This window comes from Embleya hyalina (assembly GCF_003967355.1).
GTDB classification, from domain to species: domain Bacteria; phylum Actinomycetota; class Actinomycetes; order Streptomycetales; family Streptomycetaceae; genus Embleya; species Embleya hyalina.
Map to the genome: position 1 here is coordinate 471,230 of NZ_BIFH01000015.1, position 57,061 is coordinate 528,290.

The following is a 57,061-nucleotide window of genomic DNA, read 5'->3' on the forward strand; positions in this document are numbered from 1 at the left end:
TCGATGTCGCCTTCGTCCGGCGTTGCCTGCTCGGCCCCCTCTGTCATGCCGGGAAGTATCCCATCTCCGCACCCCCGGTCCGTCGCGCGCGGACCCGGTCGGCGGTAGGCGGTCGGCGGGGACCACCGGTGCCGGGTGGTCCCCGGTAATGCATTGGACGCGAACGCTATAGATCCGTATAGTTTAGCTCTGAAGTCTTCAGGCTTGAGGACTCGGACCATCGGATCAGGCACGGCGGCACCGCCGGCGCGGGCCCGGGACACCCCCGGCTGCCCCCGGCGCACCCGCCTCGACGCGGACCAGGCGATCCCCCTCGCCGGACACGGGCATGCCCCCGTGCCGGCGCGGGCCGGATCGGTTGCCCCGTCACGCCCCCGTACCGCCGAGACCCGCCCGCGGACCGATCCCCGCGGGCCGGAACGGCCGGCCCGCGCGACCGACAGTCGGGAGGTGTGTGGTGGCAACCCGGGGCGCTCTGCGTCGAATCCAGCTCGGTAACGCGCTCAGCGCGTTCGGCAGCGGCTTCACGGTGCCGTTCCTGTTCGTATACGTGACGCGGGTGCGAGACCTGTCCGCCGGTCAGGCCGGACTGATGTTCAGCGTGCTCGCCATCGCCGCGCTGTGCGCGCTCCCGATGGTCGGTCCGGCGATCGACCGGCGCGGCCCGCGTTCGGTGCTCGCGCTCGGCGCGACGGTCGCCGCGCTCGGCTCGCTCACCCTGGGCCTGGCGCGCACCGGCATGTTCGTCATGCTCGGCGCGGCGCTGCTCGGCGCGGGCATCGCCGCGATCCAGCCCGCCCTGGCCACGATGATCGTGCGGCTGACGACGGCGCCGACCCGCGCCCGGGCGTTCGCGCTGCAGTTCACCTTCAACAACCTGGGCCTGGGCATCGGCGGGCTGATCGGCGGCCTGATCGTCGACGAGTCGCGGCCCGCCAGCTTCACCCTGCTGTTCGCCATCGAGACCGCGATGTTCCTCGTCCTCGGCGCCGTGTGCGGCACGGTCCGGCTGCCCGCGATACCGGCCGTGCCGGCCGGCACCACGCCGGGCGCGGGTTTTCGGCACCTGCTGCGCAACCGGGCGATGGTTCGGCTGTGCGTGGTGAGTGCGGTGATCTTCTTCACCTGCTACGGCCAGTTCGAGTCGGGCCTGACCGCCTTCGCGACCGAGGTCAGCCGGATCTCGCCGCGCATGCTGGGCGTCGCGCTCGCGGCCAACACCGCGGTGATCGTGCTCGGCCAGCTGACCGTGTTGCGCATCACCCAGCGCCGCCGCCGCAGCACGGTGATCGCGGCCACGGGCCTGGTCTGGCTGCTCGCCTGGATCGTGACGGCGGTGTCGGGCCTGGTCCACGACGACTCGGTCGCCGCCGCGAGCACGATCGTGGTCACCTTCGCCCTGCTGGGTGTGGGCGAGTCGCTGCTGGCGCCGACCCTCGGCCCGATGGTCGCCGACCTGGCCCCGGCGCACCTGCTGGGCCAGTACAACGCGGCCCAGTCGCTGGTGAAGCAGTTGGCCATGGCGGCGGGCCCGGCCTTCGCGGGCGTGATGGTCGGGGCGGGCCTGTACGCCCCGTATCTGGGCGTCCTGATGGCCTGCTCGATCCTGATCACGGTGCTGGCGCTGCGCATGCGCCACAGCCTCGACCCCACCCAGAACGGCACGGTGGTGGCCGAGTCGACGATCACCCGACAGCCCGCCGGCCCGCAGGCCCTGACGGCGTAGCCGGGCCCGCCGCGCTCCCGTCCCCCGTCCCGGGATCGGGATCGCGGTGGCCCTCGCTCCGCCACCGTCGGTGCGGCGCGTGGACGGGTCGTCCGGTCCATCCGACGGGGCCGACGTGCGCGGCCTCGTCGGCCCGGTCGCCTGTCGGGGCGAGCCGTGTCCGGAGGCCGTTCGGCGTGAGGTGGTCCTCGCGTCGCAGGATCATCCGTACGTAACCGGCGGAGAACCCGACGGTGCGGGCGATGGCGTCGACGGGTACGCCGTCGCGGTGAGCGCACGCGACCGCGACGCGGATCGCGGCACCGGCGGCTCGACAGTGGCTGCGGTACGCGCGCTGCTCGTGGTGCGACGTGGTCCGGGGATCCGGGTGCCGGCCCTCGAGCCGGCCGCGCTCGGCGGCGGTTGCGGCAAGCCGCGCGAGGGCGGCGCCGGGGCGGTTCACCGGCTTCTGTCCGGTGCGTGGACGTGGCGGGCGACGACGCGGTCGGCGATCGCCGCGCGGATGCCCTCGGCGGACAACCATCGGTCGAGGCGGTCGTGCAGGTCGGCGACCTGGTCGATGGTGAGTCCGGCGGCGGGCATCGGGTCGAGGCACAACCGCGGTTCGGGCGTGGTGGTGGTCGGGATCAGGTCCGGTCTGTGCCGCTCGATGTCGTCGAGGAGGACCTGGCGATGGTGTTCCTGGAGGTGGACCATCGCACGCGGTTCGGGCCGCTCCCCATCAACGGATTCGACGAAAACCCGCAACCGCAACCCGATTCCGTCCCGGATCAGCCGGGCCCGACCGGGCGGGCGATCCTCCGGGCGCGGCGGGCACAGCAGCGTCCCGGCGAGCACGACCACGTCCGCGTCGGTGAGATGGAACGCCGCCTGCTGCCGCGCCGCCGGTGCGGTGAAGGACGCCGACGCGACCTCCAGCCGCCACGGCCGGGGGTGGTTGACGGGCGCCAGGCGGGCGGTCCAGGCGGGCAGGATCAGCGCCTATCCGCCCGCGTCGGTCTCGGTCATGGAGCCTCCAAGGGGTGTGCGGCTGTGCATGGTTGGCGCGGAGCCGGGACAACCGGCCCGGCCCGTCATGGAGGCACCGCGAACCCGGCCACGAACGCCTGATAGCCGCCCTGCCGCCGCTCGCACCGAAACGCGCTGGTCAGCGCGTGCGTGATCAGCAGCCCCCGCCCGGACTCGGCATCGGGATCCACCACGGGCCGCGGCAACTCCACCGGCGCCTGCCGAACCAGCACGGTCACCCAAAAGAGCGGCCCGGCAAGATGCGTAGTCACCAGGACCGGACTCGTCGGATGCCCATGCACGAACGCGTTGGTGGCCAACTCCCCCACCACCTCGGCGACATCATCCGCATTCACCCCGACGGCCCGGGCCCGCACCGCGGCATGTTCGCGAGCGGTCCGCACGGGCCGAAGGCCCGACAACCGCAAAACGGAAGGAAGTTCGAGAGCACTGGCAGACACGGCTGTCCCCTGACTCTGCGGGGTGCGGGCTCACGCCCATTGCGTCGAGTAACGAAAAAAACGCTTCGTGTGACATACGTGACTTTACAGATCGACTTGCACTTCACGAGCGCAATCACGAAATCAATTTGAGTGACTGCTGTGCGCTCCCAGCCGGGTGCAGACTGTGCGCCAAGGAGGAACCATGCCGATCGACTCAGGGTCCGTGATCCAGCGGCGACGCCTGGCCCGCGAACTCAGGCGCCTTCGCGCCGAGACCGACCTCACGTTGGCTCAGCTCGTGAAGCAACTCGGTGGCACAAGCACCAAGTGGAGTCGCATCGAGAAGGGCGAAAGCAGCGTCCACCCCGACGACTTGACGGGCCTGCTCATGCTCTACGACGTCGATGTCGAGAGCCGGCGTGAGCTGATGTCATACGCTCGCGGCAGTCGGCCGGGAGGCAAACGAAGTTGGTGGACCAAGTACAGCGACGTCTTGAACGCGGGCTACACCGAGTTCATCGCCTTCGAGAACGAAGCCGCTATCCAGCACACATACCAGCCGCTGCTGATTCCAGGCTTGCTCCAAACCGAGGCATACGCCCACGCCACGCACGCGGGCAAGTTCCATGCATTCAATCCGGATCAGGCGGACGACCTGGTCGAGGTTCGGATGCGCCGTCGGAGACGTCTCGAAGGCGACAACCCTCTTGTCCTGAACGCCTTCCTGAGCGAGGCATCGCTACGGATCCACGTCGGCGGTCGAAACGTCATGCAGGAGCAGTTGGCCTACCTGGTCGAGCGGGCGCGATTGCACAATGTGAGTGTTCGCGTTGTTCCCAACTCCGGTGGGATCGCGGGCGCGTACGACAGTGGCGTCACTCTCCTCGACTTCCCCGACGCGATGGATGCCAGTGTCGCGTTCCTGGCTTCGATCGTGGGCACGCTGCTACGAGAAGAAGCGCGCGACGTCAAACGATTGATCAGAGTCTTCGAGGATCTCAGCCAAGCGGCTCTATCCGAAGGCGACTCGATCGCACTCATCGAAGATGCGGCAGGAGAGCTGAACAGTGATTGAGCATGTGGACCTGCACCCCGCAGACGCAGGCCGAGCAATATGGCGGACCTCGTCCTACTCCAACGGTGGTGGGGAGTGCGTGGAGGTTGGCCACGTCACCAAGGCCACATACACGGGAGTGCGCGACAGCAAGTCGAAGGACGGTCCCGTCCAGAGCTATGCCGCGCCCGCGTGGGATGCGTTTCTCGACGCCCTGAAGATCCGCTGACACGACGTCTACAGACCTGCCGGCGGACAAGATCGCCGTGCTACTACGGGAAGAGAGTCTGCGGTGGACAAGAGCGAGCTGTACGAAGCCGACCTGACGGCCGCCGTCTGGATCAAGGCAAGCGCTTCCGACCAGAACGGCACCTGCGTCGAACTCGCGGGTGTAGCCGACGGCGTCGCGATGCGCGACTCCAAGAACCCCGACCTGCCCGCGCTGCGCTACACCCGCGACGAGCTCGCGGCCTTCATCGCCGGAGCCAAGGCCGGGGAGTTCGACCACCTGATCTGAGAGTCGCGCGCCCGCGTCTCGATCACCCGACGAATCCAATGGGTGATCGAGACACCGAAGACGCATCGCTCGGCCGGTCCGCCCGGTTCCGTGCGGAACTTCGGGATCTCTAGCGGGGTTTGGTTTCGTCGGTCAGCCACGCCAGATACGCCGCCGATCCGGCGGTGATGGGCAACTGAATGACCTCGGGCGTGTCGTACGTGTGCGCGCCCAGGATGTAGTCCCGGATGTCCTGGAAGCGGTCGGCCGGCGCCTTGAACCACACTTGATATTCGGGGTCGTCCTGCACCCGCCCGTCCCACCAGTAGACGCTGCGGATCGGCCCGACGATCTGCGCACAAGCCGCCACCCGCGCCTCCACGCCGCCACGTGCGAGCGCTTCCGCCGCCTCGCTGCCGTCGGTCGTGGTGATCACGACCATGTAGCCCGTCACATGCCCCCCTCGCGGCGGCCCGCACATGTCGTAACCGCGTCGGTGTCGGTCCTGCCATCAGAGTATGTCTCCGCATCGCGACCTGTCCGGGGACCGGGCGGCGAGGGCCGACGCCGTACGCCCGTGACGGTGGGATTCGGCTGTTCCCGAGACAGGCTCCCTCGGCCCCGAAGGGTTGATCCCCCTTCCCAGCGCGCCTAACATGCGTGCACGTGGAACCTACCGACCGGTAGGAATGTTCGAACCGGCGTGGTCCTTCGCGGGACCGCAGGGGGAGTGGACACATGAGGGACCGGCACCTCGAACCCGAGCACATCGCCTTTCGGGAGAGCGTTCGGGAGTTTTTTCAGCGCGAAGTCGTGCCCTTCCACGATCAGTGGGAGAAGGACGGGATCGTCGATCGTTCGCTCTGGCTGAAGGCCGGCAAGCAGGGGCTGCTCGGGATCGACGTGGACGAGCGCTTCGGCGGCGGCGGGGTGGCCGACTTCCGCTACCTGGCCATCGCGTCCGAGGAACTGACCCGGGTGGGCGCGTCGGGTGTGGGCTTCGGGCTGCACAACGAGGTGGTCGCGCCGTACCTGAACGACCTCGCCACCGACGAGCAGAAGCGGCGCTGGCTCCCGGGCTTCTGCTCGGGCGAGATCATCACCGCGATCGCGATGACCGAACCCGGCGCGGGCAGCGACCTCCAGGGGGTGCGCACCACGGCGCGGCGGGACGGCGACCACTACGTGCTCAACGGCGCCAAGACCTTCATCACCAACGGGATCAACGCCGACCTGGTGGTCGTGGTCGCCAAGACCGACCCCGAGGCCAAGGGCAGCAAGGGGATCAGTCTGATCGTGGTCGAGCGAGGCATGCCCGGCTTCGAACGCGGGCGCAACCTCGACAAGATCGGGATGAAGGCGCAGGACACCGCCGAGTTGTTCTTCTCCGACGTCCGGGTCCCGGCGGCCAACCTGCTCGGCGAGGAGAACCGGGGCTTCTACCACCTGATGCACAACCTGCCCCAGGAGCGGTTGGGCATCGCGTGCAGCGCGGTGGCGGGTGCCGAGCGGGCGTTCGCGCACACCCTCGAATACGTCAAGACCCGGACCGCGTTCGGCCGCACGATCGGCTCGTTCCAGAACACGCGATTCGAACTGGCGGAGATGGACACCGAGTTGGACATCGCCCGGACCTACCTCGACGACTGCGTCATGAAGCACATCGCGGGCGAACTGGACGCGGTGGCGGCCTCGAAGGCCAAGTGGTGGACCACCGACCTGCAATCCCGGGTGGTCGACCGCTGCCTCCAACTGCACGGCGGTTACGGCTACATGCTCGAATACCCGGTCGCCAAGGCGTTCGTCGACACCCGTGTGCAGTCGATCTACGGCGGGACCAACGAGATCATGAAGGAGATCATCGGCCGTTCCCTCGGCATCTGACGCACCCCGGCCCGCCGGCCGCACCACCCGGCACCCGAGCAGCACCGAAGCGGAGAGTCCACCATGTCGCAGAGTTCCCCGTCCGAGGCGCTGCGCCCCGAGGCGATCACGACCTGGCTCGCCGAGCGCACGTTTGTGCGGCCGCCGCTCGACTTCGAACTCGTGCTCGGCGGGCGGTCGAACCTGACCTACGTCGTCGCCGACGCCGACGCGCGCCGGTGGGTGTTGCGGCGGCCTCCGCTCGGGCATGTGCTGGCCACCGCCCACGACATGGGCCGCGAGTACCGGATCCTGGCCGCGCTCGGGGCGGGGCGCACCGATGTGCCGGTGCCGCCGGTGCTCGGGTACTGCGCGGACGACGCGGTCAACGGCGCGCCGTTCTTCGTGATGGACTTCGTCGACGGGCACGTGATCCGCGGCGCCGAGGACGCGAACCGGCTGCTCACCCCGACGGCCCGCCGGCGGGCGGGGGAACAACTGGCGGACGTGCTGGCCGCGATCCACGCGGTGGACGTGGACGCGGCGGGCCTGGGCGAACTCGGGCGTCGCGAGGACTACATCGGCCGCCAACTGCGGCGCTGGCAGCGCCAGTGGGAGGCCACCCGGGTGCCCGGGATAGACACGATCGACGAGGTGCATCGGGCGCTCGCGGCGTCCGTGCCGGAGCAGCAGGGCGCGACGATCGTGCACGGCGACTTCCGGCTGGACAACGTGATCCTGGGTCCCGACGGCACCGTGCGCGCGGTCCTGGACTGGGAGTTGTGCACGCTCGGCGACCCGCTGGCCGACGTGGGCACCACGCTCATGTACTGGGTCGAGGCGGGCGAGGACGGCACGCTGCTGCCGGCGGACGGCACCGCGAGCGAGGGGTTCGTCGACCGGGCCGCGTTCGCCGCCCGCTACGCGGCGGCCACCGGTCGGGACCTGAGCCACATCCGCTGGTACCAGGCGTTCGCCTGCTGGCGGCTGGCCTGCATCCTCGCCGGCGTGCTCGACCGCTACACGGCCGGCGCGATGGGCGAGCAGGACACGTCCGGCCGCTTCACCCCCGACGGGCTGCGGGCCCTGGCGGAGCGGGCGAGGGAGATCCTGGCCACCGCCTGACCCACCGGACGCCGGGTGCTCGGGTCGCGGCGGGCGCCGAGCCGGTCGACGCCCGATCTGCCGAAGCCCGGGCCCGCCGGCGCCGTAGCCGCTTGGCGCCCGAGTCGGTCGGCCCCCGGCCACCCGAGCCGCGCCGCGCCCACCCCCCGCGCGGCGCTCCCGACTTTGCACGCTCGAATCGCCGACGCCTGAGCCTGCTGCCGACACCCGCACTACCCAACGCCCCAGCCGCTCGACGCCCGAGCCTGCCGGCGCCGTGGCCACCCACGGCCGCGCCGGCCCACCCCCGCCCCGAGACGACGTGCGCCCGAGCCTGCCGGCGTCGTGGCCGTCCGCGCCCGCGCCGGTCCGCGCTTCGCTCACCACTCACACCGTGCCGGCGTGTGTGTTCGCCGGCCCACCCGCCGTCCGGGTGGCATTCCGGCGTGGAAGTGAGCGCGCGACGCCCCGGTGGTATGGGGCCCTCCGCATCCGGTTTCCGGTGGACGAGGAGGGCCCATGACCGACGCTGAGCCGAAGGGCGTCGTGGTCGGCGTCGACGGATCGGAACCGTCCCGGCGGGCGCTGGACTGGGCGATGACCGAGGCCGAACTGCGCGAACTGCCGCTTTACGTGGTGACCGCGCAGCCCGCGACGCCCGGCTACGTGGTGATCGCGCCCGGCCCGCACTACCAGGAGGACCTGGAACGGACCCTCACCGAACTGCGGATCCGGACCGAGGCCACGGTGAGCGAGGTGAACGGCGAGCGCGAACACACGTTCGGCGGCCACGCGGTGGTCCAGGTCCACGCGGGTACGGCGACCGAGGTACTGCTCGGCATGTCCGAACGCCACGAACTGGTCGTGGTGGGCTCGCGCGGCTCCGGCGGATTCGCCCGCCTGCTGCTCGGCTCGGTCAGCACGGCGGTGGTACACCATGCCGCGTGCCCGGTCCTCGTGGTGCGCGGCTGAGGCACTGTGCGGTCGGTGGTGGTGGCGATGGTCGCGGTGCCGGCGCCGAGTGCCGGTCCGGCCTCGGGACCGCGAGGGCGCCCGGACTTCCGGACTCCGCCTCAACTCAGGAACAAGGTGTCCAATTCGTCCTGTGTAAACGGTTTTCCGGGCAGCGGCGAGGAATGTCCCGCGTGCAGCCCGTCGAGCAGGATCTCCAGATAGCGACCGGCGATGGTCAACCGCTGTGGATGCGGCAGCCCCGACGGGGGCAACAGACACGACATCATCAGTGAGATGTCGGCGTCGGACACGTCGGCCCGAAGCAGGCCGCCGGCCTTGGCCCGGTCGACCAACATGCCCACCGCGTCGTTGAGTTCGGCCCGCGAGGTACTCATCTCCTCGGTGACCGGGACCCGCCCGCTGAGCGCGGGGAACAATCGGCCGGCACCCGAGCCGACCGCGCGGCGTAAGTAGCGGGCCAGGGCGGACCACGCGTCGGGCTCCTCGTCCAGCGCGTTCACCGCCTCGGCCGTCAGCCGGTTGGTCTCGGCGATCATGATTCGCTGGACCAGTGCCTCCTTGCCGGTGAAGCGGCGGTAGATGGTGCCCACCCCCACGCCGGCGCGACGGGCTATCTCCTCCATCGGAGCGTCGTAGCCCAACTCGCCGAACACCTCACGGGCGGCGCGCAGCACCTGCTCCAGATTGCGCCGGGCGTCGGTGCGCAGCTGTGGTGACGGCTCGGCCGGCCTGCTGCGCTGCGGCTTGCGTGCGGATGGAATCGTCGTCGTGTGCCGACCTCCGATGCCGTCGGCTCCGGTGTCCTGCATCTTGGTGGTACGCGTGCGCGAAGCGCCGCTCATAGCGTCTCCCCCGGAAGGCAAGTGTGTCGATTCCCCCACCAGACCCCGCTTTGCCCAGGGCGTCGAGACTACCCGAACCGACCCCGACCCAGAAGCGGAATCCGACAGCACGGTTGTGAAGATATCGCTGAACGCTGACGTCTCGTCACCACCAGTACGGACGGTGGAAACCCGTCGAACACCTGGATGCCCACCCCGGAAAGGGGCAGAGTGGGACGCATGACGACCTCGACTCGGCCCGAGCGCATCCTGATCGTCGGCGGCGGCTATGTCGGCCTGTACACCGCTCTGCGCCTGCAACGGAAACTCAAAACGGGAGAGGCGACGGTGACCGTCGTCGAACCGCAGTCCTACATGACCTACCAGCCCTTCCTCCCGGAGGCCGCGGCCGGCGCCATCTCGCCGCGACACGTGGTCGTCCCCCTCCGGTCGGTGCTGCCCAGGTGCCGGATCGTCACCGGGACCGTCGAGCACGTCGACCACGCGAACAGGACCGCGACCGTCGAACTGCTCGGCGGGGAGACCTACGCCGAGCCCTACGACCTGCTCGTGGTGGCGCCCGGCTCGGTGGCGCGCACGCTGCCCATCCCCGGTCTGGCCGAGTGGGGCATCGGCTTCAAGACCGTGGAGGAGGCCATCGCGCTGCGCAACCACGTGCTGGAGCAGTTGGACACCGCCTCCTCGACCCGCGACCCGTCGATCCGCGACCACGCGCTGACGTTCGTCTTCGTCGGCGGCGGCTACGCGGGCGTCGAGGCGCTGGCGGAGTTGGAGGACATGGCGCGCTACGCCTGTCGCTACTACCACAACATCACCCCCGCCGACATGCGCTGGATCCTGGTCGAGGCATCTCCCCGGATCCTGCCGGAAGTCGGCGAGGACATGGGCCGGTACACGGTTGCCGAATTGCGCCGACGCGGCATCGACGTACGGCTGAACACCCGTCTGGAGTCGGCGGTGAACCGGCACGTGGTGCTCTCCGACGGCACCGAACTCGACGCGAGCACGCTGGTGTGGACCGCCGGCGTCAAGCCCAGCCCGATGTTGCTCTCCACCGATCTGCCGCTGGACGACAAGGGCCGGCTCCGGGCCCGGGCGACGCTGGAGGTGGACGGTGTACCGGGGGTGTGGACCGCGGGCGACTGCGCGGCGGTGCCCGATCTGACCAAGCCGGGGGAGGAATTCACCGGGCCCAGCGCGCAGCACGCGGTGCGCCAGGCCCGGGTGTTGGCGGACAACATCGTGGCCAGGCTGCGTCGTCAACCGCAGCGGCAGTATCGGCACAAGTACGCCGGCTCGGTCGCGTCCCTCGGGCTGCACAAGGGTGTCGCGCAGGTCTACGGGATCAAGACCAAGGGCCTGCCGGCCTGGTTCATGCACCGCACATATCACCTCAGCCGGGTGCCCACGGTGAACCGCAAGATGCGCATCATGGCGGAATGGACACTGGCCCTGATGTTCCGGCGCGAGATCGTCTCGCTGGGTTCGATCGAACACCCGCGCGCCGAATTCGAGTACGCCACCCGAGGCGACCGCAGGCGCACCGGGTAGGCACGTGCGACCGCCCGGCTCGTAGGCTGCCGTGTTGTCCGAGGGTTGAGTGTGTCGCGAGCGGGTCCCGTACATTGCCACAGCGCACTGCTGCGGTACCCCGAACGGGGGCCCGGTCACGGGACGTGATTCCCTCACGGCCGACTTTCGCCCACACTGGGGATGTCACCTGCGGTATATCTCCATGCGCTTTGCGTGAACGAACTCTCCAGGAAGCGAGCGGTTGAACATCACTCGGTGGGGCGCCCGGCTGGCCGGTGACCGGCGGCGCTCGGTGCCGGCGGCACGCAGCCAGGAATCGAACGACACCTTCCCGCTGCGCGACGTGCTGGCCCACGCGCCCGCGCTGATCGCGGTCACCCGGGGGTCGAACCACGAGCTGTGTTACGTCAACGACGCCTACCGGGCGGTCTTCGGCGCGCGCAGGTCGGGAATCCCGGCGCGGGACGCGCTGCCCGAACTCGCCGAGCACGGGCTGCTGACCCTGATGGACCAGGTCTATCGGACCGGGCGGGGGCGTACGGTGCGGGCGCGACGGGTGGATCACCGCGGCGAGACGTACCCGGGCATGCCGGAGAGCGAGCGCAGGCACGGCTACTACACGTTCGTCTGCACGCCGGTGCGCCCCGAGGCGGCCGGGCGGGGCGGGGACACGCGCGGCGTGCTGGTGTTCGCGGTCGACGTCACCGACCAGGTCCAGGCCACCGACCGGTTGCGGGAGAGCGAGCGGCGACACCGGCAGGCCGCGGTCACCCTGCAGCGGAGCCTGCTGCCGCAGCGGTTGGAGAACCCCGACGACCTGATCGTGGCCGCGAAGTACCTGCCCGGCGGCACCGACGCGGCGGTGGGCGGCGACTGGTACGACGTGATCACCCTGGGCGCGGGGCGCACCGCGCTGGTGATCGGCGACGTGATGGGCCGCGGCGTGCGGGCGGCGGCGGTGATGGGCCAACTGCGCACGGCGGTACGGGCGTACGCGCGGCTCGACCTGCCGCCGCACGAGATCCTGCAACTGCTCGACGAGACCGCGATGGAGATCGACGCCACCCAGATCGCCACCTGCGCGTACGCCGTCTACGACCCGGGCGAGGGGGTGCTCACGTACTCCACGGCGGGCCATCTGCCGCCGCTGGTGCGCGACGGCGACGACGTGATCCACAAGCTGGACGACGCCAACGGACCGCCGCTCGGCACCGGGGCCAGTTGGCCGCACACCTCGGGACGGATCACCCTGGATCCGGGCTCGACGGTGGTGCTGTACACCGACGGCCTGGTCGAGCGTCGGGGTGAGGATCTGGACGAGGGCATCGACACGCTCGGCGCCGCGCTGCTGTCCTCGGCGGGCGAGCCGGAGGCGGTGCGCGACCACCTGATCGCGCACATGCAGTTGCCCGAGGAGCACGACGACGACATGGCCATGCTGGTGCTGCAGCTGCCGCGGCGCGAGGGGGCGCAGGCGCGGCTGTTCCGGACCGCGTCGCTCGACCTGCTCGGGGGCAGTGAGGTGGCCGCGCGTGGGCGGGCGTTCACGTCCGGGGTGCTGGCGAGTTGGCAGGTCGGCGAGGAGTTGCGCGAGCTGGGGGTGCTGGCGGTGAGCGAGTTCGTGGCGAACGCGCTCACGCATGGCGCGGCCCCGATGCGGTTGCGCCTTCGGCGCACGGATCGGCGGTTGATCGTCGAGGTGTCCGACGCGGACGACCACGTGCCTCGGCGGCGTCGGGCGGCGGCCGATGACGAGAGTGGTCGGGGTGTGGCGATCGTGGCCACGATCGCGAAGTCGTGGGGGAGTCGGTTGACGGACGAGGGCAAAACCGTCTGGTGCGAGTTCCCGTTGGGCTGACCGGGGTTTTGGCCTCATGCGCCGGCCGGGCTGCTTCGCCTCAAACGCCGGCGAGGCTCTTTGGCCTCAAACGCCGGCCGGGCTACTTCGCCTCAAACGCCGGCGAGACTGATCTGGCCTCAAACGCCGGCCCGGCTGCTTGGCCTCAAGCGCCGGCCCGGCTGGTTCGCCTCAAACGCCGGCGAGGCTGATTTGTGCTCGCCTGGTGACGCGGTTGGGGTGCCTCGCGCTGTCGGTGGGTTCGGGCGGACTCCGGTGATGGCCGGCCTGGGGCGCCTCCTGTGCTGGGTGGGCTGCCTGGTGGCTGGGACGGAGCCGGACTGCGCTCCGCCACCCTGGTCCCGACAGCCCGGCCGGCGTTTGAGGCCACCCAGCCCCGCCGGCGCTTGAGGCGAAACAGCCCGGCCGGGGCTTGAGGCCGGCCGGGCCCGATGGCGTTACGCCACTGCGGCGGCGATTCGGACGCCTGGGGCGGAGCTGGGGGTGGCGTCCCAGCGCATGACGCGGCCCTCCCAGACGCCGCGCAGCCACAGCTCGGCCGAGACGATGTCGGCGAGCGGGCCCAGCGGCAGGTCCGGGCGTACGGCCTGGTCGCCCTTGGCCAGGCTGGGGCCGCCGATGGCCAGGTCGAGCGCGTGCCGTACCTCGACCGGGTCCAGCACGCCCAGCTCGCCCAGCAGCGGGTCGGCGAACAGCTCCCGCAGCGTGCGGGCGTTGATCCGCAACCCGCGCCGCTCGGCCTCGGTGTAGTCGGCCCGGTGCACGGTGCCGAGCGCGTGCGAGGGGACCAGCCCCTGTACGGCCGCGGTGAGCAGCGCCCTGGGGCCGTCGTCCCGATCCCGCGCCCAGGCCGGCAGCGCGAGTCCGGCGCGCACCACGGCGGTGTCCAGGTAGGGCGCCTGGACCCGCACCCCGACCCGCTCGGCGAGTTGCTGATAGGCCCGTTGCCGTTCGGCCGCCCGGCGGACCGCGACCCATGCGGCGCGGTCCCCCGGACGGCCGTGGACAGCCGGATCCGCGGCGACTACGGATCCGGCGGAGACCACCGATTCGCCCGCGAGGCGGCGCAGCGACACGGCGAGGCGGTGGCGCATGTCCGGCGTCGTCCAGACCGCCGTGGGGGCCGCGGTGCACCACGCGATGGCGGCGGCCGGGCCCGTGTCCACCCGACCCGAGCCCGCGAACACCTCGGCGAGCCGATCGAGTGCCTGGGGGAAGGTGGTGCGGGCGACCCGACTCGCGGTACTCGCCAACTCGAAGCCGCTCATCCCGAGGTTGCGCCCCCAGGTGCGGGCGTGCCGGGCGGTGGTGACCCGGCGGCGGTCCATCGCGAGGTCGGCCAGGTAGGCGAGCGGGGTGCCCAGTACGGCGTCGCCGCCGTAGCCGGTGACGTGCATGTCGATGCCGGCGTCGCGAACGGCCTCCAGGGTGCGGCCGGTTCGGGCCATCCCGATCAGCGAGAAGCCGGGCTCGTCGGGCATCACCGTGCCGTCGAGCACGTCGGCGAGGCCGGTGTAGGGAAGGTGGTCCACCCCGCCCGGGATCACCAGGTGGCGCAGCCGCGCCGAGCGGGCCACGATGTCGGCCGCCGAGGCCGGGTCGCCGGGGGCGCACGGCTCGGCCCAGGTGACCGCGACCAGGTCGCGCGCGGTGCCCTTGGTGAGCGAGCGCGCGCCGAGCAGCGCGAGCACCGCGGAGTCGCGCCCGCCGGACAGATCGGCGCCCGGACGCTCGGATTTGGCCACCCGCCGGCCCACCGCGTCGGTGAGCGCGCGCCCGAGCGCGTCGGCCGCGCCGGGGAAGTCCAGGGGAGAGCGGTGTTGTTCGTAGAGCCGCACGCGGGCCACGCCGTGGGTGAGTTCGAGCGCATGGCCTGGTTCCAGCCGGCTCACGCCGGTGAACATCGAGCGCCCGGCGACCAGTTCGGGCACGTCGGGGCAGGCGAGTCGGGCCGCGAACGCCTCGGTGTCCAGGCCCGCCCGGGTCAGGTCGGCGAGCGGAAGCGCGTGCGAGGCGTAGACCACGCCGTCGCCCGGGTCGGCGTGGAACACCTGGCGGACACCGGCGAGATCGCCCAGCACCACGGTACGCCGACCGGTGCGCAGCACCACGTGGTAGCTGCCCGCCCAGCCGGTGAGGTGCCGCAGCGCCCCACCTCGGGCCACCGCGAGGCCGACCTCGAGTTCGGCGTCGGTGGCGCCGCAGACGCCGAGCACGGCCATCCGCAACCTGCCCCGACTGACCACCCGTACCTCGTCGGCGGGCCAATTGCCCACCAGCCACAGCGGATCGGAGCCATCCCACAGCGTCCTGGCCCCGGTCGGCCGGGCCACGCTCGGGCTCTCGGACGTCCCTGCGAACCAGCGCATCTCGACCCCCTTCGGGTAAACGGCACCGCGCAAACCCACCATGGATGCCGGCCGTACAGGCTCCGACGGTTCCATGTAACCAAGGTTAGGCAAGCCTGAGTAGAGCGCATTCGACGGCGCACGGGGACACGCACCCGGCGCATGGTTCCTTTTGACCGTGCCTGCGTACTGACGTGTCGTCAAGTGCGGTCTGTCAATGATTGACCCCCCGGCTTGGTGATTGCTTGGCCGAGCGTTGCCCCGCGGGCGGCCCGAAGGGCCGGATCGGGCGCAACACCTCGGATGACACCCCGGATTGGCGAATATCTCCCTTACCGAGTGTGGCCGGTCCGGTTACGCTGAGGCGGACGGAGGGTTGCCTTTGGGGGCAAACTATGCGCGGCAGTCCCAAGAAGGATCAGTCGGGGCGTTCGAGCCCCGGCATCGAGGACCGGGAGGTCCCGGATCCGGGGGTGGTAGGCGGAGGCGTCGGGGCCGGGGCCGACGACTCCTTCGGCGATTCCCCGGCAGGCGCCGGCGCGAGACCCCTGCTCGATTCCCCGGCGTCGCGACCCGCGACCTCCGACCCCGCCGACGCCCGTCCCCGGGGCTCGCGCGAACGCGGGCCCAACGGCCGACTCGGCGACCTGCTCGGCGTCGCCGGGGTCAGCAACGCCGGACTCGCCCGTCGGGTCAACGACCTGGGCGCCCGGCGCGGCCTGTCCCTCCGCTACGACAAGACCTCCGTGGCCCGCTGGGTCGGCAAGGGCATGACTCCACAGGGCCCGGTGCCGCACCTGATCGCGGCCGTGCTCGCGGAGCGGCTCGGCCGCCCGGTGCCGCTGGAGGAGATCGGCCTCGACGACAGTCGGCCGGTGGATCCCGATCTCGGTCTGGCCTTCCCTCGCGACGTCGGGGAGGCAGTTCGCACCGCCACCGACCTGTGGAGGCACGACCACGTGAATCGACGCGAGTTGCTGGCCGGGACGTTCGCCGTCACCGCCTACGGCACCCCCATGGCCCGGTGGTTGATCACCCCGGCCGACGCCCGCGCCGAGCATCGCGGAAGCGGCCCGCACGTCGGACACAGCGACGTGACCAAACTGCGCGAGGCGGCCGAGGAGGCCCGCCGCTGGGACAGCAAGTACGGGGGTGGCGACTGGCGGGCGTCGATGGTGCCGGAGTGCCTGCGCTGCGACGCCACCCCGCTGCTGCGCGGGAGCTACCACGACGACGTGGGCCGCCGGCTGTTCGGCGCGACGGCCGAACTCTCCCGGCTGGCGGGGTGGATGGCCTTCGACACCGGGCAGCACGAGGTGGCGCAGCGGTACTACATCCAGGCCCTGCGGCTGGCCCGGGCGGCGGCCGACGTGCCGCTGGGCGGGTACATCCTCGCCTCGATGAGCCTGCAGGCCACCTATCGCGGCAACCCCGACATCGCGGTCGACCTGGCCCAGGCCGCCATCGAGCGCAACAAGGGCATCGCCACCTCGCGGGTGACCGGTTTCCTGCACCTGGTCGAGGCCCGCGCGCACGCTCGCGGGGGCGACGCGGCCGGGTGCGGGCGGGCGCTGAACGCGGCCGAGGCGCACCTGGAGCGGGCCCGCTCCGGCGACGACGACCCGGAGTGGATCGACTTCTTCACCTGGGACAGGCTGTGCGCCGACGGCGCCGAGTGTTACCGCGACCTCGGCGTGCCCGAGCGCACCCGGCACTTCACCGTGCAGGCGCTGGCCGGGCTGCGCGGCGAGGCGTACCAGCGCTCGCACGGCCTGCGGCTCGCGGTGGGCGCCCAGGCCGAGCTGCGCGCGGGCGAGGTCGAGGCGGCGTGCGCGGCGGGCCGGCAGGCGCTGGAGATCGCCGACCGCGTGCACTCGTCCCGCAACGCGGCCTACCTGAACAACCTGCTCGTCGGCCTCAAGCCGTACTCCGACGTCCGCGCGGTCAAGGACTTCACCGACCGCGCGCGCCTGGTCGCCGGAATCACCGCCTGAACCGACGGTGGCGGATCCGTTCCCAAAAAACGCCGCAGGCCCGACATTTTCATGTCGGGCCTGCGGTCTAAAGTAGCGGGGACAGGATTTGAACCTGCGACCTCTGGGTTATGAGCCCAGCGAGCTACCGAGCTGCTCCACCCCGCGTCGGTGAACCCAACTGTACGCCATCGTGGACGCGCCCGTGACCAATATCCGCGACGCCCGGCCCGGCCGGCCGGGTACGGCCGCCGCCGATCATCGATTCCCGTGTGGGAAAAGGCCGTTCCCGCCCGATTCGACCCGGTGGCGATCGGCCGCGGGCACGATATGGTTCCGGGCCGTAGGAAGCCGGGTCGCCTACCGGGGGCGGACCGATGTGCGCCGGCGACAGCCGCGGCAGCGGCGGAGCGGGGTGTGTCCCTAAATGACCGAGAGATCCGGCTGCCCGTACACGGCCCTGTCCGGCCCACGCTTCGAGACCGACCCGGCCGGGCTGTACCGCGAGTTGCGCGAACAACACGGCGCGGTCGCACCGGTCGTGCTGGAGGGCGGCGTACGGGCGTGGCTGGTCCTGGGCTACGCCGAGGCGCTGGCCGTGCTGCGTGATCCGGAGCTGTTCTCGCACGACTCGCGGTTGTGGCGCGACCGGATCAAGGGCCTGGTCCCGGCCGACTGGCCGCTCGCGTCGATGGTCGAGCATCGCCCGTCGATCCTGTGCGCCGACGGGGCCGAGCACCGCCGGCACGGCACGGCCGTCGCGCACAGCCTCGGTCGCATCGACCGGCGGGCCTTTCGCGGCGAGATCGAGCACATGGCCGACTCGCTGATCGACACGTTCGTCGCCCGGGGCGAGGCCGATCTGCTCACCGAGTACGCGCAGCGGTTGCCGCTGTTGGCGATGGGCCGGTTGATCGGCCTGTCCGCCCTGGAGGGACCGCACCTGGTCCGGGTGATCAACGGACTCTTCGACGGCGGCCCGGACGCGCCCGCGCATCAGCGGGTCCTGCTGCGCATGCTGACCGACCTCGTCGAGGCCAGGCGGATCACGCCGGGCGCGGACATCGCGTCCTGGCTGATCGAGCACCCCTCCGGGCTGACCGACGCCGAGGTGATCGAGGACCTGCTCGTGATCACCCCGACCGAGCCCACCGTCAACTGGATCGGCAACGCGCTGCGCATCCTGCTGACCGACCACACGCTGCACGCGTCCCTCACCGGCGGTCGGCGGACCACCGACGAGGCGCTCGACGAGGTGTTGTGGCTGGACCCGCCGATGCAGAACGTGGCGGGCCGCTGGGCCACCGAGGACACCCTGCTCGGCCGCACCGCGATCCGCGCCGGCGACTTCCTGGTCCTGGGCCTGGCGGGCGCCAACGCCGATCCCGCCGTCCGCCCGCCCGGCACCGAGCTGACCGGCAACCGGGCGCATCTGGCCTGGGGCGGCGGTCCGCACACGTGTCCGTTCCAGGGGCCCGCGCGACTGATCGCGCAGACCGCGGTGGACACCCTCCTGGACCGGCTGCCCGACATCCGCCTGGCCGTCCCGCCGCGCCGACTCACCTGGCAGGCGTCCCCGTGGATCCGCGGCCTGACCGAACTGCCGGTCGTCTTCACCCCCGATCGGCCGGTACACGGCGGCACCCCCTGGCCGGAGCCGGCCGGCACACCACCCCCCGGCCTCGAACCGCCGCCGCCCCCGGCCCCCGACGAGCCCGCCCCCGAGCCCGCCCCACCCGCGGACCCGGCCCCGGCGCCGACCACCTCCACCGCGTGGTGGAGCCCGTCCCGCTGGCTCCGCAACCGCTGACCCCCGCTCCGCGCCCACCCCCGAGTCCCGACGTCCGCCCCGCCCGCCGGCCATCGACCGTCTAGGGTCGAAGGCCGGAGGTGTGCTCATGACGTTGACCTACGACGTGGTGGTGATCGGCGGCGGCATCGTCGGGCTCGCCACCGCCTACGCGCTCACCGAACGGGACCCGGGGCGCACCGTCGCGGTCGTCGAGAAGGAGACCTCGTGGGCGGCCCACCAGACGGGCCGCAACTCGGGCGTGATCCACTCCGGCCTGTACTACCGCCCCGGCAGCCTCAAGGCCCGCTTCGCCGTCGAGGGCGCCCGGCGGATGGTCGACTTCTGCATCCGGCACAGCATCGCGCACGACGTCCCGGGCAAGCTCGTGGTCGCCACGAGCGTGCATGAACTCCCGCGCCTGCGCACCCTGTTCGAGCGCGGCCTGGCCAACGGCGTACCGGTCGCCGAGCTGACCACCGAGCAGGTCCGCGAACACGAACCGCACGTGTTGTCGGTCGGCGGCCTGCACGTGGCCTCCACCGGCATCGTCGACTACTTCGACGTGTGCCGAACCCTGGTCCGCCTGCTGCACGAACGCGGCGTCTCGCTGCGCACCGGCGCGGAGGTGGTCGACCTCGCCGTACACGCCGACGAGGTGGTCGTGCAGACCCGCCTCGGCGAGCTGCGCGGCCGGGTCCTGGTCAACTGCGCGGGGCTGTACAGCGACCGGATCGCCGCACTGGCCGGCGACCCGCCGCCGGTCCGGATCGTGCCCTTCCGCGGCGAGTACCACGAACTGGTGCCCTCCCGGCGCGGCCTGGTGCGCGGCCTGGTCTACCCCGTGCCCGATCCCGCCTTCCCGTTCCTGGGCGTACACCTGACCCGGGGCATCCACGGCGACGTGCACGTCGGGCCGAACGCGGTCCTGGCGCTGCGCCGCGAGGGCTACTCGTGGGCCCGGATCGCGCCGGGCGAGCTGGCCGCGACACTCGCCTACCCGGGCATGTGGCACATCGCCCGCCGGCACTGGCGCTACGGCGCGGGCGAGTTGCTGCGCTCGGTGGCCAAACCGGCGATGGTGCGCGAGGTACAGCGGCTGCTGCCCGAGGTGACCTCGGCCGACCTGGTCCGGGCGCCCGCGGGGGTGCGCGCGCAGGCGGTACGCCCCGACGGCGAGTTGGTCGACGACTTCCTGATCACCGGCGGCCGGCGCACGATCCACGTGCTCAACGCGCCCTCCCCGGCGGCCACCGCCTCGCTGCCGATCGGCGACGAGATCGCGAAGCGCGTCGCGGAACGGCTGGGCGAACTCGCCAAACGGTAGTCGCCCGTGGATCATGGTCGCCGGCCTGTCGATCGGGGGAACCGCCTTGGCCGCGAGACCCGTCGTCCTGCGCGCACTGCTCGCGGGCGTCGTACTGCTGCTGTGCGCACCGCTGTTCGGCGTCGCGACGCCGGCCCGCGCGGACACCCCGGGGGCGCGGTTGACCGTCTCCCCCGGCGGGCCGTTGCGGCCGGGCGACGTGGTGACGATCCGGGGCACCGGACACACCGGCTGCCCCACCGGGCGGATCGACCTGATCGGCTACGACGCGCGGCTGCGCACCAACGTCGAGGGCGCCGACCGTTTGATCGCGGCGGACGTACCGCTGGACCCCGACCACGGCTTCACCGTGCGCTTCACCCTCGACCCGCCGGTCTACGTCGGCGTCCAGGGCTTTCGGACGTTGTGCACGAACCGGGGCGCGGAGCCGTTCACCCCGCCGCTGGCACAGACCACGTTCGACTATCCCACGAGCGAGCAGGGCAACCCGAGCGGCTTCCCCGCGCCGGGTCCGCCGCCCGCGGACCTGGCGAGCCGGCGCCTGGTGGTCGAACCCGCCGACGCCGGGCCCGACCGGCCGGTCACCGTCTGGACCGACCTGCGCTGCGGGCCGGCCACGGCCAGCCACAACGGCCGGCTCCTGTGGGACGGCCGCTTCGTCACCACCTTCTACGCTCCCGCCGAGCCGGCCGGCCCCAAGGCGGTGCGGGTACACCTGCCGCAGACGCCCGCCCGCGGCACGCACCGACTCTCGGTGGTCTGCTCCTCCGCCGAGGCCCGCTTCGGCGTGGTGGACGCCGGCGTGGTGCTCGACACCCAAGTCGCCTTCGCCCCGGTCACATTCACCCTCTCCGCCCCCCGCGCCGGCGGCGGCGACCGGATCCGGGCGAGCGGGGCCGGGTTCACCGGCTGCGCCGTCCCGATCGACGGCGCGCCGGCCGAGGTGGCGCTGCGGCGCGGCGATCGGGTTGTGGCCCGGGTGCCGGTCGGCGCCGACGGGCGGATCGACGCCGAACTGACCCTGCCCGCCGGCCTGCCCGAGGGGCCGACCGAACTGACCGCGGGCTGTGCCGCCGAACGGCTGGACGGCACGGTGCGCTTCGCGTTCACCGTGCTCCCGGACGCCCGCACGGCGGACGCCCTCGCGCCACGCCCCGCCGACCGCGCCGACTCCGCCCTCGACCTGCCCTCCCCCGGCGACCTGCTCGACCACCCCGGCCCGCTGGTCGTGGCGGGCGCCGGCACCGCGCTCGCCCTGCCGCTGGTCGGTTTCGCCGCCGAACTCTTCAACAGGACGATCGAGGAGAACCGCCATCGGATCCGGCGCCGACTGCGTCCGGGCGCGGCCCGGCCGCGCTCGATGCCGCGCGCGCCCCGACTCCAGGTGCTCGTCTTCGTCGTGTTGTCCGCGCTGTGCACGGTCGCGGTCGAGCCGACGATCGGCTTCGACCGGGCCACGTACGCACTCGCGCTGTCGATGCCGATCGCCGTCCCGCTGACCGTGCTCGCCTACTCGGGGCCGGCCGAGCTGTACCGCCGCCGGCTCTCCCGCGTCCGCGCCTTCCCGCAGCTGATCCCCGGCGCGCTGGTCGTCGCGGTGCTGCTCGGCGTGGTGTCCCGGACCGCGCATCTGGTGCCGGGTTATGTGTACGGCCTGTTCCTGGCCTTCACCCACGCCGGGCTGCGGCAACTGCCCGCGCGCGAGGAAGGTCGGGCCACCGCGCTCGGCGCGTGCGCGCTGGCCGGGCTCGGCGCGGCGGCGTGGGTGTGGCGGATCCCGGTCGAGCGTGTGCTGGCCGGCGACGACTCCCCGGCCTTCGGCCTGCTGCTGGCGGAGAACGTCCTCACCCAGATCTACATCGCCGCGATGATCGGCCTGGTCTTCGGCCTGCTGCCGATCACCTGGCTGGACGGGCAGCTGATCTGGCGGTGGAATCGGTGGGCCTGGGCGGCGGTGTACGCGGTCGCGGTGTTCCTGTTCCTGCTCACCCTGCTCGACCCGACCGGGGTCACCACCGGCGCGACCCGACAGATGTGGATGCGGGCGGTGTGGGTGTTCGGCGCGTTCTGCCTCGTCTCGGTCGGCTTCTGGGCGGTGTTCCGGCTGCGCCCGGCGCCGCCGCCCGGACCGCCGGGGCCGTGGGGGACGCCGTCGGGGCCGTGGGGAACGCCGTCGGGCTCGGGAGTGCCCGAGCCGGTTTCGGGAGTGCCGGGTCCGGCGACCGCGCCGGGATCGGGTGTGCCCCGGCCGGCGACCGCGCCGCCGCCCATGCCGAACGTGCCGCCGACCGTCGGCCGCTCGTCCCCGCCGCCGCCGAATCCCGGTCTGTAAAATCCTGGTCCTATGTCCCCTCTTCCCGTGACCCCCCTGCCCGGCGCCTCGACCGTCCCGGACGTCGCGTCGATCGATCCGGCGGATCGCCACATGGCGACCGTGCGCAGCTTCACCCCGCGTCGCGGCCGGGTCACCCTCGCCCAGCGGGACGCGCTGGACCGGCTGTGGGCGCGGTGGGGCTTCGACGTCGCGGACCGCCGGCTCGACCTCGGCGAGTTGTTCGGCGACGACCGGCCGGTCGTGCTCGAGGTGGGCTTCGGGATGGGCGAGACCACGGCGGCCATGGCCGAGGCCGATCCGGACACCAACGTGTTGGCGATCGACGTGCACACCCCGGGGCAGGGCAGCCTGCTGCACGACGCGGAGCGTCGCGGGCTGACGAACATACGGGTCGCCAACGGCGACGCCATCGAACTGCTCCGGGACATGTTGCCGCCCGCCTGCCTGACCGGCATCCGGATCTTCTTCTCCGACCCGTGGCCCAAGACCCGCCACCACAAGCGGCGGCTGATCCAGCCCTCGTTCGCGGCGCTGGCCGCCTCCCGGCTGGTCCCGGGCGGGGTCCTGCACTGCGCGACCGATTGGGCGCCCTACGCGGAATGGATGCTCGACGTGCTCACGGCCGAGCCCGAACTGGTCAACACCGTCGAGGGATACGCGCCCAGGCCGCAGTGGCGACCGGTCACCCGCTTCGAACAGCAGGGGCTGGCCAAGGGCCATCGCGTCGCGGATCTGCTCTTCCGCCGGCGCTGAGCCGAGGGTCGGTTTTCCCCGGGTCCGCGCGTGGCGGCCGGCGGCGGGCCGATCCGGGCAGGGTCACCCATACCGACCACGTCACAGCCGACCGAGAGAGGCGCGCCGCGGCCCCGCGCGGCGTTATCGTCACCCCATATGGACGCATCGCAAGGCCCCGACACGCCGGCCGGTCCCGTCCCCGCGGACCCCGCCTCGTACGAGTTCGCCCTGTACGAGCCCGGACCCGCGGAGAAGTCGTGGCCGCGCCGGCTCGTGGCGAACCAGACCGCGCGAATAACCGCGCTCGTCCTGGCGTTGCTCGGCTGCGCGATCACCATCGCGGTGATGCTCGGCGACACCATCGGCGCCCAGGGCCTCCTGGTCGGCGCGCTGCTGGCGCTGGTACCCACCCCGCTGGTGGTGAGCGCGATCGTGTGGCTGGGCCGGGTCCGGCCGCTGCCCTGGAAGAGCCTGCTCTTCGCGTTCGCGTGGGGCTCGTGCGCGGGTGCCCTGGTGGCGCTGCTGGCGAACAGTTGGTCGTTCGACAAGCTGATGGACCTCAAGGGCCAGGAGGACGCCGAACTGCTCGGGCTGACCATCGTGGCGCCGGTGGTCGAGGAGTGCGTCAAGGGGCTCGCGGTCGTGCTCCTGTTCGTGACCGTACGGCGGGAATTCCGCGGCGTGCTGGACGGGTTGATCCCGGCCGCGATCAGCGCCGCGGGCTTCGCGTTCACCGAGAACATCCTCTATTTCGGCCGCGAGTTCGCGGCGAGCGAGGACAACGGCGACGGCCTGGGCACCACGTGGGGCATATTCATCGCCCGGGGCATCATGTCGCCGTTCGCGCATCCGCTGTTCACCTCGATGATCGGGCTCGGCTTCGGCCTCGCGGTCCTGGCCCGCTCGCGGTCCGCGCGGATCCTGCTCCCGCTCGCCGGGTACGTGTGCGCGGTCGGGCTGCACGCGTCCTGGAACGGCTCGGCCACCCAGGGACTGGCGTTCCTCGGGGTGTACTTCCTGGTGATGATGCCGATCCTCGGCGCGCTGATCTGGTACACGGTGGTCGTGCGGCGGGACCAGTTGCGCGCGGTCGAGGACGAGTTGCCGGGCTATGTCGCGGCGGGCTGGTTCCGGCCGCACGAGCCGCTCCTGTTGTCCTCGATGGCGGACCGCTCGCGCGCGCTGCGCACCGCGCGGACCACGCTGGGGCCGGAGGGCGTCGCGCGGCTGCGCGCCTATCAGGCCGATGCCACGCTGCTCGCCGAGTTGCGCCGGCGCGCGGGTCGGTCGCGGCGCGGTCCGGCGCCGGAGTACCCCGGGCAGGAACGGGAGTTGCTGGATCGGGTGTGGGCCGCCAAGCCGGCCGTCGCGCGGGTGATCGACCACACGATGCCGTCGCCGAGGTGGCGCTACGTCAAGCCGCCGCCGGGGATGCCCCCGTGGGGACCGCCCGGGGCGATGCCCTACGGCGGGCCGGGCGGGTGGGGCGCGGCCGGGTGGGGCGCGCCGGGGACGATGCCGTACGGAACGCAGCCGGGGGCGGCGCCGTACGGAGCGCCGATCGGCGCGGCGCCATACGGCCCGCCGCCCGGCATGGCGCCCTACGGAGCCCCGACCGGTGTCGCCCCGTACGGCCCGCCGCCCGGTGTGAACCCCTTCGGCCCGCCGCCGCCCGGGTGGGTGCCGCCGGCCCGGCATCCGGCCGCGCATCCCGCGTGGGGTCCCGTACCACCGAGCGGCCCGCCGCCGTGGGGCCCACCCCGGCACGCGGCCGACGGCGCCCCGGCCGACCTCCCCGCGCAGGCGAGCGCGCCGTGGGGCTCGCCCACGGCCCGGGTGAACGGCGGCGCCCCCGCCCCGGGCGAACCGCTCGGCCCGCCGGCCTGGTACGCCCGCCCCGGCGACTCCCCGAAGCCACCGGTCGACCCGACACCACCCGCGGGAGCCGTCTAGGACGTGTCCGAACCCGCCGGACACGGCCCGGCCCCCGCGAGTCGCGGCCGTGACCGGGCCGGGCCGGCCCCCGTGCGACCATGGCCGGGTGCATATCTCGACCACCTACATCCCGACCGAGGCCGACATCGCGGAGGGTGTGCTCGCCTTCCGCCGCGGCCTCTTTCGCGGACTGCTCGGCGCCGGGGCGGTGCTCTCGGCCCTCGGGGTGGTGCTGGTGACCCGGGCCCTGCTGACCGGCACCACGGTGTTGTGGCCGTTGGCCTTCGTGGGCTTCGGCGTCGCGATGTTCGCACTGCGGTTCTGGGCGCCGATCCAGGCCGCCCGGCAGAACAAGCACATGCACGGAGTGCCCTGCGAGGTCACGCTGACCGACGAGGAATTCGTCACCACGCTCGGCGGCACCCGCAGTGAGACCCCGTGGAGCACCTTCCGCAAGATCCGCCGCGTGGACACCCAATGGATCTTCGAGTTCGGTCCCACCCAGGCGGTGACCATTCCGAGGCGGGTCTTCACCGACGCGGAAAACCTCGAACTGGAGACGTTTATCCACAGCCGGGGCCGGGCAGCGCGCTGATCTTCCACAAGGAAGATCCACATCCTGTGGAAAACCTGTGCGCACAGGCCTCGGACGCACCGAAGCCGTTCGAAATGGCGAGAAACAATGCCGATTCGACCTGATCGGACGCGTTTATCCGGTTGTGTGCACGCCAATGACTTTCGCGCATCGGGCATTTCCCGCATCAACCACAAAGGCGACCCCGACGGGGATCGCCTTTGTGCCCTGCCGGTGGTCCGTCAGCGGCTGCCGACCGCCTCGGCCACGTTCGCGCCGACAACCGCGGCGCCCTCGGTGGTCTTCACGATCGTCGCGCCCCCGTCCCGCTCGACCCGCTCCGCCTGCTCGGCCCGCCCCGCCTCCTCCGGCACCGGCACCCCCCGCAGCAGGTAGGTCGCGCCGAGCGCCGCCAGCGTCAGCAGCACCGCGCCGCCGAGGGTGGCGTACTGCATACCGTGCGTGAACGCGTCCCGCGCGGTGTCGAGCAGGTGCTCGCCCGCCCCGCCGGAGACCCGCCCGGCGGTCGCGCTCGCCGCCGCCAGCGTGTCGTTCGCCGCGTGCACCGCGTCGGCCGGCACCCCGTCGAACGTCGCGGCGCGCATGTCCCGCCCGTACACCGCGTCGGCGATGCTGCCCAGGACCGCGATGCCCAGCGCCCCGCCCAGTTCGCTGCCGGTCTCCGAGGTCGCCCCCGCCGCACCGGCCCGCTCCGGCGGCGCCGAGGTCAGCACCATCTCCGCGGTCAGCGTGGTCGCGATCAGCACGCCGGCGGCGACCAGACCCGCGCCGACCAGGACCACGGCCAACGGCGTACCCGGACGGGCCCGGCTCATCACCACGAAACCGGCCACCGACAGGAGCAGCCCGCCGCAGATCAGGAACCCGGGCCGCACCTTCTTGGCCAGGATCCCGGAGACGGTGAGCGCGACCGTGATCCCGGGCATCACCGTGAGCGACCACATCGCCGCCGTCAACGGCCGCATGCCGAGCACGAGTTGCATGTACTGGGTGTTGAACAGGGCCGAACCCATCAGCGCGACGGCCGCGATCACGTTGACCGCGATCGAGGCGCCGTACGCCCGGTTGCGGAACAGCGCGAGATCGATCAGCGGGTCGGCGATGGTGCGCTGCCGACGTACGAAGAGGTATCCGACGACCAGCCCGACCACGATGCTCGCCAGGTACGCCGGCTCCACACCCTCGGCCGCCGTCTCCTTGATCCCGTAGATCACCGCGAGCACCGACACCAGCGAGAGCGCGGCACTGACGAGGTCGAGCCGACCGGCCGCGGCGTCCTTGAACTCCGGGAGCAGGAACGGACCGACCGCGAGCAGCAGCACCATCGCCGGCACGTTGAGCAGGAACGCCGACCCCCACCGGAAGTGGTCCAGCAGCAGCCCGCCGGCCACCGGACCCAGCGTGGCGCCCGCGGTCAGCGCGGCGGTCCAGATCGCGATCGCGGTCCGCCGCTGGGCCGGGTCGTGGAAGAGGTTGCGGATCAGCGCCAGCGTGGAGGGCATCAGCGTCGCACCGGCCACACCGAGCAGCGCCCGGGTGGCGATCAGCATCTCGGGACTGTTCGCGAAGGCCGCGGCCACCGAGGCGACGCCGAACGCCGCCGCGCCGATCAGCAGCAGTCGGCGGCGGCCGATCCGGTCGCCGAGCGCGCCCATCGTGATCAGCAGACCGGCCAGCAGGAAGCCGTAGATGTCCATCATCCAGAGCTGCTGCGGAGCGGTCGGCTCCAGGTCCTCGCTGATGAACGGAAGCGCGAAGTACAGCACGCCCATGTCCATGGACACGAGCAGGAGCGGGAGGAGCAGGACCGTCAGGGCGATCCATTCCTTACGGCCGGCCTTGGCTGCGGTGGAGGTCATGACAGGAACAGTACAAGCGTCTAAGACACTTGTCTATGACGCTTGTATAAAAAGCCCTCGGTCGGGGCCCGGGGGTTCCCGCCCCGCCCGCAACGGGTACCCGGATGCGGTGCGGGGGCACCGAGTGCACTTCCGAGCGAAGGACGGCGACATGGCTGACGAACGCATTCCCGTGGACCGGATCCCCGAGGGCGACCGCCCCCGGATGGACCTGCGCAGCGGCGCCGAGACGCCCGTGGACCCCGAGGACCTCGTACTGGCGGAGGGCAAGGACCTGACCGAGAAGAACATCGAGGAGGCCCGCCGCAAGCTCGCCGAACTGGGCCCGGCCGCGGTCGAACGCGTAGTCCCCTGACCCCCGAATCCCGCGGCCCACGACGAAGACTCCGGTCGTGTGGGTCCGCGAGGCGGCGTTCCGGCCGCGTCAGTGCCCGGAACGCCGCCTCGGCCGCATTTCGACCGGGCGGACCTGGTACACGCCCCGGTCCCGGTCCCGCTGCTCCTCGGCCACCTGGAGCGCGATCAGGATCTCCAGCGCGCTCCAGGCCATGCCGAGCATGCCGAGCCCGACGAAGAGCATCGCCCAGACCCAGAACCAGGTGTGCGCCCAGACGCCGAGCAGCGCGACCATCGCCGCGACGATGGTCAGGGCCAGCAGCACGCCGGTGCGCGCGGCGGCGTTTCTCGCGCCGTCCGGAAGCCTGGCCATGGCCGGCCCTCCTTCCGCCGAGTGTCCGGTCGATCCTCGCCTGCCCCCTGTGGGGCGGACGGAACCCGCTCAGGCGTCTTCGTCCGGGAATCGATGGAACTCCCGCCAGGTCTCCCAGATTCCCGGTACGGTGCCGGAACCGTAGGAGCGCTCCGGCCAGTTGGCCGGCGGCAGTCCGGCGGGGTTGGCGCCGACGTTGGCGCCGTACCAGAGGTCGTGCCGACGGCGCGCGAAGTACCACGTGCCGTCCCGGCGTTCGTACACGTCGCGGTACAGGATCGCCTGGTGCAGCCAGCGCGGCCCCTCCTGGATCTCCCCCTTGCAATACACGTGTCCGGTCGCGTGGTCCGCGTCGAGGAGGTCGATCACGTGGGTGCCCACGTTGAGGATGGTCACCCCCAGGGGCGCCAGTTGGGTCGCGAACGACGCGCGCAGCGCCGCGCGTCCGCTCTCCTCCCGGGTCACCCGCACGTCCGGCACGAACAACGCGCACAGTGCGTCCAGGTCCCGGCTGTCCAGGGCCAGCGCGTATCGGGCGGCCAGTTGACGGATCTGCTCGTAGGCGAGGAGCCGTTGTACGTCGTCCATGGACCGACACCCTGTCAGGCGGACACGCGAGCGATCTCCTGCGGGTTGTACACGACCTCGACGTAGGACCAGCGGCCCTCGCCCGCGTAGTGCAGCACCACGTTGACGTCCAGGCCGCCGCGGGACCCCTCGGCGCGCAGCAGGACGGCGACCCGGTTCCCGTCGACGAGACGCAACCCGACGCGGTAGCGGGTGAACGGCGAGCGGCGCACCCCGTCCAGGATGTACGCGTGCAGCGCGTGCCGGCCCTCGACGAAGCCGACCACGTGGTCGCGCACCCGCACCTCGTCGGTGAACAGCGCCGCGACCGGCGCCCAGTCGCCGTGGACGGGGGCCGCGGCCAGTCGGCCGGCGAAGTCGGCGAGGGCCCGCTCCACCTCGGCCCGGTCGGCGGCCCGGGGCATCGGCTCGGGTGCCCAGCCGACGATCCCGCGCAGCTCCCCGCCGTCGGCCCCGGCGACCGCGCCGCCCGCGGCCCGCCAGCGCGCGGTCATCGCGTCGGCGTCGTCGCCGTTGCGGAACTCGCCCACCGTCTCGAAACGGTCGCCGTCGCCGAGCCGACGCAGGATCTCCGTCCCGGGCAGCGTGTAGCGGGCGGTGCCGCCGGTGGGGTCGGGCAGGTTGTGCCAGACGTAGCGGCAGACCAGGTCGCCGTCGATCATCGTCCACTCGGTGAACCGGGATACCTCGGGGACCGGTTCCGCACCGCCGATCCGCGCGCCGCGCGCGAGTGCCGCCGCCACCTCGTCCCGGCTGCCGCCCATCGTGCCTCCCCGCAGTCGTCCGGCGCACCCGGCCGCGCGAAACGATCCGGGCGCAGGTCGCCTCCGGTCCGCGTGATCCTGCCCGCGCCCCGTCGGGAAGTCCAGCCCCGACACGATCGTCGGAACGGAACCATCGCCGGCTGGTATACGTATTACCGGTCGCAACCAGCCGGCCGGGCTCCGACGCGAGCACGAGACGAAGAAGAAGCGGAGGGGACGCGAGTGATCCGGTACCGGGTCCGGGTGGACTTCTACCAGGACGTCCCGCCGGACCGGCCCCCGACGGGGTACGTGGGCTCGTTGCTCTCGGGCGACTTCGCGGGACCCGCGCTGCCACGCGGCGGCGACTCCATCTCGGCGATCCCGCTGGGCGGTGCGCACATAGGGCCGTGGACCGGCGGTCCCTACATGATGGTCCACCGGGTCGAGCACCACCCGGTCCCCGTCGACGGCGAGGGACACATAGTGGAGTGGTGGGAGCAGTATCCCCAGCCCTCCGTGCACGTGGTCGTCAACGCCGAGTGGCCGGACACCGAGGAGTCCGAGCACGAGTTGATGAACCTGTACGAGGAGCAGAGCTGGAGTTCGTTCCCGGCGGGCCCGGAGAACCCGTTCCTGCCGGTGGCGGCGGCGGCCGACTTCTAGGTCCTTCCGGGCCTTTCGGTCCTTCCGGGTTCCTCCGGGCCTCTTCCGGGTTCTTCGGTCCCGCTCGGTTCGTTCCCGCCCGGTTCGGCTCCGGTCGTCCCGGCCCGTTCCACCCCGCGACGCGGCGGGCTACGCCTTCGGCTTCTTGTAGCCCGCCACGTCCACGGACGCCAGGATCTTGTTCAGGTCGGCGTCGTACTCGCGGGACAGGCCCGCCGTGGAGAACGAGATCATCGACTGCGGCAGCCACCACAGTTGCGGCTGGAACGAGTCGCCGCCCTTGCAGGTCACGCTGTACGACATGTAGTCGTACTTCAGGCCGGACCCCTTGCCCGGATCGGCGAGCTTCTTGCCCTCCGACTTGCTGGTCGGCGCCCCGGTGTCCCCGGCCTTGGTCACACAGGTCGGCGCCGCGCCCAGGGTCCAGCCCGCGGAATCCTTGAAGTCCACCTTGCGCTGATCGTTCTTGCCGACCCAGATCCGCAGCCCCGCGCGCTCGCAGGTGGTGCGCTGCGCGGCGGGCGTCGCGGCCGGCAGCACGCACACCTCGGTGTCGCTGACCTCCTTGAGCTCCCACGTGCCGGGCACCGCGAACTTCATGCCCTTGATGTCCTGGGTGAAGCCGCCCGGTTTACCGGTGAGTTTCGGCGGTTGGGCGTTGGCGCTGTTGGTGGTGTCCTTCTTCGAGCCCGCCTCGGGCTTGTCGTCGCCGCCGCGCAACGCGACCACCGCGCCCGCGCTGATCGCCACCACCGCCACCGCGCCGCCGATCATGATCGCCAGGCGCTTGCGGCCGGGGCGCCCGCCACCGGTGCCGCCCTGCTGCCGGGCCCCGGCCCGACCGGTCGGCGGCGGGGTGTGTCCGCCGTGGGTCGGCGGGGGCGGGGTGAACGCGCCGGAGGCGGGCGGCTGGTGCCGGCCGGCCGGATAGCCCTGTCCGGGGGTGCCGTACTGCCCGGAGGGCGCCCCGTACGCGCCGGACTGCGCGGCGGGGACGCCGTGCGTCCCGGAGGGCGCGCCGTACGCCCCCGACTGCGCCGCGGGCGCGCCGTGCGTCCCGGAGGAGTCGCGGTACAGCGGGGGTTGGGTCGGCGAGGCGCCGTAGGGGTCGTGCGTGGGCGTGTTGTAAGCGGCCGGCGGCGGGGTCTGCGGCGGTACGACCGGCGCGCCGAACGCGGCGGTGCCCCCGGAGCGCGCGGGCCCGCGCGGCGCCTCGTACACGCGCGGCGGCGGGGTCTGCGGGACCTGCTGCTGCGACTGCTGCTGCACCTGCCACGGGCCGCCGGAGGCCGGCGTGGTCCACAACTGGCCGATCAGCGATGTCGCGTCGGCCACCGGGTCGAGCGAGGGCGCCGCGCCGGTGCCGAGCGCGCCGCGCCACACGTGCGTGACCGAGGCCAGCAACTCCCGGGCCTGCGGCCGGTAGTGCGGCTCCTTGTCGCCCGCGCGCTTGACGATCAGGCGCAAGACGTCCGGTACGCCGGAAAGGTCGGCCTCCTCCTGGAGTACCCGCAACGCGACCACCTCGGGCGCACCCGTACCGAACGGGATCACCCCGGTGGCCGCGTAGGTGACCAGCATCGCCCACGCGTACACGTCGGCGGCCGGCGTGCTGTCGTGGCCCTTGAACCGTTCCGGGCTCATCCACGCCGGCGAGCCGATCATCATGCCGGTGCGGGTCAGCCCGCTGTCCTCCATCGAACGCGCGATGCCCAGGTCGAGCACGCGCGGTCCGGCGGGCGAGCAGATGATGTTCTGCGGCTTGAGGTCGCGGTGGATCACGTCGGCGTCGTGCAGTGCGACCAGCGCCTCGGCGAGCCCGGCCGCGAGGCCCATCAGCTCGTCGCCGCGCATCGGACCGCCCTGGTTCACCCGCTTGTCCAGGGTCGGCCCCGGCACGTACTCGGTGGCGAACCACGGGGTCTCGGCGTCGACATCCGCGTCGAGCACGGGCGTGGTGCACGTGCCCTTGATCGCGCGCAGCAGGTTGACCTCGCGCGTGAACCGGGCCCGGAACTCGGGGTCGTCGGCGTACTGCGCGTGCACCACCTTGACCGCGACGCGGCGTTCGAGGCCGTCCAGCCCCGCGTAGACCGCGCCCATTCCACCCGCGCCCAGTCGACCCGTGATCCGGAACGGTCCGATGTGCTGCGGATCGCCCGGACGCAATTGACGTATCTCGGCGCCGCCGTCGGCCGTCATGGACGTGCCTCCCGTGTTGGTTCGCCGGCCCGCCGCTGCGGCCGTACCGGGATGGAATCCTCTCATCCGGTCTTGTGACCTCCCCAGGGCACCGGCTGGTTCCCCGTTCGGGGGAAAAGGCTCGCCTTACCCGTGGGTGGGCGTGATAGGCCAACGGGTGCGCCGGGTGTGACAACACCGCGGCGTGCGGCGAGTGTTGCCACACCGCACCGGTTGGCAGGCATCCGCCGGATCGCACCGCTTCCACGACGAAGGGCCAAGGATGAGGATCGTCGTCGACTTCGACAAGTGCAAGAGCAACGCGCTGTGCATGGCCGAGGCACCCGAGGTGTTCGAGGTACGGGAGGACAACTTCCTCTACATCCTGAACGAGAATCCGGGCGAGGAGTTGCGGCCGCTGGTGGAAGAGGCGATCCGCGCCTGTCCGACCCGGGCCATCTCGATCCTGGATTGAGCCGGCCCGGCCCGGGGCGGACGTTGCCCGCCCCGGGCCGATCGCGGCTCAGGAGGGGTCGTTCGGGCGGTCCGAGGAGGCACCCCGGCTCGACTGCCAACGGTCGCGCGCGTTGCGGGCCATCGTGGTGGACGCGCCCCGGGCGCCCTGGACCATCGCCGCCGACGCGTTGCGGGTGACCGACCAACCCCGGGCGAGCAGCTTGACGTTGACCACCACGGTGCCGGCGGTACGGTCGTGCCAGGTGCGCCGACGCGGGCCGAGCACGGCCAGCGGGTCCAGGAAGCCGATCAGGGCCAGGAGGGCGAACAACCCGGCCGTGCCCCACTGGCGAAGGGCCACCTCGTACCAGGTGAGCAGGACCGCGGCCCACGGCACCACCACGGCCACCAGGGTGCGCCGGGCCGCCCGCCAGGCACCGACCGGCACCCGACCGCGAACGGCCTGCGCCGACGTGCCCACCGGGACCACCTTGGCGCCGACCATGATCTTGCCCAGCGTGCGGCCGAACCTGGCGTGCATGTACCAGTCGTAGAGCGCGGGCACCAGGAGATGCGCGAGGACCAGCAGAAGCAGCAGCGTCTTGGTGGTCGACCACAGCCCGTCCACCGCCTCCAGCGGCGCCCGTTGCGCCTCGCCGGCGCGCCCGAACACGACGTCCAGGAAGGAGTCGCGGACCACCTTGGTGGGCAGGTCGGCGGCCTTGCCCTGGATGTAGTGGTAGGCCAGGAACCACAGCGGCAGCACCAGGGCGGTGGTGAGCAGGTAGTCCGTGGTGCGGGCGATCAACCGCATGGTCCGGGAGGCGAGCGGGAGTTCGCCGGGCGCCGCGGGCTCGACGCCCGCCGTGGGGTAGGACTGCGGGGGGACCGGTGCGGAGTGGGACGGGGCGGGCGCGGGGTGGTACCGGGGCGGCGCCGGCGGGTGGGCGGGACCGAGCGGTTGCGCCTGGCCCGGGATCGGACCCGGTGCGGTGACGGGTGGTTGGTGCCAGGACAGGTGTGGATCACCGTCGACGGAAGGTTGGTCCCCGTACGGCGACCCCGGCCCGCGTGGCGGCTGAGGAATCGTCATGACCCGGACGGTATCGCGCAGATCGTCCCTTCCGCCGCTCCGACGGCGAGTCGGGGGCACGCGGCGCGCGGATCGGCCGGATCGCGTCGGGCCCGGGTGCCGGCGGCCCGGGTGCCGTCGACCCGGTCGTGCGATCCGCGTGCTCAGCCCTTGAGTTCGCCCAGTGTCACCTCGACGGTGACCTTGTTGCCGTCGCTGCCGCGCAGCAGGGTCACCTTGACCCTGTCCCCCGGCTGCTTGCCGCCCAGCACCTCGGACAACGTCGAGACGTCGGTGACCGCCTGGTCGTCGATCGTGGTGATCACGTCGCCCACCTGGATGCCGGCGGCCTTCGCGGCGCCGCCGTCCTCGACCGAGACCACGCCGACGCCCGTGGCCCGGCCGTTCGGGCCGGCCACCGTGCGGACGGTGACGCCGAGGGCGGCCTTGCCGGAGTTGTCCACCTTGCCGTTCTTGATGATCTGGTCGGTGATCGACTTGACCGTGTTGGCCGGGATCGCGAAGCCGATGCCCGGGGCCGCGCTGCCGTTGGTCTCCGGGTCGGTGGCGGCCACGGTCGGGATGCCGATCACCTGGCTGTCCAGGTCGACCAGCGCGCCGCCGCTGTTGCCGGGGTTGATCGCGGCCGAGGTCTGGATCGCGCTGGAGATGGTGGCGCCCGGCGAGCCGGAGCTCTCCGGTTCGCTGACGGTGCGGCCGACGGCGGAGACGATGCCCTCGGTGACGCTGGAGTCCAGGCCGAGCGGGTTGCCCATGGCCATGGTGATCTGGCCGACCTGGAGCTTGCTCGAATCGGCGAACCGGGCGGGCTTGAGGTCGGCGGGCGGGCTGTCGAGGCGGATCACCGCGAGGTCGTCCGGGGCGAAGGCGGCGACCAGCTTCGCGGTGACCGGCTTGCTCGCGTTCGGGAGGGTGACCTCGAACGAGGTGGTCTGGCCGACCACATGGGCGTTGGTGACGATGTGGCCCTTGTCGTCGTAGACGACGCCGGAGCCGAGGCCGGTCTTCGTGGTGATCTGGACCACCGACGGCAGCACGTTGCGCACCACCTGCTGGTACTGCGCCTGGAGGTCGTTCGCCGGCCCGTTGCCCGGCGCCGCCGAGCCGGAGGCGACGTTGCCGTTGCCGCCGCCCGTGCTCTTCTTCGAACCGTCGTCGTCGCTGCACCCGCTCACCCCGCCGAGCACGAGCACCGCCGCCGTCACCGCGATCGTGACCCGTCGCCGTGTCGTCCTGCCCACGATGTCTCCCTCGGTTCGGCGGCTGCCGCCGGCGACGGCTCGGTTGCCGGTACCGGACCGGGTCCCCCGAGCATTCTTCGTACTAACCCCATCGGCGGACTTTTCACCGCGTCGCCGAGCCCATGCCTCTTTCGCCATGTGCTTGTTCGTGTCAAGTTGGGCCCGCACGTCGGCCCGGTGATCACGGGGCGACGCCGAAGACACGCCGAAGAGCCGGAGAGGTGGGCGGGCGCACGCATGCTGACGCTTCAGGAGATCTCGGACCGGATGGAGATCCAGGACCTGATGGTCCGCTACTCGCACGCGGTGGACACGGGCGACTGGGACGCCCTGGACACCGTCTTCACCGCCGACGCGCTGATCGACTACTCGGCGATGGGCGGCTCCAAGGGCGGCCTGGCCGAGACCAAGGAGTTCCTGGCCTCGGTGATGCCCGGCTTCGGCGCGTACCAGCACCTGATCGCCAACTCGTCGATCACGGTCGACGGCGACACCGCCACGGGCCGCACGATGTGCCACAACCCGATGGTGTTCAAGGGCGAGGACGACGAGACGCCGGGCCCGACGATGTTCTGCGGCCTGTGGTACCTGGACACCTTCACCCGCGTCGACGGCGAGTGGCGCATCTCGGCCCGCAGCGAGGAGAAGTCCTACATGTACATCGCGCCGACGGCCTGACCGGGGGCGGCCGGGAAAACCCCGGGAGCGAACCGGCGGGGGCGAGGTAGCTTCGAGGCATGATCCGCGAAGCCACCGCAGCCGACATCCCGGCCATCCACGCCCTGGTCCGCGAACTCGCGGACTACGAAAAGCTCCTGCACGAGGCCAAGGCCACCGAGGCCCAACTCCACACGGCCCTGTTCGGCCCGGCCCCGGCGGCCTTCGCCCTGATCGCCGAGGACGACACCACGCACGAGGCGGTCGGTTTCGCCCTCTACTTCCTGTCCTTCTCCACGTGGGAGGGCGTACACGGCATCTACCTCGAAGACCTGTACGTCCGCCCGGAGGCCCGAGGCGGCGGCCACGGCAAGGCCCTCCTCCGGCACCTGGCCCAAATCTGCACCACCCGGGGCTACGCCCGCCTCCAATGGGCGGTCCTCGACTGGAACACCCCCAGCATCGCCTTCTACGACGCCCTGGGCGCGGTCCACGAAAAGGAATGGCTCGGCTACCGCCTCACAGGCCCATCCCTCACCGCCCTCGCCGACACCTGACCCACCCCTCCCGCCCCGGCGAGGCCCCTGGGACGTGGCCGGCGCCGACCCCGTCGCGAGGCCGGAACCTCGTGGGCGAGCGTCGACCACGATGGCCGGCGACTCGCCACCTTCACCGTGCGTCAACACGGCCCACGCCGGCTGTGGACCGAAATCGAGTCGGCCTGGTCCCGATGGCACGCCTCGGGGCGCCCCGGCATCCCGGCCTTCGGCTGGACCGTCTCACCGAACGGCGCCCAACACGCGCGAGTCCCCCGGGACACCGCCGGCCTCCCCACCGACCAGGGAGCCGACGAACCGTCATGGTCCCTGTGACGCAAGGCACTTGCCTCGAACGTACGGGCGATCGACGCCTCGGGGGCGGTCGGCGTCACCCGATCCGCGCGGCCGTTCGGCCTCGGCGCCCCACACCCGCGCCGAGGGCTGCCGATGCGGCGGTCAGGAGGATCGGGAGGGCGGTCAGCGGAAAGAGGAGGGGCAGGGGGACGTGGGCGATCAGGGCGCCCGTGCCCGCCGCGCCCGCCGAGGTGCCGGCGTTGAGGGTGGTGTTGACCCAGGCGCCGACCCTGGTGCGGGTGTTCGGGGTCGCGGCGGCGTCGGCGAGCAGGTAGGCCGTGGTGATCGCCGGGGCCACGAAGAGGCCGGTGAGCGTGGCGGCCGCGGCCAGGACGTACAGGTTCGGGGACAGGCCCGCGGCGGCCAGGGACGCGCCCAACCCGAGGGCGAGCAGCGGCAGTCGGCGGTCGGCCGACACCCGCCAGGACACCGCGCCGTGAGCCAGACCCCCGACCGCGCTGCCCACGGACAGGGCGGCCAGGATCCACGCCACCGCCGCCGACCGCCCCCGATCCTCGGCGAACGCGACCGCGAGCAGATCGATCCCGCCCAGGGCCACACCGACCCCGCCGGCCACCACCACCGCCCGCCACAGCCCCGTGCCGCCGAACACCGCGCCACCCGTCGATTCCCCGGCCCCCTCCGACCCGGCCTCCCGCACCCGCCGCACCACCGGCGAACCGACGAGCACCGTCGTCCCGACCCAGATCAACCCCGCGCTCACCAGCACCCCGGCCGCCGGTGGCACCCACCCCACCAACACGCCCACCAACAACGGCCCGACGGCGAACACGATCTCCTCGGCCACCCCGTCCAGGCTGTAGGCCCGCTGCAACAGCGCCGGATCCGGGGCCAGTTCGCTCCACAGCGCACGCATCACCGGCCCCACCGGCGTGACGCACGCCCCCGCCGCCGCGGCCCCGAAGCCCAACCACCACCCCGAGACCACCCCCGGCCGCCACGTGGCCACCGCGAGCCCGATCAACAACAGCGCGTACAACCCGACCATCGGCGGCAACACCCGCCTCGGCCCATATCGATCGACCAATCCGGCTCGCGCCGGCGACAAGAGCACACTCGTCCCGCCGAACACCGCCATCACGGTGCCGGCCACCGCGTACGACCCGGTGCCCGACTTCACCGCGAGCAACAGCGACAACCCGACCATCCCGTAGGACAGTCGACCCAACATCGCGGCCCCGAACGCCCGACGCGCATGGGGTATCCGCAACACGGCGGCATAGGAGGGAGCCAACCCGGAACGCGCGTCGGCGGAAGGCATGGCAGCCATAGGGGGAATTCCTCCGAAAGGTCGGCGCGGCCCGGCCGCACCGACACACCTGCGTGGACGCCGAATCGGCCGTGCACCCCGTCGAAGGGGCACGGCCGGTGCGGGGTCCTACGCGCACAGGAGGAACATGGCGACCAACCTAGCAATCCGAACCGGCCGCCGACAGCCCACACGACGGGCCCGCCGCCCGCCGACCCGGTCCGGCCGAGACGGTGCCCCGGACGAACCCCGGCGGATCCGGGTCGGCCGAGGTACGCCGGGCCGGCCCCCGACGCGCTACTTCTTCGGCGTCGCCGTCAGCCCCGTGCACGGCCGCAGCGTGTCCCGGCGATCCAGGATGCGCTTCGCCTCGGCGCCGGTCGCCGGCATCGGCACACCACGGTTGTCGATCGAGGCCGGGGTGAACTTCTCCCCGACGACCCTGCCGTCCTTGATGGTCAGCGTCGCGACCCCGGTGTCGTTCGAGTTCGGGTACGGAGAGGTGCCGTACCAGAGGAAGTTGCCGTAGCCGTAGCCCACATACGTGCTGCCCATCCAGCCCGCGCCCTGCATCACGTGCGCGTGCGTACCCAGGACGGCCGCCGCCCCCGCGTCGGCGAGCTTGCGGGTCAGGCCGGTCTGGTCCGTGCTCGGGCACTTGTCGCCCTCGATGCCCCAGTGCATGTACACGATCACCACGTCGGCCTGGGCCTTCGCGTCCTTCACCGCCCGCACCAGCCGATCGGCCTGGAGCGCGCTCGCTATGCCGGGCTTGCCCGCCCCGGCCCGGTAGAGCTGGTTCGTGATGTCCTGCACCTGGCTCGCGGCCACGAACGCGACCTTGACGCCCTTCACGTTCTTGACGAACGGGCGATAGGCCTGGTCGGCGTCCTTGCCGATGCCGACCACGCCGATCGGCGGGTTCTGCACCGCGGCGATCGAGTCGTCCAGGCCGACCTTGCCGTAGTCCACCGCGTGGTTGTTGGCCATGCTGACCACATCCACACCGACCGTCTTCAGCTCCGTCAACGCCTTCGCCGGGGCCCGGAAGTGGTACGTCTTGTTCTCCGGCGTACCACGCTCGGTGATCGCCGACTCCAGGTTGACCATCGCCAGGTCCGCGTCCGCGAGGGTGCGACCGATCGGGCCCAGCGCCCCCTCCGCGCCCGCGTTCAGGCGCGGCACCGTGCGCTCGAAGAAGTGCACGTCGCCCGCGAGCGCCACGGTGATCTCCGTACCCGGCGCGGCCTGTGCGGGCGGCGGCGTCGACGCGCCGCCCGGGGCCGCCGAGGACCCCGCCGGATCGGGCAGCGCGGCGTTCTCCACCTTCTTGGAGGAGTCGGCGGAGTCGTCCGAATCGGACATCAACCCGCACGAGGCGAGACCGGCGATCAGCAGTGGAGCGAGGCCGAGCGCGACGGTCCGGCGGCGGGGTATATGCACGCGGACAAGGTAGCCCAGCAACGTACGCGCCCGTACGCGCGCCGGAGCGTGACGAGAATTACCCGCTCCGCGTGTGACGCATCAGCCGTTCAGCGCCTCGTATACCCGGTCGCACAGCTCCGGGTGCATGTCGAAGTAGCCCTCCTCGTCCACCTCGAACGCCCCGGTCCGGAAGCTCTCGGTGACCGTGCGCAGCATCAACGGGATGGACGCGTACACCATCGGCTCGTCCGCGCCCTGCACGAAACTGGCCACCTGCACGTCCGTCCCGTCCCAGATCGCCGCGTAGAAGTCGGCGGCCGGCGACACGAGCAGCGGCAACCACCGCACGCCCTCCGGCTGGTCCATCTCCACCTCCTCGCGGAACTCCAGCGCCTCGGCCAGGCTGACCAGGACATAGCCCGGTATGAACGACGCCTCGTCCACCAGTTGGTCCGGCTCCTCGCGGGTGCCGTCGGCCCAGCCGAACCAGGAAACCAGTTCGGCGGGCACCCCGGCACCCATCCGGGTGTGCACCGCCTCGGCCGGCAGACCGGGCTCCAGGAGGGCCACCACGGGGCGACCGAGACCGACCAGTTCCGCCCGCACGGCGTCCAGACCTTCGTGAACGGCGTCCATGCCACGTCCCTTGTGTTGTTCGGCTGTGATGTTCGGCCGTGTGTTCCACCGCCGGATCGTTCGGCCACGTCGATCCCGGGCCGAACCGAGGGGATCAAGGGTGACAGACGTTCGAGCGATCGGCGCACCATGCCTTGATTCCGCACACGCGGGGTAGCCGCCGAAGAGGACGGCCCACCGAACGGGCATCCGAGCGGGTCGGGGAACAGCATCGAACGCACCGGCGAGGGAGCGATCGTGGACGCGTGGTTCGACCCGATCATGGACTTCGCGGGCTCTCCCTGGGCCTACCCGATCGTCTTCCTCGCCGCGCTCCTGGACGCGATGTTGCCGATCCTGCCGAGCGAGAGCGCGCTGATCGCGTGCGGCGTGTTCGCCACCGCCACCGGCTTCTCGCCCAATCTCTTCCTGCTCGTCGTGGCCGGTGCGCTGGGCGCGTTCCTCGGCGACAACATCACCTACGCGATCGGCCGCCGGGCCGAACCGTTCGCGAACAGGCACATGCTCGACGGCGAGCGCGGACGCCGGGCCCGGAAGCGGGCGGAACGTTGGCTGGCCGAACGCGGCGGCGTGATGATCGTGGTCGGCCGCTACATCCCCGGCGGGCGCACCGCGGTCGCGCTGGTCGCCGGGATGGTCGAGTACCCCGTCGCGCGATTCCGGACGTTCACCGCGATCGCGGCCCTGGCCTGGGCGACATACGGCGTACTGCTCGGCTTCTGGGGCGGGAGCGCGTTCAAGGACAACCCGCTCATGGGCATCGCGGCGGGGCTGGCCACCGCGGCGGCGATCACCGTCCTGATCGAGGTCGTCCGCCGCGTCGTCACCGCCCGCGACCGGCGCCGCCGCAAGGCCGCCGGCACTCGGCCGGGCAACGACGACACGCGCGAGGACGCCGAGTCCCCCGTGTCTTAGGCACCCCGGATCCGCCCGCGACTCCCGCCCCACCCGGCGACTCCGGCGACCGAAAACGCACGAGGCCACCGGGACGCCCCGGTGGCCTCGTGCTCGTGCTCGTGCGCGCAGCCGCACTCGTACTCGTACTCGTGCGATCGATCGACCTCGACTACGCCGTGGGGTACGGAAGCGGCAGCACCGCGCTCGTCGGCAGCACCTCGACCTTGAGGTCGGGGTCCGGGCCCGCGCCCTGGAAACGGCCGAACTTCGGCACCGCGTTGCGGCGGTACTTGGTGGTCGAGTGCTCCGGGTCCTTGTCGAACTCCGGGATGACCTGGTTGCCGAAGAGCTCGATCATCTCGAGGTTCTCCTCGTGCGTCATGCCGTCGTTGATACCGAAGACGAGCTGGTCACAGCCCACCTCCTGGTACGCCTTGACCTGCTCGCACACCTCGTCCGGGGTGCCGACCAGCATGTAGCCGCCCTCGATCAGCTGGTCGAGCAGTTCGTCGCCACCCATCGAGAGGTCGAAGGTGGGCGACGGCCAGGTGATCGCGTCCGCCGACTTCGGCATGGTGTCGTGGTACAGGTTCACCAGGGTGACCAGGTAGCCGCGGCCCTTGCTGAGCGCGATCTCGCGGGCGCGCTTGCGGTCGGACAGACAGATGACGGCGTTCGTCATCATCACGTTGTTGTTCTGGTAGTCGCCGACTATCTCGACCGGGTTCTCGGCGGCTTCCTTGTAGGCCTCGATCCGGCCCTTGAGGTTGTAGACCGGTTCGAAGTTGAACGCGATCGCGCCGATGCCCATCGAGCCGGCCTTGCCGAAGGTGGCCGGGTTGCCGCAGGCCACCCAGATCGGCGGGTGCGACTCGCCGTACGGCTTCGGGTGGATGTCGTGCGGGGTCGGCACGGTGAAGTGGTCGCCCTCGAACGTGTAGTCGGTCTGCGCCCACATCCGCGGGATCTCGCGAACGACCTCGTCCCACTCGGTCTTCGTCGAGTTCTTGTCCATGATGTTGAACGAGGCCATCTCGTGGCTGCCGGCGCCGCGGCCGGTGCCCCACTCGAAGCGGCCCTCGGTGATGTGGTCCATCATCGCGGCGCGCTCGGCGTAGCGGACCGGGTGCTCCTTGCGCGGCGACAGGCTGTTGATGCCGGTCGCGAGGTGGATCCGCTCGGTCTTCGCGGCGACGTAGCCGATGACGACCTCGGGGGCCGACATGTGGCTGTACTCGACCAGACCGTGGTGCTCGCCGAACCAGGCGTACTTCCAGTTGTGCTTGTCGGCCTTGATGGCCAATTCCATCTCGCGCATGAGCACCAGGTGCTCGCTCGCGCGATCGTGAGCGGCCGGACCGGGGGTGTACCCGTTCAGGAAGATGCCGAACTCCACGTGGAGCCTCCCAAATCGCCTGGTTCAACCGGCGCTGCGTACGCCTGTATGAGGTCTGCGTACGGGACAGTATGCGAGCGTCGGCCCGAACTTTGTTTACACGTGGCTAACGTCACGTCAGATGCCAGGCGCCGCCCGGAACATCGAGCTGACGCATAGTCAGATCCTCTCGCGACAACGGCCGAAGTTCCAGCAAACGCGGGCTTTGTGGCCCTCGACACCCCCGCTTCGGCGGCGGGGGATCGGGGCTCAGCGCACCGTCGTACGCGCCAGCAGCAGCGTCACGTCGTCCCGGTGACCGGTCAGATCGGCGAGCCCGAACAAGCGCTCCGCCGTCGCCTCCAGGTCCAGGCCCCGACTGCGCTCGAAGCGGTGCGCCAGGCGTTCCATGCCGCGGTCCAACGACAGCTGCGGGCCCTCGACCAGGCCGTCGGTGACCAGGACCAGCGTCGCGCCGGGGGCCACGGTCAGGGTCGTACACGGATATGCCTGGTCCGCGAGCATGCCCAGGGGCAGACCGCCCTCGACGTCCTCGATCCGCGGCGTCCCGGCCGGGTCGGCGAGCAGCAGCGGCGGGTGCGCGGCGCGGGCGACCCGGAGCCGGCCGGTCGCCGGGTCCAGGTAGGCGAGGGTGCAGGTGGCGTGGGCCGGGCCGGGGAAGCGGTCCAGGAAGTCGTTCACCAGCCCGAGGGCCCGGCCGGGGTCGGGGGTGACCACCGCGTAGGCGTGCAGCAGGGTCCGGATCCTGGCCATGATCGGCGCCGTGCCCGCGCCGTGCCCCTGGACGTCGCCGACCACGAGCGCGACCTGGCCGTCGTCGAGGGTGAACACGTCGTACCAGTCGCCGCCCACGCCGAACTCGTCCTGCGCGGGCCGGTGCCGCACGGCCAGGTCCAGACCGCCGACCGGCTCCGGATGGGAGGGGGACACCCCCGCGCGAAACGCCTCGGCGAAGTCGCGGTACGGCGGCGGCGCGACCGGCTCGGCGCCGAGCGCGCGACTGACCCGCCCCGCCACGTCCGGCGGCATGCCACCGGCCGCCGCGGCGGCGTCCGCGTACCAGTCGGTGCGGATCGCCATCAACGTATGCGCCTCCTCCTGCCAGGCGTCCGTACTGACGGTGAGGCTGCCGTCCTCCTGCTGATAAACCCGCCAGGCGGTCGCCGGGTCGTACCGGTGATCACGCGTCCCCGACGAAACCACCAACCGCCCGGCCCCCACACCACCGCTGACCACTCACCACTCCTCCCAGCCCACACCACCAAAAACCCCAACGCCCCAACCCCCGGAAGGCAACGGCCATTACGCCATCCCACACCCGACCGACCGCGGGGACGCGGGGACGCGGGGACGCGGGGACGCGGGGACGCGGGGACGCGGGGACGCGGGGACGCGGGGACGCGGGGACGCGGGGACGCGGGGACGCGGGGACGCGGGGACGCGGGGACGCGGGGACGCGGGAGAACGACACCCGACAGCCCAAGTCACGGCCCGGCCAAGCCCAATTCAGCCCGTCCGGCGCTTGAGGACAAGGCGGGCCGCAGGCCGGCTCGGCAACACCAGGCACCCCACGGCGGACGCCGTCAACCCGACCAAACCCAGCCCATCCGGCGCTTGAGGACAGAGCAGGCCGCAGGCCGGCTCGCGGGCACCACGCACCCCACAACCCACACCGTCGACCCGACCAAACCCAGCCCGTCCGGCGCTTGAGGACAGAGCCGGCCGCAGGCCGGCTCGGCAACACCAGGCACCCCACAGCGGACGCCGTCAACCCGACCAACCCAGCCCATCCGGCGCTTGAGGACAGAGCAGGCCGGCTCGCGGGCACCACGCACCCCACAACCCACACCGTCGACCCGACCAAACCCAGCCCGTCCGGCGCTTGAGGACAGAGCCGGCCGCAGGCCGGCTCGGCAACACCAGGCACCCCACGGCGGACGCCGTCAACCCGACCAAACCCAGCCCGTCCGGCGCTTGAGGACAAGGCCGGTCGGGGACGACACCCGCCACCCCCGCCGGCCCAAGGCACTTGTCGGCCACCCCGCCTAGCCTGAAAGGCATGTGCCGAAACATCACGACGCTCCGCGGACTCGACCCCGTCGCCACCGACGTCGAGATCGAAGCCGCCGCCCGTCAATACGTCCGCAAAGTGAGCGGCGTCCAGACCACGTCCCCCCGCACCGAGGAGGCCGTCGAGCGCGCCGTCGCCGCCGTCACCGAAGCCACCAAGGCCCTGCTCGCCGAGCTCCCCGAACGCCGCCAACCCCCACCCACCCTGCCCCCACTCCGCCGCCGCGAAGCCGCCGCCCAGGCGTCCGCCCACGCCCACTCCCACGACCACGACCACGCCCCTACCAAAACGGCCTGACTCGCCCCGAATCCCGCACCAAACCCTCCCCAACCACCCCACAACCCCCGCCGCGGCCCACTCCGGACCCACCCGGATACGGCTCGGAAACGACTCGGAAAAGCCTTCGCCGAGGCACCGCGGACATCGGCCTCGGACACCCGTTTGCCGCCCCCGACCGCGTTATGGTGGATGGTCCCCGCCGCCCCTCCGAGGAGCCTCACACACCGTGTCTGACTCGTTCGTTCACCTGCATGTCCACACCGAATACTCGATGCTGGACGGAGCGGCGAAGAACGACAAGCTGTTCGCCGAGGTGGCCCGCCAGGGCATGCCGGCGGTGGCCATGAGCGACCACGGCAACATGTTCGGCGCCTACGAGTTCCAGGGCACGTCCAAAAAACACGGCGTCAAACCGATCATCGGCATCGAGGCGTACGTCGCCCCCAGCACCCGCCACGCCCGCCGCCCCGAGTTCTGGGCCCCCGGCGGCAAACGCGCGCCCAGCGAGGACGGCGAGGGCGGCAAGGACGTCTCCGGCGGCGGCCGCTACACCCACATGACGATGTGGGCCGAGAACCCCCAGGGCCTGCGCAACCTGTTCCGGCTTTCCAGCCTGGCCTCCATCGAGGGCTACTACATGAAGCCCCGGATGGACCGCGAGCTGATCGCCGAACACCACGAGGGCATCATCGCCACCACCGGCTGCCCGTCCGGCGAGGTGCAGACCCGCCTGCGCCTGGGTCAGTACGACGAGGCGATCAAGGCGGCCTCGACCTACCAGGACATCTTCGGCAAGGAGAACTACTTCCTCGAACTGATGGACCACGGCCTCGACATCGAGCGCACCGTCCGTCAGGACCTGCTGCGGATCGCCAAGGAGCTGAACATCCCGCTCCTGGCCACCAACGACTCGCACTACGTCACCGAGGACCAGGCCGACGCGCACGACTCGCTCCTGTGCGTGGGCGTGGGCAAGAACAAGGCCGACCCGAACCGGTTCAAGTTCGCCGGCACCGGCTACTACATCAAGACCTCCGACGAGATGCGCCGGCTGTTCGCCGAGGTGCCCGAGTCGTGCGACAACACCCTCGCGATCGCCGAGCGCATCCAGCCCTACGACGAGGTCTTCGCCGAGGTCAACCGGATGCCGCAGTTCGACGTCCCGGAGGGCGAGACCCAGGCGACCTACCTGCGCAAGAAGATCGCCACGGGCCTGAAGCACCGGTTCGGCGACGACCCGAGCCAGGAGGTGCTGGACCGGATCGAGTTGGAGATGGGCGTGATCACGCCCATGGGCTTCGACTCCTACTTCCTCGTGGTCGCCGACATCTGCCAGTACGCCCGGGACAACGGCATCCCGGTCGGCCCCGGCCGAGGTTCCGCGGCCGGTTCGATGGTGGCCTACCTGACCGGCATCACCGGCCTGAACCCGCTCGACTACGACCTGCTGTTCGAGCGCTTCCTCAACCCCGAGCGGATCAACCCGCCGGACGTCGACATCGACTTCGACGACCGCCAGCGCGACCAGATGGTGCGCTACGTCACCGAGAAGTACGGGTCCGCGTACACCGCGCAGGTCAACACCTTCGGCACGATCAAGGCCAAGGCCGCGATCAAGGACTCCAGCCGGATCCTGGGCTTCCCGTTCGCCACCGGCGACCGGATCACCAAGGCATACCCGCCGGACATCATGGGCAAGTCGATGCCCCTGGCGGGCATGTTCGACAAGGACCACCCGCGCTACACCGAGGCCGGCGAGATCCGCGCACTCTACGAGTCCGACCCCGAAGTCAAGATGGTGATCGACACCGCGCGCGGCATCGAGGGCCTGACCCGGGGCACCGGTGTGCACGCCGCGGCCGTCATCCTCTCCTCCGCGCCGCTGATCGACCTGATCCCGCTGCACCGGCGGGACAAGGACGGCGTAATCATCACCGGCTTCGACTACCCGTCGTGCGAATCGATGGGCCTGGTCAAGATGGACTTCCTGGGTCTGCGAAACCTGGGCATCATCGACCACGCCATCAAGATCATCAAGGCCAACCGGGGCATCGACGTCGATATCGAGAAGATCCCGCTCGACGATCCGGTCACCTTCGAACTGCTCTCCCGCGGCGACACGTTGGGCGTGTTCCAGCTCGATGGCGGTCCCATGCGGGCGCTGCTCAAGCTGATGAAGCCGACCGAGTTCGAGGACATCTCTGCGGTCTCCGCGCTGTACCGCCCCGGCCCGATGGGCATGAACTCGCACATCAACTACGCGCTCCGCAAGAACGGCCAGCAGGAAATCACGCCGATCCACCCGGAGTTGGAGAAGCCGCTCAACGAAGTCCTGGGCCCCACCTACGGTCTGATCGTGTATCAGGAGCAGGTACAGCGTGCCGCGCAGGTACTGGCCGGCTACAGCCTCGGCCAGGCCGACCTGCTCCGCCGCGCGATGGGCAAGAAGAAGAAGGAGGTCCTGGAGAAGGAGTTCATCCCGTTCCAGGAGGGGTGTCGCGAACGCGGCTACGGCGACGAGGCGATCCAGGCGGTGTGGGACGTGCTGGTCCCGTTCGCCGGCTACGCGTTCAACAAGTCGCACTCCGCCGCGTACGGCCTGGTGTCGTACCAAACGGCCTACCTCAAGGCGAACTTCCCCGCCGAATACATGGCCGCACTGCTCACCTCGGTCGGCGACGAAAAAGACAAGATGGGGATGTACCTGGCCGACGCCCGCTCGGCCGGCATCCGGGTGCTCTCCCCCGACGTCAACGAGTCGGTGGCCGACTTCACCGCCGTCGGCTCCGACGTACGGTTCGGCCTGCGGGCGATTCGCAACGTCGGCGACAACGTCATCAACGACATCGTCGACGCGCGCACGAGCAAGGGCAAGTTCAACTCCTTCGCCGACTTCCTGACCAAGATCGGCCTGCCCGCCTGCAACAAGCGCGCGGTGGAATCCCTGGTCAAGGCCGGGTCGTTCGACGCGCTCGGGCACACCCGCCGGGCCCTGGTCGACGTGCACGAGCAGGCGCTCGACGCGGTGGTCGGGCTGAAGAAGCAGGAGGCCGCGGGCCAGTACGACCTGTTCGGCGGCGGCGACGAGGCGGCCGACGAACCGGCCGTCGGGCTCGACTTCACGCTCACCGACCAGGAGTGGCCGCGCAAGCTCAAGCTGGCCACCGAGCGTGAGATGCTCGGTCTGTACGTCTCCGCCCACCCGCTCGACGGCGCCGAGCACATCCTGTCCCGACACCGCGACACCTCGATCACCGAGCTGAAGAACTCCGGCCGGACCGAGGGCAACGTGCAACTCGCCGGGCTGATCACCGGCATCCAGCGCAAGGTGAACAAGAGCGGCTCGCCGTGGGCGATGATCAACCTGGCCGACCACGACGGCGAGATCGAGGTGCTGTTCTTCCCCCAGTCGTACACCCTCGTCGCGCACGCGCTCGAGGAGGACGTCGCGGTCAGCATCAAGGGTCGGCTCAACGAACGCGACGGCGCGCTCAGCGTGTTCGGCTCCGAACTGGTCCCGCTCGACATCGGCTCGGCCGAACACGGCGGCAAGGCGCCGGTGTGCCTGCGGCTGCCCACCACCAAGGTCAACGAGAAGCTGGTGAAGGACATCAAGCGGGTCTTGTCCTCGCACCCCGGCGACAACCCGGTGCACCTGATCCTGGAGAGCGCGCGCATGCGCACCCGCTACAACCTGGACTTCCGGGTCAACCCAGAGGGCGGCCTCGCGGGCGAGATCAAGTCCATGCTCGGCGCCGGCGTCTGGAGCATCTGAGCCCGGCCGGGCCGGACCGCCCGAGGGGTCGGGACGACGGGATTCGTTCCCGTGGTCCCGACCCCTCGGGCGTTTCCGGGCCGGCGCGGGCCGGGCGTTCGTCGGGTGGGCGGCGGGCTCAGCCGTGTGTGCGGTCGTACTCCTCGCGGGCGACCAGCACCCGGGCCATGTGACCCTCCAGGTGCGCGATCAGGTCGAGCAGCTTGGCCGCCGTCGCGCTGCCCAGGTCGGTCAGCGTGTACTCGACCCGGGGCGGGATCGTGCTGTGCACCTCGCGGAGCACGAAACCGTCCCGCTCCAGCGCCTGCAACGTCTGCGCGAGCATCTTCTCGCTGACCCCGTCCACCCGACGGCGCAGCGCGTTGAAGCGCATCGGGCCGTCGTACAGCCCGCCCAGGACCAGCACGCCCCAGCGGCCGGTGATGTGCTCCATGGCCGTGCGCGAGCCGCATTCCTTCGCGAAGACGTCGAACTCGAACTCCGGGGTCGGGTCCGGACCGGTCCTGGTCTCGGCCTCGGTTTCCATCGCTACCCCCTTCGTCGACTGCGACCGCCGCCGGCGCGGCTGTGGTCGCGGTGCGGCTGCATCTGTCGAGGCTACCGCCGTGTCAGCGCTTTCGAAAGTGACGCACTCTCTGCAAGCAAGCACTTACCAATCAGCTACGCCATCTCGTGGGTTGCGCTTTCTAAAAGTTAGTGCCATCGTTTGGGCAGCGGCCGGGCGACGGGTTCGGTGCGCGGGAGAGAGGAATGCCTCATGATCGTCGTCACCGCAGCCACCGGGCAGTTCGGCCGCCTCGTCATCGACGCCCTGCTCGACCGGGGCACGCCCGCCTCGGAGATCGTCGCGGCGGTGCGCACGCCGGCCAAGGCCGCCGACATCGCCGCCCGGGGGGTCGAGGTGCGCGAGGCCGACTACACCAAGCCCGAGACGCTGGTACCGGCCTTCACCGGCGCGGACAAGCTGCTGTTCGTGTCCTCCAGCGGCCCCGAGGCGGACCGGATCTCGCAGCACGCCGCCGTGGTCGCCGCCGCCACCGAGGCCCGGGTCGGCCAACTGCTCTACACGTCGATCTACTCCGCGAGCGACAGCCCCCTCGGCCTGTCCCGGGTACACCGCGACACCGAGGCGCGGATCGCCGCCTCCGGCCTGCCCAGCGTGCTGCTGCGCAACGGCTGGTACACCGAGAACTACACCGGCTCGCTCGCCGGCGCCGTCGAGCGCGGCGCGGTCGCGGGTTCGGCCGGCGAGGGCCGGATAGCCTCCGCCGCGCGCGTCGACTACGCCGAGGCCGCCGCGATCGTGCTGCTCGCCGACGACCAGGCCGGGAAGGTGTACGAGCTGACCGGCGACACCAATTGGAGCCTGGCCGAACTGGCCGCCGAGGCGGCGCGGCAGACCGGCAAGGAGGTCGCCTACGCGAACCTGCCGGCCGAGAAGTACGGCGAGATCCTCACCGGCGTCGGCCTCCCGGCGTTCCTGGTCGAACTGCTGGTCGACGCCGACCTGCGGGTCTCCGAGGGTGCGCTCGCCGGCGTCACCGGCGACCTGTCCGGCCTCCTCGGCCGCCCGACCACCCCGCTCGCGGACACGGTCGCGGCCGCGCTGAAGGGCTGAGCGGCGACCCGTTCGGGCTTTCCTCATCCGACGAGGCGCCCCGCACCCGGCATCGAGCCGGGCGCGGGGCGCCTCGTCGTGCGGCCGGTGTCCCGGATCAGCCGAGCTCGGCCTCGATCAGGTCGGCGGCGCGCCCGGTCCCGCCCTCGGCCCGGGCCCGCTCCCGCAGTTCGGCCGAACGCGCGGCCACCGCCGGGTCGGCGGTCAGCGCGAGGAGGGCGCCGCGCAGGGCCTCCGGCGTGGCGTCCGCGGTGTCCAGTCGACGGGCCACGCCCAGTTCGACGAGGCGGTCCGCGTTCGCGAACTGATCGGCGGCCTGCGGCACGGCGATCATCGGCACCCCGGTCGTCAGCCCCTCGCCGCACCCGCCCATCCCGGCGTGCGTGACGAATGCGTCGGCCTGTTCGAGGATGGCCAACTGCGGTACCCAGGAGTGCAGTTCGACGTTGCCCGGCAACTCGCCGAGATCGGCCGGATCGACGTACCGACCGATCTGCAACACCACGTGCCATCCCGGCAGATCACCGAACGCGGCAAGGCAGTTCCGATAGAACTCCGGCTGCCGGGTGAAGGCCGAACCCAGCGAGATCAGCAACACCCGCTCCGCGTCGGCCGGACGGTGCCAATCCCCCTGGTCCGCGCGGCGACCCAGGCACGGGCCGACGAAGTCGACCACGTCGGTGTCGACCCGGTCGGCGAACGGTTGCATGGCCCGCGACACGGTGGCCACGACCCGTCGCGGCCGGCCGCCGAAGTGGTCCACGTCGGTGGTGGTCGCCCCGGAACCGGCGAGCCATTCGGCGAATCGGGCCCAGTAGGCATCCGCGCCCGGCAGCGCCTTCATCCCGGGCAACACCTCGTCCTCGTAGCCCTTCCAGGCCACGTACGTCGGCGACAACTGCACGATCGGCCGCCCCTGGACCTCGGCGAGCGCCCGGGCCGCGTAGGCGCCGATGTCGTACAGGTACAGGTCGGCCGGGTCGCGGTCGTACGCCGCGCGCAACTGCGGCAGCGCCTGGATCGCGTCGTCCAGGAAGACCCCCATGGCACCGATCGCATCGGCGGGCCAGTCGTTGTCCGCAACCGGCAGGACGGAGCGATACGGCACGAACTCGACCCCGGTCGGGGTGATCAGATCGGCGACGGCCGGATCGTTGGCGTAGGTCACACGATGCCCGCGGCCCACGAGTTCGCGCAGGACTTCGAGACTCGGCAACACGTGACTGACGGCGGGTATGCCGATCATCGCAATATGAGCGTTTTGCACGGCATGAACAGGACGACGAGGCATGAGCACTCTCTCTTCGATTCCACGGCAAAGTGACACGACAGCCCAGCCCGACAACCCGGACGGCGGCGGCACAAATCACCCGCACACGCCCGCCCGGTGCGAGCGAATCAGGGGCAACGCCCCAGCCGTGTCAGCCGTACATCTGAAAGAGGTGCATGCCGCCAACCATAGCCGGCCACCCACCACCACCCAACCATTTTTCCGAACACCCCACCGAAGAACCAACCCCCGAGGCCCCGGCAACCAAGGCCCGCGACGGCGGCCTCTTCGGTCGCCCATACGGCCGCAGGCGACGGCACAAACGACTGCTTCGCCAGGTCCGGGACCTGCCCGGTGACCTGCAACCTCAAGGCTGCTCACCGGGTCGACCTCGTTGACGACGACGGACCTGCGCGGGAAGCGGTGCCCAACCACCTACTTCTGTCGGAGCGCCGACATACGCGCGGCACTCATGCAGGTCCGTCCGGCAGTGGTGGACGGCCACCGGCGGCCGATCCATCGTGCGCGATCCACACACTGTCATCCCAGGACCTTGCGATGAACCCGAAGGTGCGCTCCGCCTGCGAGCGGCGATAACTGCATGCGCCCACCGTCAAGGAAGACCGTCGCCCGGACCTCCTGCCCGACCTCGTCGTACAGATCTCGAGGAAGGCTGGCACCTCGCCTGTGGCCGGGTCAATCTCAGCGATGCACTCGCGCATGTGCTCCACGGTGACGAGGGAGCGCCGCTTGTGCTTCGGGTGTTCTCCGACGAGTTGGTACGCCTCGCCCAGCGCGAGCACGAGCCGGTACAGCTGCTTCTGCCGGCTGTCGCGCTTGTCGACCTGCCACCGGAACCACGCGGCTTCATCGGTCCTGCCGTCCGCGTCGGTCACCCCGATCGCCGACAGACGGAACACCGACGTGTTGACCACCCGTTACATGAAGTTCGTCCGCGACTTCTCCTGGAAGTCGCGGAAGGCGCGCTTCGCCTTCTCGGACCCCTCGGGCAACGGGTGATTGCCGATGTACCAGTCCCATCGGCGTGCGAGTTCGGGACGTCGTGCGGCGAGCTTTCGACCGAGGCGTATTAGCCACCACTCTGCGCTTCCGAGTGGGTCGAGCATGATCCCACCCAGGTGAATGAATTCACAAGGATCAGACTACGCGCGTGGAATTCCTTGTGAATGTCCATCATCACCGTTGAGCACACGCGGGGCGGGGAGGAGATATCCACAGATTCGAACGTGAGCCCACCCACAGTCGATTTGGAAAAGAGCGTGACGAATCGTCCCTATTTTTCGGCCCGCTCTGGACCCGGCTCCCACAGCTTTTCCACATGTAGGAGCGAGTAGTCCCCAGGTTTGTCCACATGCGCAACCGAACGCCGGTTTGCACACAGGCAGCTAATGGGTCAAGAATTTCCGAACATGGATACGCCGCCCGAGAACTTTGACGGGTGCGCGGGCGGCGTTCCATGGCAGAAGGACCGACAACATCAGAACCAAGAAAGGCCCAGCGCCGACATGAACCGTAGCAGCGAGCCTCCAGACCGTGGCGGCTGGATCATCCTTTTTGCCTTTATTGCCGCGCTTGTTGCAGGGGTGATTTTAGTCTGCGTGGGCCGAGTCTCCTCCGGAGACGCCACCGCGATGATCATGGGGGCAGGCACGATCCTGGGCGGAGCGAACGTCGCGCGGCGGCGATAGGTTCCCAGTTCGGGCGCCCAATTAGGTGCGCGCAGCCCATAATTTAATCCCCTTCGAAGCCCTGGTCTAGACCATTGGACCAGGGCCTTTTTTGCGCCTTCGTTCGGCCGAAAATAGACGGTGCTTTGGCTGAAAAACGGCCACACGAATGAGCGGGGCACTGTCGGAGCCGTGTGTCATAATGCGCACCCGCCGAGCATTCTATCAATCTCGTCTTCAGCAGATGAAGATTCGAAGAGTTGAATCCGGTACGAACTCTTGCGGCAACAAACCTGGCGGTAACTTCTGTTCGAAAAGGATCGCGCTGGAGTTAGGAAAGGCTTACTTGCATGACTATCAGAGTGTGCCTCCCCAGGCTTCTTCCGTCTCGGCGAGCACACCTTGTGCGACGGCCTCGGCGCGACAGTCATATGCGAGGATCACTGCCATAGCCGAGTCGATCTTGCACGGGGAATCCCTGGTCTCTTTGCGGATCTGGATGCCGGCCCTCGACGCGAGACAGCGAGCGTTGAGCACATGGCGGCTCAGCGTCTCGTCGTCGTGCGTCAGCTCCCCGCCGACCACGGCCTCGTGGAAGCGCTCCAGTGCGGCGACCATTGCAGTCGGCCTGTCGGTCCACCACTCCAGCGGATGCCGCGCCGATGCCTGGACCTGAACACCCTCACCTAACTCCGCACTCCAACGATCCACGCAGTCCTGCCACTGCGGCGGATCCGCAAAGAACCCGACGACGTTGTACACCCCGAACGCTTCCGCGATGACGGCATCGACCTCTTGCCCCCGCCCTTCGACGCAGAGGCCGCGGTGGACGGGGGGATCCCGCCGCGGCCCGGCAGGTAGACGCGGGTGAGCCCGGGATCCACCCCGGGCACCCGGGAGAGCGGGCAGTCTTCGTCGGTGAGGTTGTGGTGAACGCTGTCGTAGACGTTGCCCGTCCGGGCTTCCTCGGTGGCCATGATCCAGATGTACGGGGTAGTGACGTGCGCGCCCATCGGCTCGCCGGGCTCGCAGGTGTGCTCGAACCCGAGCCCCCACGGGTCGGTATACGTCTCGCCGCCCCGGGCCCAGCCGGCGAACCGTGCCGGGCCGAGTGCCTCGCAGAGCGCGAGTCTGGCACCGAGTCCCAACTTGTCGCAGACCTTCGGCCGGGGGACGAACACCGAGTCGTAAAGCAGGTGGTTGTTCTGCGCGAAGTCGCCGACCGCGTAGCAGTCGACGACGAACCCGGTGTACTCGTCGCCGTGTCGAACCGGCCCGCCTTGGACGTCGCCGAGGCCGTGCCGGACGACGAACTCCATCCACTCGATGGCCAACCAGCCGAGCGAGCGGGCCCGGTCGTACCCCGGAGCCTGAAGCAGCGTGCGCGGCACGGCGCACTCACCTCGTCAGGGGGCCAGGCACGACCGGATGTCCGTCACGTTCGCCGCTTCCGGCCTCGCCCTGCCGGTCTCGGCTTTGTCGTTAGGGACCTCGATGTCATCCGGAGCCGCGCGCGATCCTCGACCGTCGCGCCGAACTTCGCGGCAAGGAGACGCAGTTCGCTTGCAAAGTCCCAACGACCCTTGGTCCCCATCGTGTGGTGTATCAGGGCGGTATCGATCAGGAAGTCCCAGTCGGTCTCCGGGAATTCGCGCGCTTGCGCCGAGCGGCGCCACGTCTGCCACCACCCCACCGTGCGCGGGTGCCAGGGTTCCGGGTCCGGCAGCGCATCGTCCGGCAGATCGGGGCCTCGAAGCTCGGCGTCGGGCACGAGCTTGCGGGGAGCGATCGGATCGGCATTCTTGCGGCGACGCTTTGCGGGGCTCTTCGGGAGTGGGCCGTGACCGGGCATGGTCACCTCGCAACATCCACGATCCAGCGCTCTGGCTGGAGGATCGGCTACGATGCTTCCGACTGAGTGCTCGGTGCAGCACGTGGCGGAGAGCCGTCCACAAAACGCCCAAACATGCCTGGTGGAGCCGGACTACCCACCCAAATGTGCATGTCTTCCCGAGAGCAAGCGGGAGCCCACCACGCCGACCTAGTACCCCCGAATTCCTGAGTTCCCGGCGTCCGGACAGGACCTCGGTTTGCCCACCAGATCTTGGTGGTCAAGCTGAGTGGGCCTGCCCGCGAACAGCTTGACTGCCTCCGAGCAGAGAGTTGACGTCGGTGAGCAACACAGTCATCGCGTGGGTCACATCGGCCGGAGTCCTTGCTACAGCAATCATCCTGGGCATCAAGGCACTGCTTCCACATGTTCGCGACCTGCTCGACGAGGTAGCGAAGACGATCGACAAGTGGCGCGAGATTCGGCGACGCTCGGGCGAGCAGCCGACGGAGCAGGTGCCCAAGATCAGCCAGGACGACAGGCGCAGCCTCGAAGGGCTTCCGGGTCAGCGTGATGTACCGGCCGGTCGAGTAGGCGGCGTTCCCGATCCCCTCGACCGTAACGACCCGTCCGCGCTCTAGATCACCGATCCCTCAGATGTGGATGCCGTGGCCGGAAGGTGAGATCTCGACGTACGTGGGTCCGGCAGCCTCGATCAGTTGCCGGGCCCACGGCGCGAGTTGACCGGCCGCATCAATGCACCGTCGCCTGCGAGGACGAAGCCGAGCCCGCAGCCCCAGGTCGACGCGTCCGTCTCGGCGAGCGTGGACCAGGTCGCCGGGTCCGTGCTGCTCGCGGGCCACCCCTCGGTGGTGAGCGAGACCTTCGTCGACGAATAGCGGACCCACCGGCGGAGCCGGCCCATCTCAACCGGCAGCCCGGCCGCGGCGCGTCCGCCCGAGGCGCGGTGCGCGGCCACGCGGCAGGTGCCGCTGCCCGAACGCGCCATGGGACTCGACGTCGAACGTCCGGCCGTGGCTGTTGAACAGCCTCGCCGGGCATCGGTGCGTCGACGCGCGTCAGGTGGTACCGCTCGACTACCTCGTGTGCAAACTCGTCGACGGCGAGGAACCGGTCGGCCGCCCAGGGCGGATTGGTCCGAAGGAACCTCAAGACGCCCCGTACGGTCTGCTCGACGCTGCCTCGGAACGGCAGCGGTGACCAGGCCAGTTCGTCGCGCCACGCGGCCCCCAGCTCCCGAGGATCGTGACCATGCCGCCCAGGGCCCCGGAAGCTCGGGGGCTGCGTCACGCACGGCAGCGGCGGCGTCCTGGTCCGCTGGACCGGCAGGCCGGGCGCGCCGGCGCCCGGCTCCAGCACGTCCGCGAGCCGCGCGTACATCTCGGGCAGCTCGGCCAGGTCCTCGTCGAGCCGCCGTTCGCACCAGCGGCACGCCTGTCGACCGCGCTCCTCGACGCGCAGCTGCCACGCGCAGACGACGCACGCCGGACATTCGTACGCCTCGTCGGCCGTCACGCCGCGGCGCCGAGCCGCGCGAGGATGCGGGCCCGGAGTGCGCATCCCCGGGCATCCGAGGTTCGCGCCGAGGCTGTCGTGGCGTCCCTGGGACGCGTAGGTGTGCGTCACGTTCAGCAGGATCTCGACGTCCCGCAGGAGCCGACGTTCGGCCAGCGAACCGCGAGCCGCTGCCAGGTCGACCGCGCGCGGCGTTGACGGCGCCGAGCTTTGCGCACGGGCTGAGGATAAGAACGGCCGCCTCTACGAGAGCACACGGCCACCAGTGGCCTGAGGATCTGGATACGGTGGCGGATCGTATGAGCGAGGCCCGTCCCGCCGCGCTCGGCTTGGATGCCGCGAGT

At 71.0% G+C, this 57,061-nt stretch carries 52 protein-coding genes and 1 tRNA gene (1 of these 53 only partly in view); 27 read left to right on the forward strand and 26 right to left on the reverse strand.

From position 1 onward, the window contains the following. Positions 1-47 carry the start of a MarR family winged helix-turn-helix transcriptional regulator gene (locus tag EMA17_RS09765; RefSeq protein ID WP_126636506.1) on the reverse strand. 508 nt of this gene lie to the left of the window's left edge, so the window shows 47 of its 555 coding nt (coding positions 1-47); it begins with the start codon at positions 45-47; the stop codon falls past the left edge of the window. A gap of 407 nt (positions 48-454) precedes the next feature. Here EMA17_RS09765 and EMA17_RS09770 point away from each other — a divergent pair, with 407 nt between their 5' ends. Next, a complete protein-coding gene (locus tag EMA17_RS09770; protein WP_174861332.1) occupies positions 455-1,726 on the forward strand; it encodes an MFS transporter in 1,272 nt (423 codons plus the stop codon). Positions 1,727-2,164: 438 nt separating this feature from the next. On the opposite strand, the gene EMA17_RS09775 is transcribed toward EMA17_RS09770, so the two are convergent. Together EMA17_RS09775 and EMA17_RS09780 are read right to left on the reverse strand one after the other, a co-directional pair. Beyond that, positions 2,165-2,569 (reverse strand): hypothetical protein, encoded by a 405-nt coding sequence (locus EMA17_RS09775; RefSeq protein WP_126636508.1) that lies wholly within the window; start codon positions 2,567-2,569, stop codon positions 2,165-2,167. 230 nt (positions 2,570-2,799) lie between these two features. Beyond that, a complete protein-coding gene (locus tag EMA17_RS09780) occupies positions 2,800-3,195 on the reverse strand; it encodes an ATP-binding protein (protein ID WP_126636509.1) in 396 nt (131 codons plus the stop codon). Positions 3,196-3,379: 184 nt separating this feature from the next. Here EMA17_RS09780 and EMA17_RS09785 point away from each other — a divergent pair, with 184 nt between their 5' ends. The 3 genes from EMA17_RS09785 to EMA17_RS09795 all read left to right on the forward strand — a co-directional run bounded on the left by EMA17_RS09785 (position 3,380) and on the right by EMA17_RS09795 (position 4,748). After that, positions 3,380-4,252: a DUF5753 domain-containing protein gene (locus EMA17_RS09785; RefSeq protein WP_126636510.1), complete on the forward strand. Its 873-nt coding sequence runs from the start codon at positions 3,380-3,382 to the stop codon at positions 4,250-4,252. Further along, positions 4,245-4,460: a DUF397 domain-containing protein gene (locus tag EMA17_RS09790; protein WP_246126556.1), complete on the forward strand. Its 216-nt coding sequence runs from the start codon at positions 4,245-4,247 to the stop codon at positions 4,458-4,460. Before EMA17_RS09785 ends, EMA17_RS09790 begins: the two co-directional genes overlap by 8 nt. A 63-nt stretch (positions 4,461-4,523) precedes the next feature. After that, positions 4,524-4,748 (forward strand): DUF397 domain-containing protein, encoded by a 225-nt coding sequence (locus EMA17_RS09795; protein WP_126636511.1) that lies wholly within the window; start codon positions 4,524-4,526, stop codon positions 4,746-4,748. Between the two features lie 109 nt (positions 4,749-4,857). Here EMA17_RS09795 and cutA read toward each other — a convergent pair whose 3' ends face one another. After that, positions 4,858-5,169 (reverse strand): divalent-cation tolerance protein CutA, encoded by a 312-nt coding sequence (gene cutA / locus EMA17_RS09800; RefSeq protein WP_246126557.1) that lies wholly within the window; start codon positions 5,167-5,169, stop codon positions 4,858-4,860. Between the two features lie 296 nt (positions 5,170-5,465). On the opposite strand from cutA, the gene EMA17_RS09805 reads away from it, so the two are divergent. The 3 genes from EMA17_RS09805 (at position 5,466) to EMA17_RS09815 (ending at position 8,666) form a co-directional block, all read left to right on the forward strand. Then, positions 5,466-6,611 carry an acyl-CoA dehydrogenase family protein gene (locus EMA17_RS09805; RefSeq protein ID WP_126636513.1) on the forward strand — a complete coding sequence of 382 codons (1,146 nt, stop codon included), beginning with the start codon at positions 5,466-5,468 and terminating at the stop codon, positions 6,609-6,611. Positions 6,612-6,674: 63 nt separating this feature from the next. After that, positions 6,675-7,715, forward strand: coding sequence for a phosphotransferase family protein (locus EMA17_RS09810; RefSeq protein WP_126636514.1), 1,041 nt, complete (start codon positions 6,675-6,677; stop codon positions 7,713-7,715). A gap of 498 nt (positions 7,716-8,213) precedes the next feature. After that, complete coding sequence (locus EMA17_RS09815; protein ID WP_126636515.1) at positions 8,214-8,666, forward strand: universal stress protein; 453 nt, start codon at positions 8,214-8,216, stop codon at positions 8,664-8,666. 101 nt (positions 8,667-8,767) lie between these two features. On the opposite strand, the gene EMA17_RS09820 is transcribed toward EMA17_RS09815, so the two are convergent. After that, on the reverse strand, positions 8,768-9,511 hold the full coding sequence (locus EMA17_RS09820; RefSeq protein WP_235618601.1) for a TetR/AcrR family transcriptional regulator: 744 nt from the start codon (positions 9,509-9,511) through the stop codon (positions 8,768-8,770). A 219-nt stretch (positions 9,512-9,730) separates the two neighbouring features. On the opposite strand from EMA17_RS09820, the gene EMA17_RS09825 reads away from it, so the two are divergent. Continuing rightward, on the forward strand, positions 9,731-11,062 hold the full coding sequence (locus EMA17_RS09825) for an NAD(P)/FAD-dependent oxidoreductase (RefSeq protein ID WP_126636516.1): 1,332 nt from the start codon (positions 9,731-9,733) through the stop codon (positions 11,060-11,062). A 223-nt stretch (positions 11,063-11,285) separates the two neighbouring features. Continuing rightward, positions 11,286-12,902 (forward strand): SpoIIE family protein phosphatase, encoded by a 1,617-nt coding sequence (locus tag EMA17_RS09830; protein WP_126636517.1) that lies wholly within the window; start codon positions 11,286-11,288, stop codon positions 12,900-12,902. A 437-nt stretch (positions 12,903-13,339) separates the two neighbouring features. On the opposite strand, the gene EMA17_RS09835 is transcribed toward EMA17_RS09830, so the two are convergent. Further along, positions 13,340-15,271 carry an asparagine synthase C-terminal domain-containing protein gene (locus EMA17_RS09835; protein WP_160161358.1) on the reverse strand — a complete coding sequence of 644 codons (1,932 nt, stop codon included), beginning with the start codon at positions 15,269-15,271 and terminating at the stop codon, positions 13,340-13,342. A 374-nt stretch (positions 15,272-15,645) separates the two neighbouring features. Between EMA17_RS09835 and EMA17_RS09840 the strand changes: the two genes are divergently transcribed. After that, the gene (locus tag EMA17_RS09840; RefSeq protein ID WP_503826233.1) at positions 15,646-17,244 is read left to right on the forward strand and encodes an NsdA family TPR-like regulatory protein; all 1,599 of its coding nucleotides are present in this window, start codon (positions 15,646-15,648) and stop codon (positions 17,242-17,244) included. A 73-nt stretch (positions 17,245-17,317) separates the two neighbouring features. Here the strand turns inward: EMA17_RS09840 and EMA17_RS09845 are convergent. Continuing rightward, positions 17,318-17,391, reverse strand: a tRNA-Met gene (locus EMA17_RS09845). Positions 17,392-17,650: 259 nt separating this feature from the next. Between EMA17_RS09845 and EMA17_RS09850 the strand changes: the two genes are divergently transcribed. From EMA17_RS09850 to EMA17_RS09875, 6 genes are all read left to right on the forward strand, one after another. After that, complete coding sequence (locus tag EMA17_RS09850) at positions 17,651-19,033, forward strand: cytochrome P450 (RefSeq protein ID WP_174861333.1); 1,383 nt, start codon at positions 17,651-17,653, stop codon at positions 19,031-19,033. Between the two features lie 88 nt (positions 19,034-19,121). Beyond that, positions 19,122-20,339: an L-2-hydroxyglutarate dehydrogenase gene (lhgD, locus tag EMA17_RS09855; protein ID WP_126636519.1), complete on the forward strand. Its 1,218-nt coding sequence runs from the start codon at positions 19,122-19,124 to the stop codon at positions 20,337-20,339. Positions 20,340-20,385: 46 nt separating this feature from the next. Then, on the forward strand, positions 20,386-22,671 hold the full coding sequence (locus EMA17_RS09860) for an FGLLP motif-containing membrane protein (protein WP_126636520.1): 2,286 nt from the start codon (positions 20,386-20,388) through the stop codon (positions 22,669-22,671). A gap of 12 nt (positions 22,672-22,683) precedes the next feature. After that, positions 22,684-23,427, forward strand: coding sequence for a tRNA (guanosine(46)-N7)-methyltransferase TrmB (trmB, locus tag EMA17_RS09865; RefSeq protein WP_126636521.1), 744 nt, complete (start codon positions 22,684-22,686; stop codon positions 23,425-23,427). 138 nt (positions 23,428-23,565) lie between these two features. After that, the gene (locus EMA17_RS55270; protein ID WP_126636522.1) at positions 23,566-25,362 is read left to right on the forward strand and encodes a PrsW family intramembrane metalloprotease; all 1,797 of its coding nucleotides are present in this window, start codon (positions 23,566-23,568) and stop codon (positions 25,360-25,362) included. An 88-nt stretch (positions 25,363-25,450) separates the two neighbouring features. Then, complete coding sequence (locus tag EMA17_RS09875) at positions 25,451-25,939, forward strand: YcxB family protein (RefSeq protein ID WP_126636523.1); 489 nt, start codon at positions 25,451-25,453, stop codon at positions 25,937-25,939. A 221-nt stretch (positions 25,940-26,160) separates the two neighbouring features. Here EMA17_RS09875 and EMA17_RS09880 read toward each other — a convergent pair whose 3' ends face one another. Next, positions 26,161-27,798 (reverse strand): MFS transporter, encoded by a 1,638-nt coding sequence (locus EMA17_RS09880; protein WP_126636524.1) that lies wholly within the window; start codon positions 27,796-27,798, stop codon positions 26,161-26,163. Between the two features lie 151 nt (positions 27,799-27,949). Between EMA17_RS09880 and EMA17_RS09885 the strand changes: the two genes are divergently transcribed. Next, entirely contained in the window at positions 27,950-28,153 is a 204-nt protein-coding gene (locus EMA17_RS09885; RefSeq protein ID WP_126636525.1) for a hypothetical protein, read from the forward strand. A 69-nt stretch (positions 28,154-28,222) separates the two neighbouring features. Here EMA17_RS09885 and EMA17_RS09890 read toward each other — a convergent pair whose 3' ends face one another. From EMA17_RS09890 to EMA17_RS09900, 3 genes are all read right to left on the reverse strand, one after another. Continuing rightward, on the reverse strand, positions 28,223-28,507 hold the full coding sequence (locus tag EMA17_RS09890; protein WP_126636526.1) for a hypothetical protein: 285 nt from the start codon (positions 28,505-28,507) through the stop codon (positions 28,223-28,225). Between the two features lie 69 nt (positions 28,508-28,576). Next, a complete protein-coding gene (locus tag EMA17_RS09895) occupies positions 28,577-29,095 on the reverse strand; it encodes a nuclear transport factor 2 family protein (RefSeq protein WP_126636527.1) in 519 nt (172 codons plus the stop codon). 14 nt (positions 29,096-29,109) lie between these two features. Continuing rightward, entirely contained in the window at positions 29,110-29,859 is a 750-nt protein-coding gene (locus EMA17_RS09900; protein WP_126636528.1) for a nuclear transport factor 2 family protein, read from the reverse strand. A 222-nt stretch (positions 29,860-30,081) separates the two neighbouring features. Here EMA17_RS09900 and EMA17_RS09905 point away from each other — a divergent pair, with 222 nt between their 5' ends. Then, positions 30,082-30,504: a hypothetical protein gene (locus EMA17_RS09905; protein WP_078976054.1), complete on the forward strand. Its 423-nt coding sequence runs from the start codon at positions 30,082-30,084 to the stop codon at positions 30,502-30,504. A 129-nt stretch (positions 30,505-30,633) separates the two neighbouring features. On the opposite strand, the gene EMA17_RS09910 is transcribed toward EMA17_RS09905, so the two are convergent. After that, on the reverse strand, positions 30,634-32,706 hold the full coding sequence (locus tag EMA17_RS09910) for a serine/threonine protein kinase (RefSeq protein ID WP_160161359.1): 2,073 nt from the start codon (positions 32,704-32,706) through the stop codon (positions 30,634-30,636). Positions 32,707-32,968: 262 nt separating this feature from the next. Between EMA17_RS09910 and EMA17_RS09915 the strand changes: the two genes are divergently transcribed. Beyond that, entirely contained in the window at positions 32,969-33,160 is a 192-nt protein-coding gene (locus EMA17_RS09915; RefSeq protein ID WP_126636530.1) for a ferredoxin, read from the forward strand. A 48-nt stretch (positions 33,161-33,208) separates the two neighbouring features. On the opposite strand, the gene EMA17_RS09920 is transcribed toward EMA17_RS09915, so the two are convergent. Together EMA17_RS09920 and EMA17_RS09925 are read right to left on the reverse strand one after the other, a co-directional pair. Next, positions 33,209-34,234: an RDD family protein gene (locus EMA17_RS09920; protein ID WP_126636531.1), complete on the reverse strand. Its 1,026-nt coding sequence runs from the start codon at positions 34,232-34,234 to the stop codon at positions 33,209-33,211. Between the two features lie 143 nt (positions 34,235-34,377). Continuing rightward, positions 34,378-35,475, reverse strand: a complete 1,098-nt coding sequence (locus tag EMA17_RS09925) for a S1C family serine protease (RefSeq protein WP_126636532.1) — start codon at positions 35,473-35,475, stop codon at positions 34,378-34,380. A gap of 237 nt (positions 35,476-35,712) precedes the next feature. Between EMA17_RS09925 and EMA17_RS09930 the strand changes: the two genes are divergently transcribed. Then, on the forward strand, positions 35,713-36,153 hold the full coding sequence (locus EMA17_RS09930; RefSeq protein WP_078976058.1) for a nuclear transport factor 2 family protein: 441 nt from the start codon (positions 35,713-35,715) through the stop codon (positions 36,151-36,153). Between the two features lie 59 nt (positions 36,154-36,212). Continuing rightward, positions 36,213-36,689 carry a GNAT family N-acetyltransferase gene (locus EMA17_RS09935; protein WP_126636533.1) on the forward strand — a complete coding sequence of 159 codons (477 nt, stop codon included), beginning with the start codon at positions 36,213-36,215 and terminating at the stop codon, positions 36,687-36,689. Between the two features lie 370 nt (positions 36,690-37,059). Here EMA17_RS09935 and EMA17_RS09940 read toward each other — a convergent pair whose 3' ends face one another. The 3 genes from EMA17_RS09940 to EMA17_RS09950 form a co-directional block, all read right to left on the reverse strand. Next, the gene (locus EMA17_RS09940; protein ID WP_126636534.1) at positions 37,060-38,316 is read right to left on the reverse strand and encodes an MFS transporter; all 1,257 of its coding nucleotides are present in this window, start codon (positions 38,314-38,316) and stop codon (positions 37,060-37,062) included. Between the two features lie 276 nt (positions 38,317-38,592). Then, the gene (locus EMA17_RS09945; RefSeq protein WP_126636535.1) at positions 38,593-39,738 is read right to left on the reverse strand and encodes a CapA family protein; all 1,146 of its coding nucleotides are present in this window, start codon (positions 39,736-39,738) and stop codon (positions 38,593-38,595) included. Positions 39,739-39,819: 81 nt separating this feature from the next. Then, on the reverse strand, positions 39,820-40,356 hold the full coding sequence (locus EMA17_RS09950) for a hypothetical protein (protein WP_126636536.1): 537 nt from the start codon (positions 40,354-40,356) through the stop codon (positions 39,820-39,822). 237 nt (positions 40,357-40,593) lie between these two features. Between EMA17_RS09950 and EMA17_RS09955 the strand changes: the two genes are divergently transcribed. Further along, complete coding sequence (locus tag EMA17_RS09955; RefSeq protein ID WP_126636537.1) at positions 40,594-41,271, forward strand: DedA family protein; 678 nt, start codon at positions 40,594-40,596, stop codon at positions 41,269-41,271. Positions 41,272-41,422: 151 nt separating this feature from the next. On the opposite strand, the gene EMA17_RS09960 is transcribed toward EMA17_RS09955, so the two are convergent. Further along, on the reverse strand, positions 41,423-42,649 hold the full coding sequence (locus tag EMA17_RS09960) for an LLM class flavin-dependent oxidoreductase (RefSeq protein ID WP_078976065.1): 1,227 nt from the start codon (positions 42,647-42,649) through the stop codon (positions 41,423-41,425). A 249-nt stretch (positions 42,650-42,898) separates the two neighbouring features. Next, entirely contained in the window at positions 42,899-43,885 is a 987-nt protein-coding gene (locus EMA17_RS09965; protein ID WP_126636538.1) for a PP2C family protein-serine/threonine phosphatase, read from the reverse strand. 823 nt (positions 43,886-44,708) lie between these two features. On the opposite strand from EMA17_RS09965, the gene EMA17_RS55275 reads away from it, so the two are divergent. Together EMA17_RS55275 and dnaE are read left to right on the forward strand one after the other, a co-directional pair. Beyond that, entirely contained in the window at positions 44,709-45,017 is a 309-nt protein-coding gene (locus tag EMA17_RS55275; RefSeq protein ID WP_126636539.1) for a DUF2277 domain-containing protein, read from the forward strand. A gap of 208 nt (positions 45,018-45,225) precedes the next feature. After that, on the forward strand, positions 45,226-48,774 hold the full coding sequence (gene dnaE / locus EMA17_RS09975) for a DNA polymerase III subunit alpha (RefSeq protein ID WP_126636540.1): 3,549 nt from the start codon (positions 45,226-45,228) through the stop codon (positions 48,772-48,774). A gap of 118 nt (positions 48,775-48,892) precedes the next feature. Here dnaE and EMA17_RS09980 read toward each other — a convergent pair whose 3' ends face one another. Next, positions 48,893-49,300, reverse strand: a complete 408-nt coding sequence (locus EMA17_RS09980) for a winged helix-turn-helix transcriptional regulator (protein WP_126636541.1) — start codon at positions 49,298-49,300, stop codon at positions 48,893-48,895. A gap of 231 nt (positions 49,301-49,531) precedes the next feature. Between EMA17_RS09980 and EMA17_RS09985 the strand changes: the two genes are divergently transcribed. Next, complete coding sequence (locus EMA17_RS09985) at positions 49,532-50,392, forward strand: SDR family oxidoreductase (protein ID WP_126636542.1); 861 nt, start codon at positions 49,532-49,534, stop codon at positions 50,390-50,392. A 97-nt stretch (positions 50,393-50,489) separates the two neighbouring features. Here the strand turns inward: EMA17_RS09985 and EMA17_RS09990 are convergent, their stop codons facing one another. Both EMA17_RS09990 and EMA17_RS09995 read right to left on the reverse strand, forming a co-directional pair. Then, on the reverse strand, positions 50,490-51,683 hold the full coding sequence (locus tag EMA17_RS09990; protein ID WP_371862979.1) for a macrolide family glycosyltransferase: 1,194 nt from the start codon (positions 51,681-51,683) through the stop codon (positions 50,490-50,492). Positions 51,684-52,132: 449 nt separating this feature from the next. Continuing rightward, positions 52,133-52,597 (reverse strand): hypothetical protein, encoded by a 465-nt coding sequence (locus EMA17_RS09995; RefSeq protein ID WP_126636544.1) that lies wholly within the window; start codon positions 52,595-52,597, stop codon positions 52,133-52,135. A 495-nt stretch (positions 52,598-53,092) separates the two neighbouring features. Here EMA17_RS09995 and EMA17_RS10000 point away from each other — a divergent pair, with 495 nt between their 5' ends. Beyond that, the gene (locus tag EMA17_RS10000; RefSeq protein ID WP_126636545.1) at positions 53,093-53,371 is read left to right on the forward strand and encodes a hypothetical protein; all 279 of its coding nucleotides are present in this window, start codon (positions 53,093-53,095) and stop codon (positions 53,369-53,371) included. Positions 53,372-53,707: 336 nt separating this feature from the next. On the opposite strand, the gene EMA17_RS53910 is transcribed toward EMA17_RS10000, so the two are convergent. The 3 genes from EMA17_RS53910 to EMA17_RS10010 form a co-directional block, all read right to left on the reverse strand. Further along, positions 53,708-53,968, reverse strand: a complete 261-nt coding sequence (locus EMA17_RS53910; RefSeq protein ID WP_246126559.1) for a hypothetical protein — start codon at positions 53,966-53,968, stop codon at positions 53,708-53,710. A gap of 68 nt (positions 53,969-54,036) precedes the next feature. Continuing rightward, positions 54,037-54,741 carry a hypothetical protein gene (locus EMA17_RS10005; protein WP_246126560.1) on the reverse strand — a complete coding sequence of 235 codons (705 nt, stop codon included), beginning with the start codon at positions 54,739-54,741 and terminating at the stop codon, positions 54,037-54,039. 44 nt (positions 54,742-54,785) lie between these two features. Beyond that, positions 54,786-55,202, reverse strand: coding sequence for a phage terminase small subunit (locus tag EMA17_RS10010; RefSeq protein WP_246126579.1), 417 nt, complete (start codon positions 55,200-55,202; stop codon positions 54,786-54,788). A gap of 320 nt (positions 55,203-55,522) precedes the next feature. Here EMA17_RS10010 and EMA17_RS10015 point away from each other — a divergent pair, with 320 nt between their 5' ends. Further along, the gene (locus EMA17_RS10015; RefSeq protein ID WP_126636547.1) at positions 55,523-55,822 is read left to right on the forward strand and encodes a hypothetical protein; all 300 of its coding nucleotides are present in this window, start codon (positions 55,523-55,525) and stop codon (positions 55,820-55,822) included. Positions 55,823-55,896: 74 nt separating this feature from the next. Here the strand turns inward: EMA17_RS10015 and EMA17_RS10020 are convergent, their stop codons facing one another. Next, positions 55,897-56,190 carry a hypothetical protein gene (locus EMA17_RS10020; protein WP_126636548.1) on the reverse strand — a complete coding sequence of 98 codons (294 nt, stop codon included), beginning with the start codon at positions 56,188-56,190 and terminating at the stop codon, positions 55,897-55,899. Positions 56,191-57,061 lie beyond the last annotated feature (871 nt).

Bases quoted from the DNA above. Each gene is read 5' to 3' on its own strand.
- EMA17_RS55270 (WP_126636522.1), top strand. From the start codon at position 23,566: ATGGACGCATCGCAAGGCCCCGACACGCCGGCCGGTCCCGTCCCCGCG.
- EMA17_RS09850 (WP_174861333.1), top strand. From the start codon at position 17,651: ATGACCGAGAGATCCGGCTGCCCGTACACGGCCCTGTCCGGCCCACGC.
- EMA17_RS09940 (WP_126636534.1), bottom strand. From the start codon at position 38,316: ATGGCTGCCATGCCTTCCGCCGACGCGCGTTCCGGGTTGGCTCCCTCC.
- EMA17_RS10000 (WP_126636545.1), top strand. From the start codon at position 53,093: ATGGATACGCCGCCCGAGAACTTTGACGGGTGCGCGGGCGGCGTTCCA.
- EMA17_RS09840 (WP_503826233.1), top strand. From the start codon at position 15,646: ATGCGCGGCAGTCCCAAGAAGGATCAGTCGGGGCGTTCGAGCCCCGGC.
- EMA17_RS09910 (WP_160161359.1), bottom strand. From the start codon at position 32,706: ATGACGGCCGACGGCGGCGCCGAGATACGTCAATTGCGTCCGGGCGAT.
- EMA17_RS09890 (WP_126636526.1), bottom strand. From the start codon at position 28,507: ATGGCCAGGCTTCCGGACGGCGCGAGAAACGCCGCCGCGCGCACCGGC.
- EMA17_RS09990 (WP_371862979.1), bottom strand. From the start codon at position 51,683: ATGCCTCGTCGTCCTGTTCATGCCGTGCAAAACGCTCATATTGCGATG.
- EMA17_RS09835 (WP_160161358.1), bottom strand. From the start codon at position 15,271: ATGCGCTGGTTCGCAGGGACGTCCGAGAGCCCGAGCGTGGCCCGGCCG.
- EMA17_RS09880 (WP_126636524.1), bottom strand. From the start codon at position 27,798: ATGACCTCCACCGCAGCCAAGGCCGGCCGTAAGGAATGGATCGCCCTG.
- EMA17_RS09895 (WP_126636527.1), bottom strand. From the start codon at position 29,095: ATGGACGACGTACAACGGCTCCTCGCCTACGAGCAGATCCGTCAACTG.
- EMA17_RS10020 (WP_126636548.1), bottom strand. From the start codon at position 56,190: ATGGCGCGTTCGGGCAGCGGCACCTGCCGCGTGGCCGCGCACCGCGCC.
- EMA17_RS09930 (WP_078976058.1), top strand. From the start codon at position 35,713: ATGCTGACGCTTCAGGAGATCTCGGACCGGATGGAGATCCAGGACCTG.
- EMA17_RS09810 (WP_126636514.1), top strand. From the start codon at position 6,675: ATGTCGCAGAGTTCCCCGTCCGAGGCGCTGCGCCCCGAGGCGATCACG.
- EMA17_RS09920 (WP_126636531.1), bottom strand. From the start codon at position 34,234: ATGACGATTCCTCAGCCGCCACGCGGGCCGGGGTCGCCGTACGGGGAC.
- EMA17_RS55275 (WP_126636539.1), top strand. From the start codon at position 44,709: ATGTGCCGAAACATCACGACGCTCCGCGGACTCGACCCCGTCGCCACC.
- cutA (WP_246126557.1), bottom strand. From the start codon at position 5,169: ATGGTCGTGATCACCACGACCGACGGCAGCGAGGCGGCGGAAGCGCTC.
- EMA17_RS09820 (WP_235618601.1), bottom strand. From the start codon at position 9,511: ATGAGCGGCGCTTCGCGCACGCGTACCACCAAGATGCAGGACACCGGA.
- EMA17_RS09980 (WP_126636541.1), bottom strand. From the start codon at position 49,300: ATGGAAACCGAGGCCGAGACCAGGACCGGTCCGGACCCGACCCCGGAG.
- EMA17_RS53910 (WP_246126559.1), bottom strand. From the start codon at position 53,968: ATGGTCGCCGCACTGGAGCGCTTCCACGAGGCCGTGGTCGGCGGGGAG.
- EMA17_RS09785 (WP_126636510.1), top strand. From the start codon at position 3,380: ATGCCGATCGACTCAGGGTCCGTGATCCAGCGGCGACGCCTGGCCCGC.
- EMA17_RS09985 (WP_126636542.1), top strand. From the start codon at position 49,532: ATGATCGTCGTCACCGCAGCCACCGGGCAGTTCGGCCGCCTCGTCATC.
- EMA17_RS09950 (WP_126636536.1), bottom strand. From the start codon at position 40,356: ATGGACGCCGTTCACGAAGGTCTGGACGCCGTGCGGGCGGAACTGGTC.
- EMA17_RS09885 (WP_126636525.1), top strand. From the start codon at position 27,950: ATGGCTGACGAACGCATTCCCGTGGACCGGATCCCCGAGGGCGACCGC.
- trmB (WP_126636521.1), top strand. From the start codon at position 22,684: ATGTCCCCTCTTCCCGTGACCCCCCTGCCCGGCGCCTCGACCGTCCCG.
- EMA17_RS09805 (WP_126636513.1), top strand. From the start codon at position 5,466: ATGAGGGACCGGCACCTCGAACCCGAGCACATCGCCTTTCGGGAGAGC.
- EMA17_RS09825 (WP_126636516.1), top strand. From the start codon at position 9,731: ATGACGACCTCGACTCGGCCCGAGCGCATCCTGATCGTCGGCGGCGGC.
- EMA17_RS09935 (WP_126636533.1), top strand. From the start codon at position 36,213: ATGATCCGCGAAGCCACCGCAGCCGACATCCCGGCCATCCACGCCCTG.
- EMA17_RS09815 (WP_126636515.1), top strand. From the start codon at position 8,214: ATGACCGACGCTGAGCCGAAGGGCGTCGTGGTCGGCGTCGACGGATCG.
- EMA17_RS09900 (WP_126636528.1), bottom strand. From the start codon at position 29,859: ATGGGCGGCAGCCGGGACGAGGTGGCGGCGGCACTCGCGCGCGGCGCG.
- EMA17_RS09915 (WP_126636530.1), top strand. From the start codon at position 32,969: ATGAGGATCGTCGTCGACTTCGACAAGTGCAAGAGCAACGCGCTGTGC.
- EMA17_RS10010 (WP_246126579.1), bottom strand. From the start codon at position 55,202: ATGCCCGGTCACGGCCCACTCCCGAAGAGCCCCGCAAAGCGTCGCCGC.
- lhgD (WP_126636519.1), top strand. From the start codon at position 19,122: ATGACGTTGACCTACGACGTGGTGGTGATCGGCGGCGGCATCGTCGGG.